We start from the raw sequence: 57,671 nt of genomic DNA, 5'->3' as shown, positions 1-57,671 counted from the left end.
GAGGTAGCAAAGAATGTAAAAAGCATCAATAAAAACCTGGTTTTCCCGACTGTTATCATTACTGACGGAAATCAGACTACAGGAAACGATTATGTCTATCGTTTTGATCCTGTCAATAAAGTGTATCCTTTGGTTGTGGGAGATACAACCACTTTTTTCGATTTAAAAATCAATCAGTTAAACGTTAATAAATACGCTTTTCATAAAAATAAATTCCCTGTTGAAGTCTTTTTACAATATGCAGGTACTAAGGCTGTCAATGCTGATTTTACAATTTCACAGGGAAATTCTGTTGTGGCCAGAGAGAAAGTTTCTTTTTCTCCTTCTAAAAAAACAGCTTCTTTAAATGTATTGTTACCTGCAGATAAGGTTGGACTACAGATTTTCAGGGCAAATATTTCTTCTGGCGTAAAAGAGAAAAACAGTTACAATAATGTCAAAAACTTTGCGGTAGAAGTAATCGACCAAAAATCGACAATTGCCATAGTTTCATCTATAAATCATCCGGATATTGGAGCATTAAAACGTTCGATTGAAACGAATGCACAACGCAAAGTGATATTGGCAAAACCTAATGAACTAAATTTACTGCAGGACTGTTCAGTTTTGGTTTTATACCAACCGAATAGTGCTTTTAAGCCAATTTTTGATAACAATAAATTAGCCGGAACAAATACTTTTATTATTACCGGAAACAGTACCGATTTTAATTTTCTGAACCAGAAACAGAATAGTTTGGTTTTTAAAATGAGCGGTCAAAGAGAAGATTATTTAAACGAATTTCAATCGCAATTTAATTTGTTTGCCATTGAAAATATTGGTTTTGAAAACTTTCCGCCATTGCAGAATTTATTCGGGACCATTACTGCAAACGGAAATGTATCGGTTTTGCTTTCGTCTAAAATCAGAAATGTTTCTACCAATGCGCCTTTATTGGCTTTCGCCGAAAATCAGGGCAAAAGAACTGCTTTTCTTTTAGGAGAAAACAGCTGGAAATGGCGTCTGCAAAGTCATATCGACAATCAGTCATTCGAGAAATATGATGTTTTTATTGATAAAATAATACAGTTTTTGGCAACATCAACTTCAAAAAAAGCATTGGCTGTAGAACACGAAAGCTTTTATAATTCGGGAGAAGCCATTGTAATTAATGCACAATATTTCAATAAAAACTATGAGTTTGACGAAAAAGCCAGATTAACAATCTCAGTTACAAATGCCAAAACCAAGCAAAGCAAAAATTACGATTTGCTTAAAGGAAATAACTCTTTCTCGGCAAACCTAGACGGTCTGGCTGCCGGAAAATATAATTTTACCGTAAAAGAATTAAATTCAAATACTTCGTATGCAAGTCATTTTGAGATTTTGGATTTTGATATTGAAAAACAATTTGTAAATCCTGATGTTCAAAAACTGAAACAACTGGCCTTACAGACCAATGGAAAAGCCTTTTTCGAAAATCAGGCAGATGATTTGATTCAGACGCTTTTAGAAAATAAGGAATACAAATCAATTGAAAAAAACATTTCGACCAAAACTCCTTTAATTGATTGGGTGTGGTTATTGGTTTTAATCGCTGCTTTATTGACTACGGAATGGTTTGTCAGGAAGTATAATGGGATGTTGTAGAGTTTCTTATAATTTTACAATGGATTTTAAATTATAATTAATCAAAGAATGGAAGAAAAGCCAAAGAGAAAAAGAATATCTACTAAACAATCTAACGAAGCTACTATAGTTAATGATGTTGAAGGTTATCAAGAAAATTGCTGTTCGCCAAATGCGAAAAAAATCGGAATCCATTCTGAGAATATTATAGTCAATTTTTGGATTGATAAACATTATTCTAATCGAGATCAGTATGGCGAAGATGATGGTGCAAAGAGAGAGGATATTGGTATAGAATATGTTGAGAAATTAGTCCAAAAAGCTTTACCTCATTTAATTTATTATTCATTAAAGCATAAGTCATTTCAATTTGTAAATCATCCACCTCCAAAATCTAGAGGATTAAGAGTTGTGTTAAAAGAAGAATTTGATACAGATATAACGTTAAACATTATTGCAGAGTATCATTTTTTTGATACAAATACCTATGAAGTTACAGTTATAACGGCGATGAGGAAAGAAGATTTCAAAATTTCGGTAGGTCAGTTTGAATTAATATTTAATTCAAGTTTTTCGACATTAAATCAAAAAAATGGTAACAATATTCAATATATTGATACATTTGAGATATAATTAAATCTTATTGTATTACAGTTTTGTATAGTTATTAGGTATTGAAATTATTTGTCATATTTGATAATTCATTATAGATTTGTTTCAAGAAATAACTGGAACAGAATACAAATTTGGGAAGCCTAAAGGCAGAATGCGTATTTGGGAAGTTCCAGCAATATAAGAGCCTCTATTTATTAGGGGCTTTTTATATTTTTTAATATTATTAAACTAAGGGTTTGGAAAGAATAAAACAATAAATAATGGATTTCCGACTAAAAGTTTTCTACACCGTTGCACTCCGCCTTAATTTTACTAAAGCGGCAACAGAATTGTATATTACCCAGCCAGCTGTTTCCAAGCATATTCAGGAACTCGAAGAAACCTATAAAACCAAGCTTTTTGAACGAAACGGTTCTAAAATTGCCTTGACTCCGGCAGGGAAAATCCTTTTACAACATACCAAAAACATCTTCGAAATCTATCGTGAAATCGACTTTGAGATGAGTTCGTTTCGTAACGAGCGTCAGGGGTTGCTGCGATTAGGTTCAAGTACCACCATTTCGCAATATATTATTTCACCGGTTTTGGCAAGATTTCACCAAAAACAGCAGGACATTAAAGTCAATCTACTGAACGGAAATACCGAACAGATTGAAAATGCCTTAATTAATAAAGAAATCGAAATCGGAATTGTAGAAGGACAGTCTAAAAACCAGTCCATTAAATATGTTCCGTTTATAAAAGACGAATTGGTTTTGGTCTGCAATACGCAAAATCCTTTGGTAAAACAAAACGAAATTTCACTGGAGGATCTAAAATCCATGAAATTTATTACACGAGAGCGTGGATCCGGAACACTTGAAGTTATAGAATATACTTTAAAACAAGTCGGCGTGAAATTAACAGACTTACAAATCGAAATGCAGTTAGGAAGTACAGAAAGCATCAAATCGTACTTGCTCAACTCAGACTGTTTTGCTTTCATGTCAATACACGCAGTAGGCAAAGAGCTTAAAAACAATGAATTGATTGTTCTGGATGTAGAAGGTTTATCCATCGAAAGATATTTTTACATCATTACATTATTGGGGAAATCAGATGCTTTATCTGAGTTATTTATTCAAAACTTAGCCTCCTGTTATAACCTCACGTTATAGCCGATTGTGTTTTACGATTGGTGTTTCCCATATAAACGGCAGAACTTTGCAGGGTAAATATCAAGTACCTTATTTTGAAAACGAAACAACACACCATAGCTCATTTATTAGAAGTCAGTATTTTTTTTCAGCAGCTTATTTTTGGAGCAGTACTTATTTTGTGTCTGTTTTCCATAATTTCTCCACCCATTGCTTTGTTATTAGGAGTGCTAATTGTAAACGTATTTGGAAACCCATTTGTAGCTTTCAATCATAAGGCTATTACCTTTTTATTGCAGTTTTCAGTTGTAGGTTTAGGTTTCGGAATGAATGCTTCATCTGCCATTTCTGTCGGGAAAGAAGGGTTTTTGTTAATGATATTCTCGATAATCAGTACTTTAGTTTTTGGAACACTTTTAGGAAAATGGCTTAAAACCGAGAAAAAAACATCACATTTAATTTCCTGCGGAACAGCAATCTGTGGCGGAAGTGCCATAGCTGCTATTTCGCCAACAATCAAATCAAATGAAAATCAGACTTCTATTGCATTGGGGGTGATTTTTATTCTGAATTCGGTTGCCCTGTTTGTGTTTCCGTTCATTGGGCATCAGCTTGATTTATCCCAAAAAGATTTTGGATTATGGTGTGCCATCGCCATTCATGATACCAGTTCTGTCGTAGGTGCAGCGAATAAATACGGCGCTGAAGCTTTGCAGATTGCTACAACCGTAAAACTGGCCAGAGCCTTATGGATCATTCCGATTTCGATTCTAACAGCGATTATTTTTAAAAATAAAAACTCAAAAATTAAGATTCCTTATTTTATCGGATTGTTTGTTGTTGCAATATTACTAAATTCATACTTGCCTCAAATAGCTTTTTTTGCTCCAAAAATCGTATTAATTGCCAAAATTGGTTTAACAATAACTTTGTTTCTAATCGGCACAACTTTAAATAGTAATGCTTTGAAATCAGTAGGGGCAAAGCCTTTGCTACAAGGTTTTTTTCTTTGGATATTTATTGCTGGCTTGGGATTGGTATCGATACGTTATCTGGGATAATTATTTAATGTTAGAAAACTTCACAACAGGTTTCCCTGTACTGGTGTACCATTTTCCATTAAAAGATAGGCGTTTTTCAATTGTAAAATTAAATTGTTTTTTAGTTTTAACCATTTCGCTTACCTCTTTTGGCATCTCTACTTCAAAGTCATCCTCAGTTCCTTTCGCTTTTTTATAGAATCCGGTTGTTGTTATTACAAAATCCCTAAAAAACTTTTTCTTGACATCATTAACAACTTTGTATGTACTTGACCATTCCGTACTTCCTTCAGCATTGTTTGAAAGTCTGTAATCTGCCAGTTTCATCAATGTTTGGTATTTTCCGTTAAAACCAACAATTAGATATAAGTATGCGTTGTAAGGTCCGCCAGCTCCTCCGTTGGCATGTATCAGCGAAAAGGCATATTGATCTTCACCAATTTCTACCAATTTCAAAGCCGGTATTCGTGAGAAAGCACCAAAAGCGGCAATAGCAGGCTGAAAAGATTTCATTTCCCAAAGATTCCCTGTTTTCGAAAATTTAGCCAATCCTAAAAGTCCTCCGTTAAAACGGCTCGTCTGTAATCCGTCGGCATCATAAAAAGAGTGATTAAAAACTAACATTTTGAACTGGTTACCCTTAGAATCCGAATAACTAATTGTAGTGTCAAGACGGGTTGCAACACCTTCTTTATAAGGAAATAAAGGATCTTCTTCAACCCCATTAACATCAGTATAGTGTTCCGGTTTACAGCTTTTGCATTTCCAGCTCATAAAAATATTATCATCTGGAAGCTTATAGAACTCACCCGGAAACAATTGCTGCATGGTTTTTATTTCATTTAACGGATCCGGTATTTTTAAAGTTCTTTTGGTATTTAAAATGGTATCACTAACGTTTTTTAATTGCACAACATCATCTTGTGCAGAACAAATCGAAATGAAAAGAAAAAGAATACTCGAATAAATCAGGCGCATATAGAATATTTTAAAGTAGAATCGGAAACGAATTTACGAAGAAAGTTTGAAATGAACTTATATTAGTGATATGATTCAAAAATTAAACAAAATTAAATTAACACAATATTAAATAGTATTCTTTTGAATTATTCTTAAATGAGGTAAATTTGCAGTCCAAATAAAACTTCAAATGAAAAATTTTAAAATGAATCCAAAACTAATTGCTTTCTTCGCAGTTATAATTGGCTTTTTAACCCTGTCATGGGGAATTGTAGGTCATGAACGCATCAATAAAGCCGCAGTAATGGCCCTACCGCAACAGCTACAGGTCTTTTTTTACAATCATATTGATTTTATTACACAAGAGGCTTCTGTTCCGGATATTCGTAAATACGCTTTAAAGTACAAAGATGAAAATCCAAGACATTATATCGATCTGGAAAATTTCGGATCAACGGACAGTCTGCCTAAAACATTAGAAGAAGCAACCAAAAAATACGATGCTAAATTCTTAAACGATAACGGAATCCTTCCATGGTACATCGAAGACATGATGGTTAAATTAACCAAAGCATTCAAAGAAAAAAACAGGGCAGAAATCTTATTTCTTGCCGCAGATTTAGGTCATTACATTGGTGATGCCCACATGCCTTTGCATACTTCAGCGAACCATGACGGACAATTGACAGATCAAAAAGGAATCCATTCACTTTGGGAAAGCAGGTTACCTGAGTTATTCGTTAAAAATTATAAATTAAATGTACCTGAAGCGCAGTATTACGAGGATGTTCATAAAGCAACCTGGGCTATGATCATGGATACACACAGCTTAGTTGATTCCTTATTGGCTGTAGACAAAAAGCTAAGAACTTCAACTCCAGAGAATCAGGTTTTTGTTGTGGATGCTGAAGGGAAAATTGTAAAAAGCAAATACAACTCGGCTAAATTCTCAGATGAATATGCTGCTAAACTGCATACCGAATTAAACGGAATGGTCGAAAGCCAAATGAGAAAATCCATTAGCGCGACAGCCAGTTTTTGGTACACTGCCTGGGTAAATGCCGGAAAACCGGATTTAAGCGATTTAGATTCTAAGGAATTGACTACGCGTAACAGTAAAGCTTTAAAGCAAGATTTGAAATTATTTCAGAAAGGAAATCTTTTCGGAATGCAAAATCAAAATGATTAAGTATTTAGCATAATGCAATAACACAAAAGCCTGTAAATAAAGTACTATGTTACAGGCTTTCGTATTTAATTAAGATTCGGTGTTCAGGGAATTTCAATATTTTTTATTGGGTTTTATCAGCAATAAATAAAAAGTGATTCTGCCCAAAATAATACCATTTATGTATTCTTTAGTTATGGAATGATTTATAAAAAAAGAACGAGTAGATCGGACTATTTTATATGTGTAAATGGTATAAACAACAAAGCAATCTCAAGCTGTCCGCTTTATCGTTTCCTGCTGTCAGCAGCAGGAAAAAGGATGAATCAGGGCCAGCAACTAGGTTTTATAAGGTAAGTTAGTTTTTATAATTTTTGATAGGCTTTTCGTTTCAATATATCAGAAGCAGTCTGATAAAACGAAATGGTTTCATTTACCAAATCAGTCCTTTCCTTTTTCAAAGCTTTTTCCTCATAATGGATTTGGTATTCCGGGGCAACTCCCTTTTCAGGAATAACATTTAGCTGATATTGTTTTACCTGCTGTTTTGGCGATAAAATGGTCAGGACATTATCCCGGATCATTCCTAAATCCTGATAAGTAGCGATAAAGGCCCTGGGCTTATAATCAGATTTAAAAACATCCTGACCGTAAAATTTACTTTCATAGTCAAAATGTAATAAACCAAAAAGCGTAGGCATCAAATCAATTTGAGACATCAGCTGATTGTATTTTTCAGCCTTAATTCCCGGACTGTAAATAAAAGCCGGAATTCGGTATTTGTCTAACGGAAGCTCTGTTTTTCCGGCACTCGAAGCACAATGATCTGCAACTATAACAAAAACGGTATTTTTAAACCACGGTTGTTTACTGGCCATTGCAAAGAATTTTCTTAAAGCATAATCGGTATATTTCACACCACCATCTCTCGATTTGCAATCTGCCGGAATATCAATTTTGTTCTCAGGATATGTAAATGGTCTGTGATTGCTGACTGTCATAATATGATTAAAGAAAGGTTTGTTTTCTTTCGCCTCAGTGTTCATAACCTTTATGGCTTTATTATACATATCCTCATCGCAAACTCCCCAAACATTCGAAAACGTAATTTCTTCTGAACTCAAGCTTGATTTGTCAACGATCGTATATCCATTTCCGGAATAAAAATCCTTCATATTATCAAAAAAAGCATCACCACCGTACATAAATTTTACGTTGTAGCCTTTATGTTTAAAAATATTTCCCGTTGAAAATTTATTTTTATTGTCTACCCGTTTTACAACGCTCTCACCGGCAGTTGGAGGCAGGCACAACGTCACAGCTTCGAGACCACGGACAGTTCGGTTTCCAGCGGCATACAAATTGGTAAACTGAAGACTTTTTTGAGCCAGGCTATCCAGAAAAGGCGTAATATTTTTATCGTTCCCATACATTTTCATAAACTCAGCACTATAACTTTCAATAGTAATCAGCACTACATTTTTATGGTTTTCCAGAGAATCACTTGTAATTTTACGATTAGTTTTTTGTCCTGAAATAGTCGTAAATTGCTTTTCTAAAATGGCAAAAGCTTCTTTGGTGGGTAGTGTTTTATAAAATTTAAAATAGTCTAAGTCACTATTCTTAAAAGCTAAATAAAATTTATATAAGCCGTTAGACTGAAGTTCATTGACAAAAATATTTTTAGAGTTTTCAGTTTTTGCCAATATTGGAATGGCTGTTAAAGAAATTATAGACAAAAAGATGTAAAGCACCGAAATTTTTATTTTCTGACTGAAGGTCGGAATCTTATCGATATAAATTCTTGACTTTTTCAGAATAAAATAAGTAACAATTCCCGTTATCAAAAATAAGCCTGAAAATATTGGAACAACAGGATAAGACTGCATAATGTTTCCTATAACTTCATTGGTATAGATTAAATAGTTTACAGCAATAAAATTGTACTTTACACCAAATTCATTCCAAAAGAAATATTCGCTTATCGCATTTTGAAGAATCAATAAAACATACAAAAAAATCACAAAGGCAAATAACCAAAACCTGATTTTACTCCTTTTTTTTGGAAGAAATAAAAAAAGTGCAAATAAAATTGTTTTTATCCCAATGAAAATCAGGACAATTTTTGGCAAAGCTCCACCATATTCATCAAAAATGCTTTTTCCGGACGCTACATACAAAAACAGGATGATAAAAACGCCAAGGATAATATAACCATAAGGTTTGCTGTATTTGGTATCTGAGATAAAAATTAAATAAAGCCATAAAAACAAACCGGCAATTGTAAATACAAAACAATCTGCAATTAAACCCAGACTAAAGATTTTAAGACTTTCGATAAAGTTGAATGAACTTTGTGTGATTGGATGAAAAAACAAAACAATCCGCAACAGGAAACTAATAATAAAATAGAATAAAGCAAGATTGTAAAAGGGCGAAAGTTTTTTGTAAAATGCCATAAAGTTTTTTTTTACAAAATTAATTCTGATTAATTAACCTTGAATTAATAATAACCATTACCTTACTTAATGTAGGCTTAAAATTTACTTAAGACGATAACAATTTTTCTATTTTGATGGTTTAAAGTATTTTAAAAATACAAAAAAACTATCTTTGCCGTACACAATTTGTAAGTAATTTTATAAATTTTATTTTAAATAAATAATCCCGAATGCATATTTTAATAGTAGAAGACGAGTTAGGCATCGTTCAGTTCCTTAAGCAGGGCTTACAAGAAGAAGGATACCAGATAACAACAGCAGATGATGGCTTAAAAGGATTTGAACTGACTCAGGAACAACAGTTTGATTTGATTTTGTTAGACTGGATGCTGCCTAAGATCAATGGTCTGGATCTATGCAAAGCAATCAGGATTAAAAACCGTACGACTCCAATTATTTTTCTCACAGCCAAAGATACCGTTCAGGAAACAATAGAAGGTTTAAAAGCGGGGGCAAATGATTATATCAAGAAACCTTTCAGTTTTGAAGAATTGGTAGAACGTATTAAAGTTCATTTCAGGTATCAAAAGGAATCTGAGATTCTAACATTAGGAACTATAAAAATTGATTTATCGAAATATATTGTATTAAAAAATGATGAACAAATTTCACTAACACAAAGAGAATTTGAATTGTTGCATTATTTAATCAGTAATAAAGGAAAAGTATGCACACGAAACCAGATTTTAAAAGATGTCTGGGAGATCAATTTTGAGTACGATTCAGGTGTTATTGATGTTTTCATAAATGCTATCAGAAAAAAACTTAATTTAAAAATCGAAGAAGACTACATAAAAACAATACGAGGCGTGGGTTACATTGCCAATGACTAAAAAATGAAACAGCTTTCCTTTAAAAACAGAATTGCCTTAAACTATATCATAACAACCGGTTTGTTGATTCTGGTAGTTTTTTTCACACTCTATTCCATAGTAAAGCATGCTGTTTATAGTCATATTGATAATGATATTAAAGTAGAAATTCAAAATCTTCGCAAGCAAATCAGGATTATAGACAATGTTATAATCCTGGTTAATGAAGAAGAATGGGAAGAGCGCGAACATAATACAGTAGATATTAATCCTGTATTTGTTGAGTTTTTGGATGTAAACAAAAAAATAGTTGAAAAATCACCCAATCTTAAAAATGAAGTCCTGATGTTTGATAAGACTGTGCCTAATTTTGAACTCTTTGACACCAAAATCAGACATAATACTATTAGACAGATTCAGGTTCCGCTTCAGGTAAAAGCAAAAAAGATAGGCTATTTGATAATAGCAATGCCATTAAAAGATTCCAGATTAGTACTCGACAGTTTATTTAATATTATGATGCTGTCTTTTCCGGTCATTCTGTTATTATTGTTTTTTATTGCCCGTTTTTTTGCAGGACGAAGCATAAAACCAATAAATGCCATTATAAACACTTCGAAGAGTATTACAAAAGATAATTTAAAAAACAGGATTCCGTTGCCCAGAACACATGATGAACTGTATACATTATCCGAAAATATAAACAATTTATTAAACCGTATTGAAGATGCCATTGAACGTGAAAAACAATTTACCTCTGATGCATCACATGAACTCAGAACACCTTTAACAGTCATTAAAGGCACTCTCGAAGTTTTGATTCGAAAACCCCGGGACAATAAGGAATATGAAGATAAAATAAATTACTGCATTAACGAAGTAGACCACTTAAATATATTGGTAGACGAGCTTCTGATGCTGGCACGCTTTGAGAATCAGAGACAAAATATTTTGCCGGAATCGGTTTATCTGAATGCAGTAATTTTGGATGTAATTACTTTGAAATCACAAAACATAAATAGTAAAAATATCAAAATAAAATTTGAAGCTGAAGAAGATTATTTTATCAAGTCTGATAATTATCTGGTCGTAACTATTTTTAGGAATATTATTTCGAATGCAGTTAAGTATACAAATAACAGAGGTGAGGTATCCGTTTTTCTTTCTAAACAAAACAATAAAATAATCTGTAAAATTACAGACAACGGAATCGGAATTAAAAAAAGTGATTTAGAAGCTATTTTTAATCCTTTTTTCAGGTCAAACTCTGCCGGACATCCTGAAATTAAAGGAACAGGATTAGGATTGTCTATCGTCAAACGTTTTACAGAATTGCTGGATATTCAATTTCACATAGAAAGCAAAATGAATGTAGGAACCACAGTAATTTTAGAATTTAACGAGGAAACAAACATATTAGAATTACCCGTTAGTTAGAATTATTCAAAAACATCAGTTCAGTGTTTTTTGCGCAGACAAAAGCAACAAAAAAAAGTATCGGGAATTATTTTCTATGAAATTTTTTCTGTTCCCAATACAATTGTCTATCGAAATTACTCCAACTGACGAAGTATTATCATTAAAAACTAATTTCCGTCAACGGGTTACAATTATAAAAAGGTATTGAAATAGATTCTGTATTTTTTTTAACAATAAACCACCGTTAAGTTAAATTAAAAATTGTTTTTTTATAAAATTAACCTGTATATTTGCAACCGAATCAAAGAATAAAAAAACAAACCAAAAATGTTTACAAATCAATTACATCATCATCATTTTCATAATTGCTCTCAGGCGATGTGTTAATGTATGGATGTAAATCATCATATTTTAAAACCCGTTTGAGTACATCAAACGGGTTTTTTATTACCTATTCTTTGTACTCAAACTATTAACTAAACAAAAAAAGAAAAAATGAGTACTTTAAAAATTGCAATTCAAAAATCAGGTCGTTTAAACGAAGACAGCATTCAGATCCTTAAAGACTGCGGTATTTCGATCAACAACGGAATCGATCAGTTAAAAGCCGAAGCGTCAAACTTTCCTCTTGAAGTTTTATATTTAAGAAATTCGGATATTCCTCAGTATTTAATTGACGGAGTGGTTGATTTAGCAATCGTTGGTGATAATCTTTTGGTAGAAAAAGGAAAAGATATTGAAGTGGTTCAAAAATTGGGATTCTCAAAATGTAAAGTTTCAGTAGCAGTTCCTAAAACTTTTGAATACAATTCGATTCAGGATTTGGCAGGTTTGCGTGTTGCGACTTCTTATCCCAATACGGTAAACGAATATTTTGGTTCATTTGGTTTAACGGTTGATATCCACCAGATTTCAGGATCTGTAGAAATTGCGCCTAATATTGGCCTTGCTGATGCAATTGTCGATATCGTTTCCAGCGGAAGCACTTTGTTCAAAAACAATTTGAAAGAAGTTGAGGTAATTTTAAAGAGCGAAGCAGTTTTAGCAGTTTCTCCAAAAGTTTCCCCGGAAATTCAAAAACACATCGATACCTTAAAATTTAGAATCCAGTCTGTTTTAAGAGCACGTAATTCAAAATATATACTGATGAATGTGCCAAACGAAAAAATTGAAGAAATTGGGAAAATTTTACCTGTTTTGCGAAGCCTTACCGTTTTGCCTTTGGCTCAGGAAGGATGGAGCAGCGTACATTCAGTTATTGATAAAGATACTTTTTGGGACGTAATCGATCAGTTGAAAGAAGCAGGAGCTGAAGGGATTTTAGTTTGCCCAATTGAAAAAATGGTTCTTTAAGGATTTGCCCCGCTTTAGGTTTTAGGCAATATGCTTTAAACCAAAAAAAACAAAGTTAATAAAGCTTATAGCCTAAAGCTTAAAGCTTAAAGCATAAAAAAAATGAATAAAATAAATAATCCAAAACCAGATACCTGGTCTCAAATATTAAAAAGACCAACAAAAACCATCGATGATATCGAAGTTACGGTTAAAGAAATTTTTAAGGAAGTACAGAAAAAAGGAGATGAAGCGGTTGCAAAATACACATCGATCTTTGACGGCATTGTTTTAGACAATTATGAAGTGACATCAGCAGAAATTGAAGAGGCAATCAATTCAATTTCAACTGAATTAAAAGAGGCAATTCAGTTGGCTAAAAGCAATATTTACAACTTTCATTCGGCACAAAAAACAGAACGGATTTCTGTTGAAACCATTGAAGGTGTAAACTGCTGGCAGGAAAAAAGACCCATTCAAAAAATAGGTTTGTATATTCCGGGCGGTACTGCTCCTTTATTTTCTACTGTTTTGATGCTGGCTGTTCCCGCTGAAATAGCCGGATCAAAAGAAATTGTTTTATGCTCGCCTCCTGACAAAACCGGAAAAATAAATCCGGCGATATTATATGCTGCCAATTTATGCGGTGTAACCAAAATATTAAAAGTAGGCGGAATCCAGGCGATTGCGGGAATGACCTTTGGAACGCAATCTATTCCTAAGGTATATAAAATTTTCGGACCAGGAAACCAGTTTGTAACCGTAGCAAAACAGTTGGCAACACAATTTGGTGTGGCAATAGATATGCCTGCGGGACCTTCAGAGTTGCTTGTTGTGGCAGATGATACAGCTGTCCCTGCCTTTGTAGCTTCAGATTTATTATCCCAGGCAGAGCACGGAACCGACAGTCAGGTAATTTTGGTTTCGACTTCAAAAAAACTGATTGATGCTGTTGAAAGAGAAATACAAATTCAGATGGAAGAGCTTCCAAGAAAAGAAATTGTAAAAAAAGCAATTGAAAACTCTAAATTGATTTTGGTAGAAAATGACAAAATTGCTTTGGAACTTATCAATGAATACGGTCCGGAACACTTTATTATCTGCTCAGAATATGATGATTTTTATTGTAACGGAATTGTAAATGCAGGTTCTGTTTTTATTGGAAATTATACTCCCGAAAGTGCCGGTGACTACGCTTCAGGAACGAATCATACGCTGCCTACAAATGGTTACGCCAAAAATTATAGTGGTGTAAATCTGGATAGTTTTATGAAATCAATGACTTTTCAAAAAATATCAGAAAAAGGGATACAAAATATTGGACGCGCCATTGAAGTTATGGCAGAGGCAGAAGGTTTGCAGGCACATAAAAATGCAGTAACACTGAGATTGAAGAGTTTAGAGTAAAGAATAAAGAAGATAGAACAAAGTGGCAAGAAGTAAGATAAATGAATTTAAGGATTAGATTTAGTCTATATTCTTTTTTCTTGATTCTTTCTTCTACTTAAAAAATAAAAGAATGGAATTCGATATAAACACCATAACACGTGAAAACGTAAAAACATTAAAACCCTATTCATCAGCGCGTGATGAGTTTGAAGATTTTGATACTGCCGAAATGATTTTTCTGGATGCCAATGAAAATCCTTTTCAGAATGGGGTAAACCGCTATCCGGACCCACAGCAGAATTCGGTTAAAGCAATTTTAGCTAAAAATAATAACGTAAAACAAAGCCAGATTTTATTAGGAAACGGAAGCGATGAGGTTTTAGATTTACTTTTCAGGGCTTTCTGCGAACCGAAAACGGATAATATTATTTCCTTACCGCCAACGTACGGAATGTATGGTGTTTTGGCAAATATCAACGCTGTTGAAAACAGAGAAGTTTTACTTTCAACCGATTTTCAGCCACAGGTTGAGAAAATTTTAGATACTGTTGATGAGAATACAAAGATTATCTTTTTATGTTCACCAAACAATCCAACAGGAAATTCTTTTTCGGATGAAAGTGTGGTGAAATTACTTCAAAACTTTAAGGGTTTGGTGGTAATTGATGAAGCCTATATTGATTTTTCAGACAAAGAAAGCTGGCTGGGAAAAATGGAGCAATATCCGAATCTGGTGATTACACAAACGCTTTCAAAAGCGTATGGTCTGGCCGGAATTCGTTTGGGAATTTGTTATGCCTCTGAAGCCGTGATTTCAGTTTTAAACAAAATCAAGCCGCCTTATAACGTAAACGAACTAACGCAGCAAAGAGCGATTGAGCGATTGAAGGACGGTGAAAAAATAAAACAGGAAATTGCTGCTATCATTGAACAGAGAGAAGAATTGCTTAAAGTTTTAAACGATATTAGTTTTGTTCAAAACGTATACCCTACTGAGGCTAATTTTGTGCTGGTAAAAGTAGATAATGCCAATAAAAGATACGACGAATTAATTGAAAAAGGAATCGTGATCAGAAACAGAACTACGCAGCCGTTATGTGAAAATTGTCTGCGTTTTACGATTGGAATTCCAGACGAAAATGCAGTTTTGATTAAAGAATTGAAGTTGTTAAAATAGAAGAAAGAATATAGAGCAAAAAAGAAAGAAAAAATTGAAATAACTTTTTGGATAGAATAAAAAGGCTATTTTCTTTACTCTTTTTTCTTTATTCTCAAAAAATAAAAATATGAAAAAAGTACTTTTTATCGATCGTGACGGAACGATTGTTTTAGAACCTGAAGGATATCAATTAGACAGCTTAGATAAATTAGAGTTTTATCCGAAAGCGTTTCAGTATCTGGCTAAAATTGCCAATGAACTGGATTATGAACTGGCAATGGTTACCAATCAGGATGGTTTAGGAACAGATAGCTTTCCGGAAGATACATTTTGGCCAACACAGAATTTTATTCTGAGAGCTTTTGAGAACGAAGGCGTTTTGTTTGATGATATTTTTGTAGACAGATCGTTTCCGGAAGATAATGCACCAACACGCAAGCCTAGAACCGGAATGCTGACAAAATACATTGACAATCCGAACTATGATCTGGCAAATTCATTTGTATTGGGAGACCGTCTTACCGATGTTGAACTGGCTAAAAACTTAGGAGCAAAAGCCATTTTTATGAATCTGACCGATGGTGCCGGAAGCACTGAAATTTCTTCCAAACGTGAAGAGTTAGATGAAACGATTATTTTACAGACCACCGACTGGAAAACGATTTATGAGTTTTTAAAATTAGAGGCACGTTCAGCTTCGATTACACGTAAGACACATGAAACGGATATTTTTATCAACCTGAATCTTGACGGAACAGGGAAAAGTAAAATCGATACAGGAATCGCTTTCTTTGACCACATGTTAGATCAGATTTCACGTCACGGTCAAATGGATTTGGAAGTTCTTGTAAAAGGTGACTTAGAAGTTGATGAACATCATACCATTGAAGATACAGCAATTGCTTTAGGGGAAGTTTTTGCAAAAGCACTCGGAAATAAATTAGGTATCGAACGTTATGGTTTCTGTTTGCCAATGGACGATTGTCTGGCGCAGGTTGCCATCGATTTTGGAGGAAGAAACTGGCTGATTTGGGAAACCGAATTTAAACGTGAAATGGTGGGTAAAATGCCAACCGAGATGTTTTTTCACTTCTTTAAATCCTTCTCAGACGGAGCAAAAGCCAATATAAATATCAAAGCCGAGGGCGATAACGAGCACCATAAAATTGAAGCGATTTTTAAAGCTTTCGCAAAAGCCATAAAAGTGGCTGTAAAAAGAGATACCGAGAAAATGATTTTGCCTTCGACCAAAGGAATGCTTTAATTAAGTCGAAAGACAAAAGTCATAAAGTCGAAAGTTTTCCCAAATTAAGGACAAGCAAAATTGACTTTTAGACATTTGACTTTACAACTTTTAGACTAATATAAATGAAAATAGTAATAATAAACTACGGAGCAGGAAATATTCAGAGCATAATGTTTGCTATTGAAAGACTTGGTTTTAAAGCGGTTCTAAGCAATAATCCTGAAGAAATTCTCGCAGCAGATAAAGTGATTTTTCCGGGTGTCGGTGAAGCAAGCTATGCCATGAGAAAACTGGAGGAAAGCGGTTTGGAGAATTTAATTCCGAATTTAAAACAACCCGTTTTTGGAATCTGTCTTGGAATGCAATTAATGTGCAATTCAACAGAAGAAGGAAATACAAAAGGTCTGGGAATTTTTGATGTGGATGTAATTAAATTTACTTCAAATGTAAAAGTACCACAAATGGGATGGAACCAAATCTATAATTTAAAATCGGACTTGTTTAAAGATATTCCCGAAAATGAATTCATGTATCTGGTACACAGTTTTTATGCTCCAAACTGCGCTGAAGCGATTGCTACAACAAATTATGATGTTGAATACGCATCGGCATTGCATAAAAATAATTTTTACGGAACACAATTTCATCCTGAAAAAAGCGGAGATGTCGGGGAGAAAATATTAGAAAACTTTTTGAAATTATAATTCAATATAAATATCAAAAATCAATTACAATATCAATTTTAAAATATCTGAAATCAAAAATCGTTAATCGAGAATCAAAAATCAAGCCTTTACGACTTTAGCCTTTCAAACTTTAAGACTTAAATAAATGAGAATAATACCAGCCATAGATATCATTGAAGGAAAATGTGTTCGCTTGTCAAAAGGCGATTACGATACCAAAATAATTTATAACGAAAACCCGCTTGAAGTTGCGAAATCATTTGAAGCTCACGGAATCGAATATCTGCATTTGGTAGATCTTGACGGAGCAAAATCGAGTAAAATTGTGAATTATAAAATTTTGGAGCAAATTGCTACGCAAACTAGTTTAAAAATTGATTTTGGAGGCGGGTTAAAAGCCGATTCTGATCTGAAAATTGCCTTTGAAAGCGGCGCAAACCAAATTACAGGCGGAAGTATTGCAGTGAAAAACAGAACAATTTTCGAAAAATGGATCTCAGAATACGGTTCGGATAAAATCATTTTAGGTGCTGATGCCAAAGATGAAAAAATCGCGGTTTCAGGCTGGCTGGAAGATTCAGAAGAAGAATTGATTCCGTTTATTCAGGATTATCAAGCCAAAGGAATTCAATACGTTATTTGTACTGATATTGCAAAAGACGGTATGCTTGAAGGGCCTAGTTTTGATTTGTATAAAAAAATAATCAATGAATGTTCTGTCACTTCGAGCGGAGTCGAGAAGTTAGCAGAAGGAATAAAATTAATTGCTTCTGGTGGAATTTCAACATTTGATGAACTCCCAAAATTAGCCGAATTAGGTTGTGAGGGAACAATAATAGGAAAAGCGATTTACGAAGGAAGAATTACGCTGAAACAACTGGAGAACTACATAATTAGAAAATGAGATAATGAGATAATTAGATAATTTATACACAATGCAAAAATTATCTAATTGACTAATTATCTAATTAACACATTAGATAAATGTTAGCAAAAAGAATCATCCCTTGTTTGGATATAAAAAACGGAAGAACCGTAAAAGGTGTTAATTTTGTAGATTTACGTGATGCCGGAGATCCGGTAGAACTGGCCGAAATTTACTCGGCAGAAGGTGCGGATGAGTTGGTTTTTCTGGATATTTCGGCAACGGAAGAGCGAAGAAAAACGTTAGTGAATATGGTGCGAAGTGTGGCGGAGAAAATCAATATTCCGTTTACGGTTGGTGGTGGAATTTCGTCTGTCGAAGACGTTGAAATTTTATTGAATAATGGTGCTGATAAGGTTTCTATTAATTCATCGGCTGTAAAAAATCCGCAATTGATTAACGATTTGGCTCAAAAATTTGGAAGTCAGTGTGTTGTGGTTGCTATCGATGCCAAACAAATCGACGGACAATGGATCGTGCATTTGGTGGGTGGAAAAGTGCCAACAGAATTAAATTTATTCGATTGGGCAGTTGAAGTAGCAGAACGCGGAGCAGGCGAAATTTTATTTACCTCAATGGACAATGACGGAACTAAAAATGGTTTTGCAAACGAGGCTTTGGCAAAATTATCAGAGTTGATTAATATTCCGATTATTGCTTCAGGAGGTGCGGGAAATATTCAGCATTTTGTGGATTCTTTTAAACTAGGAAAGGCAGATGCAGCTTTGGCAGCGAGTGTTTTTCATTTTAAAGAAATCGAAATAAAAGCCTTAAAACAAGAACTTAAAAATAATAATATTGAAGTTAGACTTTAGAATAGAGTCAAGAAGAAAGATTTAAACAATAAAAATAACAATATAGAAGTCCGAATGTAGTTTTAACTTTAAGACTTTGGGCTTTACAACTTTAGACTAATATGGAAATAGATATCAAAAGTTCCCACGGATTTATTCCGGCGATTATTCAGGATTCAGAAACGAAAAATGTCCTAATGATGGGATATATGAATGAAGAATCACTTCAAAAAACAATCGAAACCCAGAAAGTAACTTTTTTCAGCCGTTCCAAACAAAGACTTTGGACAAAAGGAGAGGAAAGTGGTAACTTTTTGAATCTGGTCAGTATCAAAAACGACTGTGATGGCGATACGCTTTTAATCCAGGCGAAACCTGTTGGGCCAACTTGTCATACTGGAGCTGATACCTGTTGGCAGGAAGAGAATAAGGAAAATTATGGTTTTATTTATCAGTTAGAAAATACAATCAAAACCCGCAGGGAAAATGCTGATTCGGAGAAAAGTTATGTAGCTTCACTATTCGAAAAAGGAATTAATAAAATCGCCCAAAAAGTTGGAGAGGAAGCAGTAGAAGTGGTTATTGAAGCCAAAGACGATAACGATGATTTATTCCTTAGTGAAAGTGCTGATTTGCTTTTTCATTACCTTATTCTGTTGCAGGCTAAAGGTTTTCAACTGAATGATGTGGTTGATGTTTTAAAGAAACGTCAGAAGTAGATTTGAAATTCAATAAAAATAAGCCTTTCAGTGGTTCAAAACCCTGAAAGGCTTATATTAAATGAATCCTAATTAAGCGTTAAAGCCCCTAAAATTTCTTCAAATAAAAAGGGACCGCCCGGATATTTTGCCGTATAATCAAGGTTCATCCAGACCTGACCTCGTTCATCGATGTGATAGTGTATTTTTTTTCCTTTACTTTCTTTTACAAACAGTACATTTTTAATTAGGTAATTGACTTTTTCAAGGTCAATTAACGATCCAATCAATATTTCAGGATAAATATGTCCTTTGGTATGAATTAACCTTGGCGTTCCACCAATGGCCCGGATCGCAGCAGCCATCAAAATTGAATGATCGTCACAGTCTCCTGAAAAATATTCTAATGATTCACTTGCTGTAGCAATATAATCGCCTTCTTTTGGGTCGTTAACGTAATTCCATCGATTATTGATTTCTTTAAAAACGGCAAAACACTGAATGATGGTTCTGTAATCTGAATATCCTTTTATGCCCCTGAAATGCTTTGTAGTAGCCATAATAGCAAAATTACGAACCTTTGGGTTCTGATATTCTATGGCATTTATAATTTTTGATTTATTAGGAAACGGAAGTAGTTTTGCTACAATAATATCCTGAGGAAAAGGATTGTCTGACATGGTGTAAATCATGGAATTATAGTCTTCTGATATTTCGGAAAAACCATAATTTCCAATGACACTTCCATAAAATAATACAAGCAGATAGAGAACAATACAAATGATAATGATGGTGCGTAACAACATCAGCAGAAAGAAAAGGACGGTAAAAACGATTATAAAAATAAATACCCTGTCTAAATTAAAAGGCCATTTTAAGTCGATCAGGTTTTGATGCAGTATGATAAAAACCGGAATCGTAATCAAAAGACTGAGTATCATAATGATAATCCTGTCCCAGGGCGATTTTACCTGTAACCTGGATTTTAATTGCGGAAAGTCAATTTTTGGAAATTTTATCATAGCATTAAAAAGCAGTGTTTTCTACATCGCTTTTACGGTTTCAGCAAAAGTACTTTTTTTATCAATAATACCCAGATCAAATAACTGATTTTGAATCTTAATAAATGTTTTTTCGGTTAGATTTTTTTGTGACCATTGTGTTAGTTTTAACCATTCCTGAATATCTTCCAGTTTTTGACTGAAAATATCGGCTAATGTCTGATCAATGTCAGGAATTTGTGTGAAATCGTGTGTGGTACTGTTAATGATTTTAAGGATTTTCTCCACGATTTTTAGATTTTTTTTCAAAAACTCGTCCCGAACCGTAATCACAAACGAAGGCCATGGAGTTGGACAATCGCCTACACGTCTGAAAATTCCCTGATCGACAAGAGGTTTGGTCATAAAACGTTCCCACATAAAGTAATCAGCGGTACCATTTGTTAAAGCTTCAACAGCACCATCTATGGTATTAATAATTTCAAAATCTAAATTATCTGTTTCCCAGCCTTGCTCGTCCGCATTTACGTAAGCCATTAATTGCGATCCGGATCCGGGTCTTGAAATCGCAACTTTTTTATTTTTAAGATCTTTTATGGTTTTAAAATCTGATTTTGCCGCTACGTGTATTCCCCAGATTAAAGGCGATTGCACGTAAATCTGCACAATTTTACTTGGATTTCCGGCAACAATATCTTTTATAATGCCTTCGGTTAAAATTACAGCAATGTCAGCTTCACCATCACGCAGCATTTGGCACATTTTACCAGTACCTTCTGGAATATTTTTCCATTGCAAATCAATATTTTCAGCTTCAAATTCGCCATTTTCAATGCAGAGTTGCCATGGTAAATTGAAGTGCTCGGGAACACCTACAATTTTTACAGTTTTCATTTGGGTTTAAGTTTAAGTTAAGTTGGTTGTCGTATTTGATGTTTGTTTAGTTTTTTAATAAATCGGTTCTGTGTTTTTCTGAAAGACACGGTTCTGCAAATTCTATAATTTCCTGTAACTCGTATTGGCTTAAAAGATCTTTTACAATCGAATAATCTATATCCTTCTGAACTTCTACAGCAAATAAAGTTTCATTTAGCCCTTCTGAGGCACAATTAATTGATTTTAGTTCTTCTCGTATTATTTCCTTATCAAATCCTTTTTCTAAAATTACAACCTGAAGAATGGAGTTTCCAAAGCTTTCTATCGTTTTTCTGTAAACCAGTTTTTCTTCATCTTTGTCATATTCAGCGTAGAAAATATCGTCTGTGGCAATTAAAGGTCCGAAAAACGGAATATTATCCAGTTTAAAATATCCTTTTTCTAAATCGATAATTTCTGCCCACATAGTTTCTACAACCGTATCTTCTAATAAATCACTATAATATCTAAATAGGACTTTTGTGTGTGTTTCTGCCATTCTCTAATTTAATTTTGTAGCTTTTAAAGATGAAATCACAATACGATAACCATCTGGATCCAGGAACATTTGTCCATTTTCATTCCAATATGGATTTATTGCAGTTATCTTCGTAATACCATTCCCTAATAGGCTTTCAAGTAACATATTATATTTTCTAATTGTATCCGGATAAAGTACAATTATATCATCTTTATCAAATTTATGATCAGCTTTTGTTTCTGATTGTGTAAATTCAAAATGCCAGTCTAAACCAGGTTTCCCAATAAAAATACCATCATAATTATTGTGATTTTCAAATCCACCCAAACGCTCAAAACCCAATATATTGATGTAGAAGTTTGCAATTGCTTCCATATCATTCGTGTGTCGTGCGACTCTTAACGTCATCCTTCTGTTTTTTCAATTAAAATTATAAAACAAATAAAAAGCATAAATCCGGCAAATAAATTTTTCTGAGCTGTTGTGAATCCATTTTTGTCAATTTTTTCACTATCATTATCCCAATAGTACTCTAAACTTGTAGGATATCTTTTTTCGATAGAAACATTTAAAACTTGAAAAAAGCACCATCTAAATAAACCACCCATGCCTAATGTAAATTTTCTTACAGGCTGAAAAATGATATGATCAATTATAAAACCAAACATTATTTATCAGCCAATTTATTCAACGTATATGCTATCAACTCATCAACGGCTTTGTATGGATCTTCGCTGAAAGTTCCCGAGGCACGATTGGCAATAATCGCATTCAACGACAAAGCATTATGACCTAATAATGCCGAAAGTCCGTAAATTGCGGCTGTTTCCATTTCTAAATTGGTAATTCGGTTGTCATTGAAATTGAAATTATCCATTTTGCTGTTTAAATCTTCATCCTGAATCTTTAAACGCAATACCCTTCCCTGAGGGCCATAAAAACCTCCGGCTGTAGCGGTAATCCCTTTAAAAATCTGATCCGATTCGATACTTTTTTCTAATGTTTCTGAACACGGTATTACATATGGTCTTCCTTTTCGGATATCCCAATTGGTATGCATGATAAAAGCGTCTTCAATAGCATTCTGTGAAACTTCATCAATCAGATAAGAGCGAAGCATATTATCTAATCCTAATCCGAATTTCGACATAACAAAACTATCTATTGGAATATCAGGCTGCAAAGAACCCGAAGTTCCGATTCTGATAATATTTAATGAAGTCAGTTCTTTTTTCGGTAAACGGGTTTGCAGGTCAATATTGACCAAAGCGTCCAATTCGTTTAAAACAATATCAATATTATCGGGACCAATTCCGGTTGACATTACCGTAATTCTTTTGCCTTTGTAAATTCCGGTTTGGGTTTTAAATTCCCTTTTTTGTGTTGTAAATTCAATAGAATCAAAAAACTGAGTGATTTTCTCCACCCTGTTTTGATCTCCCACGAAAATTATGTCTTGAGCTATATGTTCGGGACGAAGGTTTAAGTGATAAACACTTCCGTCTGGATTGAGTATTAATTCTGACGCCTGGATCATTTTTTTAGTTGCTAAGTTAAGAAGAGAGACTAAGTTTCCGGTTTTACGTTTCAAGTTGTAAAACCGGAAATTTTAAACTTTTTTTTAAAATTATTTATCCACCTACACGTTTTGTTTTAAAGCCTTTTTCTTTTAAAATTGCCATAATTTTGTCACGGTAATCGCCCTGAATAATGATGGAATCATCTTTGAAAGTACCACCTACGCTCAGTTTGGTTTTGATTTCTTTTGCCAATATTTTAAAATCTTCATCACTTCCTTGATAACCTTCGATAATTGTTGTTGCTTTTCCTTTTCGTTTTTCGAATTTGCAAATCATAGGCTCTTTCTGAATGTAAAGCACATGATCTTCCTGTTGAACGTCTTCTGGTTCATTTGATTCAATATGATCAGGAAATAAATTTTTAAGTTGGTCTTTAAAGTCCATTTTATCAAAATAATTTATAGTTTCTAAAAATTAAATTCCAAATTCCAAAACTATTAAATTGGAATTTGGAATTTAAAAAATTGAGATTTAAGAGTTTATTTTTTTATTAAACCTAAATCTACTAAACGTTCGTATAGATAATCTCCGGCCGTAATATCCTCAAATTTTTTAGGGTTTTCGGCATCAATACAGTTTTCTAAACAATCAAGGCGCATATCGCTTACCGGATGCATAAAAAACGGAATCGAATATCTCGAAGTTCCCCATAATTCTCTTGGCGGATTTACAACCTGATGAATGGTAGATTTTAATTTGTTGTTGGTATGTCTTGAAAGCATGTCTCCAACATTAATTACTAATTCATCATCCTGAGCAATGGCATCAATCCATTCTCCACCATGATTTTGAACCTGTAAACCTTTGCCCTGAGCCCCCATCAATAATGTGATTAAGTTGATGTCTCCGTGAGCCGCTGCACGAATAGCATTTTCTGGTTCAGAAGTAATTGGCGGATAATGAATTGGTCTTAAAATGGAATTTCCTTCTTTCGCATATTCATCAAAATAAAACTCATCCAGACCAAGATGCAAAGCTAATGCTCTCAATACATAAATACCGGTTTTTTCCAGCATTTGGTAGGCTTCTTTACCGACTTCATTAAAACGAGGTAATTCTTTTACTTCAACATTGTCCGGGTATTCTGATGCCCATTTCGAGTTTTTGTCAACATACTGGCCAAAATGCCAGAATTCTTTCAGATCTCCCTCTTTGCGCCCTTTGGCATGTTCTTTCCCAAAAGATACATAACCTCTTTGTCCGCCAATTCCGGGAATTTCATAATTGTGTTTGGTTTCTAATGGCAAGGCGAAAAATTTTCGTATTTCGCCATAAAGTTCGCCTACCAGCTGATCATCCAAAAAATGACCTTTTAGGGCTACGAAGCCAATGTTTTCAAATGCACTGCCGATTTCATTTACAAATTTTTGTTTACGTTTCGGGTCGTCCGAAAGGAAATCACGTAAGTCTACACTAGGAATGTTTTGCATACTTTACATTTATATTTAAGAAAAAGGTTTAAAACCTTGTATAACAAAGGTAGATAATATTTTAGTTTTGAATTTTAAAAGTTATTATAAAATTGAGCTTTTTATGCGATAATTTAATATTGAAACGAAAAATTAAAAATTGATTAAACTATAATTTCAGGATCATTTTGCTTTAAAAACATGTTAATAATTCTGAAAACACCTGTTTTTCAATAAAAAAATCTATTTTTTTAAAGAGCATTCTAAAATGCGACTAATCGGATTTGGGAAAACAGGAAATGGAGTGGCTTCGGTTTTATTGCAAAACAAAAATGCCATTCTTAGCAGTGAGGAATCAAAAGAAACTCTATCTTAGACAATCGTCGTACTGCTGGATATCAGGGGATTAATTCTTGTGATTCTTGAAAAATCTATACCAGTAGCAGTATTTTTTAGCTTAAATTTAAATGATTAAAAAAAAATCATGCTAGAAACCACTTAGTCATAGTTTACATTTCTATTTTAATTACTGTTTTTGAGTTGGTTTAAAATCTATTTTATTTAACTTTTGGTTTTGGATTGTTATATTTTAATATATTTGGAATACTAAAAATAAAACCAAATGATCTTCTACAGACAAGACCTTAGTGATACTCAATTATTAGATTTGTATAAAAAAATACTGAAACCCCGTTTGATCGAAGAAAAGATGCTTATCCTGATTCGGCAGGGAAAAGTGTCTAAATGGTTCTCCGGAATAGGGCAGGAAGCAATTGCAGTTGGTGTTACTGCTGTTTTGGATGAATCAGAATATGTCTTGCCAATGCATAGAAATCTGGGTGTTTTTACTTCCAGAAACATTCCGTTGCATCGTCTGTTTTCGCAATGGCAGGGAAAAGCAAATGGTTTTACAAAGGGAAGGGATCGTAGTTTTCATTTTGGAACCCAGGAATATAAAATTATAGGAATGATTTCGCATTTGGGACCTCAGTTAGGTATTGCAGACGGGATAGCCTTAGCCGATAAACTTCAAAATAATAAAAAAATTACCGCTGTTTTTACCGGAGAAGGAGCAACAAGTGAGGGGGATTTTCATGAAGCCCTCAATATAGCCGCAGTATGGAAATTACCTGTAATGTTTATCATTGAAAATAATGGTTACGGACTTTCGACACCAACAAATGAACAATATAGCTGTGAAAATCTAGCAGATAAAGGTATAGGTTATGGTATGGAAAGTCATATCATTGACGGAAATAATATTCTCGAAGTTTATAACAAGCTCTCGAAGCTGAAAGAACAGATGCAGGAAAATCCGCATCCTGTTTTGTTGGAATTTAAAACCTTTAGAATGCGCGGACATGAAGAGGCAAGTGGTACAAAATATGTTCCGCAGGAATTAAGAGATGAGTGGGCCGAGAAAGATCCGGTTGCCAACTATCGAAAATTCCTGAAAGAAACAGGAGTTTTAACAGAAGAATTTGACGAACAGCTTCATAACGAAATCAAGCAGGAGATTGATGAAAATTTAGCCATAGCCAATGCAGAGCCTGAAATTATTCCAACATACGAGGGAGAATTAGAGGATGTTTATAAGCCTTATAAGCATGAAGAAATTAATCATTCATCAGAATCTAAAAATATTCGTTTTATAGACGCTATTAGAAAAAGTTTAGAGCAATCAATGAAGCAGCATGATAATCTTATTATTATGGGGCAGGATATAGCAGAATATGGTGGAGCGTTTAAGATAACAGATGGTTTTGTTGAGTTTTTCGGAAAATCCAGAGTTCGGAACACTCCAATTTGTGAAAGTGCTGTTGTTTCAACCGGAATGGGATTATCGATTAACGGTTATAAGGCGATTGTAGAAATGCAATTTGCCGATTTTGTTTCAACGGGCTTTAATCCTATTGTAAATTTATTGGCAAAATCACATTATCGCTGGGGTGAAAAAGCTGATGTTGTAGTGCGTATGCCTTGCGGGGGAGGAACACAGGCGGGACCTTTTCATTCACAGACAAATGAAGCCTGGTTTACCAAAACTCCGGGTTTGAAGGTAGTTTACCCTGCTTTTCCGTATGATGCCAAAGGTTTATTAAACACTTCAATAAACGACCCGAATCCTGTTTTGTTTTTTGAACATAAGCAGTTATACAGAAGCGTTTATCAGGATGTTCCAAATGATTATTATACAATTCCCTTAGGAAAAGCAACCTTAATAAAAGAAGGAAAAAAAATAACCATTATTGCTTTTGGAGCATCGGTGCATTGGGCATTGGAAACTTTAGAGAAAAATCCGGATATCGAGGCTGACTTAATTGATTTAAGAACTTTACAGCCTTTGGATACTGAAACTATTTTTGCATCGGTTAAAAAGACTGGAAAAGTGATTGTTTATCAGGAGGACACTTTGTTCGGCGGAATTGCCAGTGATATTTCGGCTTTAATTATGGAACAATGTTTTGAATACCTTGATGGGCCGGTAAAAAGAGTGGCCAGTTTAGATTCTCCAATTCCGTTTACAAAAGCATTGGAAGACCAGTTTTTGCCTAAAAATCGCTTTGAAGAAGCTTTGAAGGAGTTATTAGCGTATTAAAATTGTTTATAAATCATAAAGGATTGACAAAATGGAGATGCAAAATCCCGATTTTGTCAATCCTTTTTTTATCCTTTTAGATATTTACTACTAATCGCTTACCATCTGAAACTTCTTTGTTCCACATTTTTTCAATATCGATTAAACTGATTTCTTCAATATTTACTGTCAATTTTTTTTGTGCTGCTAAGAGAAACATTTCCGGAAGTATTTCTGAAAGCAATAATTTTACCTCTTCTTTTGTCCAGCTTCCTAAACCAGAACCGGATAACTGAAGATCAACGCTTCTTAAGATTCCTGATGACAATTGAATATTTTCACCAGATATGGAACCAATTGAAACAAATCTAACTTTATTTGTAAATGAGCCATTTCCTTTTAAAGCTGTAAAAATCAATTCAGCAGAATGTCCCCATAAATAATCAAGAATAATAGCTATTGGTGTATTTTGATGAATTTCTTTAAGTTGTTTGACTATAGATTCATCATCTTGTTGGAGCGAAATGATTTCGTTAGCACCCAATTCTAAAAGGCTTTGAAGAGTCTTTTCGTTTCTTCCTGTAACAATTATATTTTTGGCACCGTAATATTGTGCAATCTGGATAGCCATTTGTCCTGTAAAACCGGTAGCTCCGTTTATTAAAACTGTTTCTCCGGGTTGTATTCCCGCTCTAAATCGTAATGCCATTGCAGAGCCAGCAATTGCATTTGGCATTGCAGCTGCAACTGCATTACTAATTCCTTCAGGTAGTTTTACCATTCTGTTTTTTTCTACTACTGCTTTTTCGGCAATTGTTCCCGTGATTCCTCTCGCATAAACCCTTGTACCATCTTCTAATAAACCAATACCGTCGCTTCCGATTAAAGTTCCGCTTTGATGATTTTTATTTTCAGAAGAATAATGTTTACCGCTGGCTTTTGCTTTATCCAGATTGGTAATGGCAACCGCTTTGACAGAAAGTAAAATTTCGTTTTCATTTTGAGGAATTGGGGTCGCAAATTCTGCATATTTTGGCATTTCGCCTTTTTTATAAATAACTGCTGCTTTCATATGTTCATATTTATTGATTTTTATCGGTCATAAGTAATTCGCATATTTTCATTGGTGCTTACGACCAATTTAGGGTTATGCTCATTTCATAATGATTATTTTATGATGCAAAGCTAAACAGCAGTTGATAGGCAGACGATAACATTTGTTATTAAATGAAATAGTATTATTTTCTCTGAAGTAATTTGCTTTTTATTCGGCTTAAATGAACTGTACTTATGCCAAGATAAGAAGCAATATAATGCTGAGGGACACGCTGGACAATTTGAGGATTTTCTTCAATCAAATTGAGATATCGCTGAACAGGAGAATCTTTTATAAAAGAAACAAAATGTCTTATATAATCAAATGTGCGCTGAAAAATCTTGTCTATAAACTGATCTCTTAATTCCGGAATTTCCTTAATTTCTTCCAGAATTATATCGATATCACTTTTATGAATCCACCATAAAACAGCAGGCTCAATGGTTTCAATAAATACGGGACTTGGGAGCTTTTTGACAAAACTTTCGATAGAAGCAACATTTTGATTTTCGAAAAAGAACTGAGTTGTTAAATCTTTTCCGTTATTATTAAACCAAACCCGAATGCAGCCTTTCTCGATTATAAAAAGCCTTTTTGAAATTTCTCCTTCTTCCAGAAGAATCGTTTTTGCAGGAACTTCAAGACGTTTAAAATAGCTTGTATATTCGTTCCATTTTGAATCGTCTAGGGGGAATTTATTTCGGAATTGCTCAAACATTGGTTTTGTATTGTTTTACTTAAATGCTTAATCAACTGAAACTCCAGTTTCAATTGATAATACATGAATAATTATTTGATCTAGAAATTCTGTTTTATCATCTTTTACATCAAGTATCATTTTAGATGTAAAACTCCAAATTTTCTTTTTTAGTTCAGCTATTTTAGTTTTTCTAAAATAATAATTATAATTGATAGAAATGTAATGTTTTGTCCTCAGCGTTAAATACTTATCATAATCAAAAATTACAGACCTACCTATTTTTCTGTAGTATTTCTATTTCCATTTAAAAAATCTACTTTGAATTCGATTCCAATTCAAACAACTGCACCTGACTTTTTAATCGGTCAATCAATAAATTCATCATTCTTTTGTTTAAGCTTGAAGAATTTTGAATGTAAGTATTGTATTCTTCGATTGTAAAAAGTGCTATTACGATTCCTTTTAAAGAATTTCGGAACTTAATATCTTTTTGAATGGAGTTTTCAATGACCTGAAGTTTCTTTTCGACGGTGTAAGAATAAAAATCAGCTTTGTTTTTATTTACATAATTACTAAAAACTGCAACAAACAAATCATTCTGAAGTTTTAAAATGGGTCTAATGGTTTGATTTTGAAATAACTCATCAGCCGATGACTGAGCGCTGATAGTTCCTAAAGTTTCGCCTCTGAATTCTTTTAAAAAAGTGTTTCTGTCGCTCATGTTTTTTCTTTTAAATTTAAGGAAAAAATCCAATAGTAAAATGCTATTTTTGTTTTTATAAAATAAAAATATGAGATTCCATACCAGAAAATGGGTTAAACCCGAAGATTTAAATCCGAACGGAACTTTATTTGGCGGACAGCTGTTGGCCTGGATTGACGAAGAGCTTGCTTTATATTCGATTGTACAATTAGAAAATTCGAGAGTTGTAACGAAACACATGTCCGAAATCAATTTTAAAAGTTCTGCCAGACAAGGTGATATTGTAGAAATTGGAATTGATGTGGTGAAATTTGGTACAACTTCTTTAGTTCTTAAATGTGCTGTAAGAAATATGATGACCCGCGAAATCATCATCACAATTGACCATACAACAATGGTTAATTTGGGAGAAGACGGAAAACCAAAACCTCACGGAAAAACCCAGATTGAATTTGTAAAAGACCGTTTGTAAAATAAATTTCCACCATATAAGTTATATAAGTAGATATAAGCTCTATGAAAAATCACATGAACTTATATGGTAAAAAAACGATTAGAAAATGCTGAAAAATTTTATAACGGTCTCTGTATTACTTACTTTTTTAATATCCTGCAATTCTAAGGAAGAAAAGAAGGCCTACAATCATATTGTTTATCAGGCTGTAAGTAATAAAGATACAGCAATTATAGCAATCAATATGAGTGACAAACGTTTTTACGGTCGTTACGAAATATCGTATTATCGGGTAGGGAAAGACTCCGGAGATGTTAGGGGAGATATAAAAGGGGACACTTTGCGTGGAGATTTTCATTACATCTCTAATGGAGGAAGCTGGAAACGAATACCAATTGCTTTGTTAAAAAAAGAAAATAAACTGTTTTTAGGAAGCGGTGTAATGAGTACCTATATGAATCTTCCGTGTTTTATGCCCGGAATACCTATAGAGTACAATAATTCCAAGTTTGTTTTTGAACAGGTGAAAGAATAGTTTCAGGTTTCAGGTTTTTTGTGATGATGTCTATCGCCCAGTTAAAAACGTGAAACCTGAAACTTTTTAAACAAAGAGTTATTCCAAACGACCAATTTTAGAAGGCAATTCGAATATTTCCAAGTCAAAATAAATTACTGAGGCCATAACGTGGTCAAAAATATCGGCCATTATATATTCGTAATTAGCCCATCGTTTATCGCTCGAAAAGGCATAAATTTCCAAAGGAACCCCATGTTCTGTTGACTGCAGCTGACGGCAAACCATATGCATGTCTTTATTTAATCCCGGGTAGTTGATTAAATATTGAATAATATATTTTCTAAACAGCCCTAAATTAGTCATGTTTCGTCCATTAAGAGCCAGCGTTTTATCAACACCGTGCAAGTCATTATATTTTTCGATTTCAGCTTGTCTGGTTTCAATGTAAGAGCGAATCAATTGTACTTTTTTCATCTGATTCAACTCTTCATTATTCAAAAAGCGAATAGTGCTGCTTTTAATCAAAACGTGCCTTTTAATTCGTCTTCCAGTAGATTTTTGCATGCCTCGCCAGTTCTGAAAAGAGTCTGAACTCAAAGCATAAGTTGGAATGGTAGTAATGGTATTGTCAAAATTTCGGACTTTTACGGTTGTCAGGTTAATTTCGATAACATCTCCATCGGCACCAAATCTATCCATCGTAATCCAGTCACCAATACGAACCATATCATTGATCGCAACTTGGACACTAGAAACAAAACCTAAAATAGTATCTCTGAAAATCAGGATAATAATAGCCGAAAGTGTTCCTAAAATAGTTAAAAGTTCACCTTTTTTGATTCCGAATAAGGTCGAAACAATCAGGGCAATTCCAAAAATCCAAAGCACAATCATTATGACCTGAACAAAACTATCGATTGGTTTGTCGCTGTATTCCGGTTTTTGTTTTAAATAATCCCGTAGCGAATTAAAAATAGTTCTGATGATCCATAAAGTGATCAAAACAATATAAACGCCTACAATTTTTCCAAAAACAGATTCCCAATACTCATATTTATCCAAAATGATAGGAACTGCTTTGTAAATAAAGAAAAACGGAATTAAATAGGCAGTGTATTTGGTTGTTTTATTGTGAATTAAATAATCATCAAACTTGGTTTTGGTACGCTGTGCAAAGACGGCGGTCAAAGTGACCAAAACAAACTTAGCGACATAATAAATAGCATAAGCCAGAGCCAGCATAATGGCAATATTAAAGATCAGGCTGATGTAAGACGCAAAGTTTCGGCTCATTCCCCAATCCCTAAAAACAGGATATAAAAAATTGAATATTTTATCCAAAAGCTTATGCATTATTTTCTAAATATTTTTTCTCAACATAAAAAGTTCCAAAAGGAATAAAAGATCCAATTAGGATGATCCCGAAAGTTTTTAGATCCCAATTTTGAGATTTTCTTAATAAAATTGCCAGTATAGTATAAACAATAAACAAAGCGGCGTGAGCTAACCCGAAAGGACGTACAATTGTGTGGTAAAGTTCCGGATTGTTTGTTTTAATGATGAACATATTAGCGAGTAATACTAAAAATGTAATTCCTTCTAAAATTGCTGTAAGTTTAAAAATCTTGAGCATGTATTTGTTTTTTGAATTTATACTTACAAAATTAAGTATTATACCCGATTATTAAAGTATGTGTGATAAAAGTAATTTACTTTTGTATCTTAAACTTTGAGTATGAGCAAACGTGACTTAAAAAAATATGTATCCGAACTAAATAAACAACAGCTCGAAGAGCAAATTATAGAGTTGTATGAAAAATTTAGTCCCGTAAAAGTGTTTTATGATTTTGTTTTTAATCCCAAAGAAGATAAACTGTTGCAGGAAAGTAAAACGAAAATCTCACACGAATATTTTCCAATAAAAAAGCCTGGTGCGAAATGGCGTCCAAAAGCAAAGATGCGTCGTTCTGTAGCTCAGAAAATCATAAAACATTTTATTTTATTGGGTGTTGACCCGTTTGTAATTGCGGATATTATGTTTTACAATATTGAAATTGCGCAAACATATTCGTCGGGTAACTTCATAAAACAGGAGTTGTTCTATAAAAGCATGCTTAATTCTTTTGAGCAGTCGGTAAATTATGTTATGGTTAACGGAATATTAAATGAATTTAAAGCAAGAATTGTTGCAATTCAACAAGAGACTATTCAACAAAAATGGAAAATACGGTATGAATTTGAGACAATTTTAGATAAAATCGACTTATAAAAACACTTCCCTTAAAAAATCTTATTAAAAAGCGTAATTTATTTTACGTTAAAATACAATGAATAACTGTTTTTTAGGTGTACTTTTGCAAAAATCCAAAAATTACAATGCTGCAAAACACTTTAGAAATAGAAAGAGAAGACAAAAAAGAACTTTATGCTTACCAAAAAGGTGATATTGATGCCATTTTTGAACGTTTAGATAATGCTCCGGCTCAACATCATTTATTGTATCAGCTGCCTACAGGTGGCGGAAAAACGGTGATTTTTTCCGAAATAGTTCGTCGTTATTTAGCTAATAATAATAAAAAAGTAGTTGTTCTGACGCACCGTATTGAACTTTGCAAACAGACTTCAAAAATGCTGAAAGGTTTTGGTGTCTCAAATAAAATCATCAACAGTAAAGTAAAAGAACTTCCTGATCAAAATGATTATTCATGCTTTGTTGCAATGGTTGAGACTTTGAAAAACCGTATCAATGATGAGAAACTTCATTTGGATAACATTGGTTTGGTCATTATTGATGAGGCACATTACAATTCATTCAGAAAATTATTAAACTCATTCAAAAATGCTTTTATTCTTGGAGTAACCGCAACACCTTTGAGTTCAAATATAAAATTGCCCATGCACCAGAGTTATGATGAACTTATTGTGGGGGATACCATTAGTTCATTAATTGACAAAGGATTTCTGGCGCGTGCTACAACTTACAGCTATGATGTAGGTTTAACATCTTTAAAAGTGGGTATCAATGGAGATTATACCGTAAAATCTTCTGATGATTTGTATACTAATACGCTTATGCAGGAAAAATTGCTTCATGCATACACCGAGCGTTCATTAGGCAAAAAAACACTAATTTTCAATAACGGTATTCATACTTCTTTATACGTTTATGAAACCTTTAGAGAGGCGGGCTATGATGTTAGGCACCTGGATAATACCAGCAGCACTGAAGAACGTAAAGATATTTTGGCATGGTTCAAAAAGACTCCTGATGCTATTTTAACTTCTGTCGGAATCTTAACTACAGGTTTTGATGAGCCAACTGTTGAAACGATTATCCTGAACAGGGCAACAAAATCCCTTACTTTGTATTACCAGATGATTGGACGCGGATCCCGCAAGTTACCTGGTAAAGATGAGTTTACTGTTATTGATTTAGGTAACAATGCAGCTCGTTTTGGTTTATGGAGTGAGCCCGTTAACTGGCAGCATATTTTTAAATCACCAGAATTTTACTTAGAAAATCTGCGTGATGATACTGAAATCGAAATGTTTTTCAAATACAGTATGCCTCCTGAATTGCGTGCAAAATTCAGTAAAACAGCAGATGTTACGTTTGATGTTGATGAAGAACATAAATTGGCAATCAAGCAAAATTTACGTTCAAAAATTGTGTTAGATAAATCTTTAGACCAGCATGCAGCAATGTGTGTCGATAATACAGAAACACTACAGGAAGCAAAATCATTAGCCAAAGAACTGGATGATGATATCGAATGCCGTATCAAACGTTATGCAAAATGTCTGAGCCAGTGCAGTAAAAACTACCGCGAATGGCTGGTAGATGATTACAAGAAAAACATGACCCTCCTGATTGGTAAAAAATACCGTGAAAAAATCATGAACGAACCGGATTGATAATTTTTTGGTTTCAGGTTTAATGGTTTCATTTGAAAAATTATCAGACTGAGAAGCCGAAACTCATTACAATTAGTTATTAAATTCTGATATTGAATTAATTTTTAGAAGCAATTCCTGCTGTCCACTGTATCTTTTGTGATCCCGTAAAAAAACGTGACCACAAAAGGATGCCGTTCCTATCAGGGCTAAAAATCCCGTTTTCAAAATGACTCTTAATTTAAGTAAGATAAATTGGTTTTAACGAAATTATTTTGATCTTTGGTAAAAGAAAATTAGGACTGAATTTTGTATACAATGTTTATAATTATTTTAAAACAGGTTTCATAAATGAATTTCAAAAAAATATTTTTATTCCTTTTATTAAATTGTTCGTATAGTTCTTTTGCCCAAAAAGACGGGTATTGGGACAAGGAACGCGCAACGACTAAAGAAATTATCGTTTCTGCCGGTGACAGGATAACAGTTAGAACTGAAGATCTGCCTGTTGGAACCACAGAAATCGTTTACAGAATAACACTTTTAGACGAAAACCAGCAAATGACAAACAGTTTGGTTTCGTTATTAAAAGCGATTCCGGATCCTTATGGTATAGGGCAGGGATCAGCAGGAGCAGTGTTCCTGATGTCAAAGATTTCTGGCGACGATAAATGCACGTATGCTATTTTTACTTCGGATACAAATGCTAAAAAATACATCGACAATGGCAAAGTCAATGATGCCTGTTTTTCTCAGAATGAGCCTTTAAGCAAGGACGCAAAGCGTTTGTCAATCGATAAGTCTTCCTGTCTTCAAGGAAATACCAGTACTGTCTGGTTTGGTTTCGAAAGTAAAAACTGGTTGTTGAAACAAAAAATAGTTCTGGAAGTGGTGCCATGGGTTGATACTAAGTTAAATCGTGGTTGGAACCAGGATAATAAAAATGAAATCGTCAGCCTTTGTAAAACCTCTGCAATGGCTCAAAAAATGGCAAATTCAGACGATTTTTGTGTTTGTATTTTAGATAAAATAATGAAACAGTATCGTTATACCGAATACCAAAAACTGCTCGTTATAGAAAAAACGAAAGTGTACAAAGATTTTGGAAATGCCTGTTACAATGACGCTTCTATCTCTAAAAATGTTTATAATGATTTGCGCACTCAGGCAAATTCCTTAATAAAACTGCAGAAATATAACGAAGCAATCCCTAAATTAAATGCCATAATTACTGCCGGAAAGGCAACCGCTCTTGATTATAGCTCAATTGGTTACAGTTATATTCTAACCAAACAATACGCTAAAGCAATCAAATTTTTAAAAGAAGGCGAAAAACTCGACGATACCGAATTGCTGGTAAAATTAAATTTAGCCCATGCTTATCTGGTTAGTGATGATTATAGTCAGGCAAAGGCAATTTATAAAAAATACCAGTCTCAAAACGTAACAGATAGTTTAAGCTGGGTAGACAAAACAAAACAGGATTTTGCACTTTTTCAAAAAAAGGGGTTGCCTTCATCAGACTTTGATAGGGTTTTAAGATTATACAATTAAAAAACATTTTACCATAACAGTAATGTAAGTTTATTTAATTTTAAGTTGAAAAAACTATTATTGTCTTATTTCCAGAGTGCAGGCTGAGTAAAGTCGGTTTCGCTCAGGATAGATTTCATTGAAGCCTTTTCATCGTTATATTTGCGCAAAGTCAACCTTATATTACTTACATAACTTATATGGTTTAAGAAAAACACATCTATAATGAAAGCAACTTACCACAAATACATGCTCGAATTTAAACGCCCTTCAGGAACGTCAAGGGGTGTTATGACCGAAAAAGAAACCTGGTTTATTGTACTCGAAGAAAACGGTAAAAAAGGAATAGGAGAGTGTGGGATTTTAAGAGGGCTAAGCGCAGATGACAGAGAGGATTATGAAGGAAAATTAAACTGGGTTTGTCAAAATATTCATTTAGGTGAAGATGTTCTTTGGAGAGAATTACTTGAATTTCCTTCGATTCAATTCGGAATTGAGATGGCCTTTTTGTCTCTGAAAAGTGAAAATCCATACTTGTTATTTCCTTCAGATTTTACTAATAATTCCAAATCAATTGTTATAAATGGTTTAGTCTGGATGGGGGAAGAAGCGTTCATGAAAGAACAGATTGAAGAAAAACTCAAGCAGGGATTTACCTGTATAAAACTTAAGATTGGTGCGATAGATTTTCAGAAAGAACTCGATTTATTACGCTTTATCCGCTCTCATTTTACAGCGGAACAAATAGAGATCAGGGTAGATGCAAACGGTGCTTTTTCTTTAAATGAAGCTTTATATAGATTAAATCAACTTACTGGTTTTGAACTTCATAGTATAGAGCAGCCTGTTCAGAAAAACAATACTGACAAGATGGCAGAGTTGTGTAGCTTGACTCCTTTTCCTATTGCTTTGGATGAAGAGCTGATAGGTGTATTTTCTGTGGGTGAAAAAGAAGCTCTTTTGCAAAAAATCAATCCTCAGTACATCATTTTAAAGCCCAGTTTTGTGGGAGGTTTCAGGGGGACTCAGGAATGGATTGACCTCGCTGAAAAATATAATATTGGCTGGTGGATCACTTCGGCACTGGAAAGTAATATCGGTTTAAATGCAATTGCACAATGGACATTTTTACTAAACTCGGTAATGCCTCAGGGGCTGGGAACCGGAGCTCTTTACACCAATAATATTGATTGTCCTTTGGAAGTTTCGAACGGGCAGTTGTGGTACAACAATTCGGTACAATGGGATGCTGATTTTTTTTTAAAAATTAGGATAAATAGATCTTCAAAATCCAAACAATAGCCAGTCAAACCTTAGAACTTTAGGTGAATTTATTTGTAACTTGCATAGAAATATAACTTCAGAAAAATGATTGAGATCGAAAGAAAGTTTCTGGTAAAATCAGATGAATTCAAAGCTCAGGCTTTTCGGCAAAATAAAATTGCACAAGGTTACTTAAGCTCGGTTCCTGAACGAACAGTCCGTATCCGGATCAAAGGTGAAAAAGGCTTTATTACGATCAAAGGAATTGGTCATCATAGCGGCATGACACGTTTTGAATGGGAAAATGAAATTCCGCTTGACGAAGCTCAGGAGTTATTGAAATTATGTGAAAAGGGAAAGATTGAAAAAACACGTTTTGAAATAAAATCTGGAAAACACATTTTTGAAGTAGATGAGTTTTACGGAGAAAACCAAGGCCTGATTATGGCTGAAATCGAACTGGATTCTGAAACAGAAGCTTTTGTAAAACCAGACTGGCTTGGTGATGAGGTTACAAACGATAAGCGATATTACAATGCTTATTTAAGTAAAAATCCTTTTAAAGACTGGGAAAAATAACAACTTTATGACACATCCATACGATCTGATTATTGTAGGCGGAGGTCCAATTGGTCTTGCCTGCGCAATCGAAGCGAAAAAGAAAAAACTGAATTATCTGATTATAGAAAAAGGGGCAATTGTCAACAGTATTTTTAATTACCCGTTGTACATGACCTTTTTTTCTACGGCAGAAAGACTTGAAATCGGTGATATTCCGTTCAATTGTCTGGCTCCAAAACCGGGTCGTCAGGAAGCATTAGAATATTATCGAAACATTCATCGTTATTTTAATTTTAATATCCATCTGTTCGAAAAAGTTACCGAGGTTCAGAAAACAGAAAGCAAAATTTTCAGGATCACAACTGATAAAAACTTTTACGATGCCAGAAATGTAGTTATAGCAACCGGATTTTACGATATTCCGATCGAAATGAATGTAAAAGGTGAAGAGCTGCCTAAAGTTCGACACTATTACAAAGAAGCACATGAATATGCTTTTAGGGATGTTTTAGTTGTTGGAGCAAATAATTCTTCTGTGGATGCTGCTTTGGAATGCTGGAGAAAAGGAGCAAATGTAACGATGGTAATTCGCAAAAACGAGATTAACAACCGGGTTAAATATTGGGTAAAACCGGATATTGAAAACAGAATAGCAGAAGGAAGTATTAATGTTTATTTTGAATCAAATATTACTGAAATCAGGGAGAATGAAGCAGAAATTGAAACTCCTGACGGTAAGGTGACTGTTAAAAATGATTTTGTTCTGGCGTTGACGGGTTATCGACCTGACTTGACTTTCCTTGAAAAAATGGGTATTCAGTTATCTGATGACGAATTAAAAATTCCGCAATACAATGCCGGGACGATGGAAACAAATGTCGAAGGATTGTTTTTGGCAGGAGTAGTTTGCGGCGGAATGGAAACACACAAATGGTTTATTGAAAATTCGCGCATTCATGCCAATAGGATTGTGGATTATATTACTTCGAAATAAAAAATAGTAATTACGATTGTGATATCGAGCGAAGTCGGGATATTTTTGAGATAAAACGTTCTCGACTCTGCTCGAATACACAAAAAGTTGATTTGTATAAGACGTTAAGAACTGCACGAAAGCATAGAACATCCTACTTTTGAACGTGCCCAATCTGGTCTTTTGGTAAACCATTTTTCATATTCAGGTTGTTCATCATATGGATTTTTTAACAATTCATACAGTTCAGAAATTAATGAATAATCCTCCTTATCAGCTGCGTCAATTGCTAATTGCGCCATGTAATTTCGCAATACATATTTTGGATTAACGGAGTTTTGAAGACGAATCCTTTCTCCATCTGAAGTATTTTCCTGATTTAAGCGGTCCAGATAATCTGTAAACCATAATAGCCAGTTGTCTTTAACCGTATCTTTGATTTCTTCCGGTTTGTAAAAAGCATCTTCAATAGCTTGTAACGCTTTTTTTGCCGAATCTGTTTTTTTAATTTTATTCAGGTTACGGTAAAAAATTGTCATATCGGTTTCTGATAATTGCAGGTTTGATTCTAAATAAGCAATGAATTCTTCATCATTTTCTGCTAAAGTAGACAGTCCCAGTTTGGCTAAAATCATTTTTGTATAATCAGAATTGAAATCAGTCATAAATGATTCCAGAATTTTTTCCAAAGGTTCGGCTTCATTGATTAACGGATAAAGCGAATTTGCGAGCTGAAACAAGTTCCATTGCGCCACCTGAGGCTGGTTTCCAAATCGGTATCTTCTGTTCTGGCTGTCTGTTGTATTTGGAGTCCAGTTCGGATCATAATTTTCCAGCCAGCCATAAGGCCCATAATCAATCGTGATTCCGTGAATCGACATATTATCTGTATTCATAACGCCATGAACAAAACCGACACGCTGCCAATGCAGGATCATTTCTCTTGTCTTATCGGCTACGGTTTTAAAAAACTTTAAATATTGTTCTTTTGCCTCTCCTGTAATTTCAGGAAAATAATATTTGATGTTATATTCTACGAACTGTTTCAGGTTTTTAAGCTCATTTCGTGCTGCAAGCATTTCAAAACTTCCAAAACGAATGAAGGAGGGCGCAACACGGCAAACAACAGCACCCTTTTCGTAAGCCGGATTTCCATTGTACAAAATATCACGCAGCACCGGGTCTCCTGATAGTATTAATGATAGCGAACGAGTTGTTGGCACACCCAAATGATGCATGGCTTCAGCACACAGGTATTCCCGGATAGAAGACCGTAAAACCGCCAGTCCGTCTGCAGTTCTGGAGTAAGGTGTTTTTCCGGCACCTTTTAATTGTAAAGTAAAAAACTGATCATTATGCTGAACTTCTGTCAAATTGATGGCGCGGCCATCTCCTAATTGTCCCGCCCAGTTGCCAAATTGATGCCCTGCATAACACATCGCAAAGGGACGGGTTTCCTCTAAAATTTCTTTTCCGGAAAAAACATTTAAAAAGGCTTCAGACTGAATTTCATCTGCATGTATACCAACCATTTCTGCCACTTCTTTTGAAGCATGGAGTAGCTTTGGTGCGGATGGTTTTACCGGATTTACGTACGAGAAAAGAGCATTCGAAACCTGACGAATTTCGTTGGTTTGACTAGAATCAGCAGGTAATTCAGATGTAAATCGGTTATGTAGTTGTAAGTGTTTCATTTTAAATCAGTCAATCAGGTTTTCATCTTTTAATTTATCGGCATACATTTTTTTTAATTTATATATTTTAGGGTCAATGACCATTCGGCAATAACCGGCTTCTGAATTGTTATTATAATAGTTTTGATGCTCTTCTTCAGCCTCATAGAATGCCTGAAAAGGTTTAAGCTGTGTTACGATTGGACTTGCATAAACGGGTTTTAGTTCGTTAAAAACCTGTTCGGCTATTGTTTTTTGCGTTTCGTCATGGTATAAGATTATCGAGCGATATTGTGTTCCGGCATCTGCACCCTGTCTGTTTAAGGTTGTTGGGTCGTGGCTTGTCATGAAAATAGTGATTAAGTTATGATAAGAAATAATATCAGGATTAAAGACAACCTGTATAACTTCTGCATGACCAGTCCGGCCTGTACATACTTCTCTGTATGGTGGATTTTTTATCTGACCATCAGAATATCCTGATTTTATGGTTTCGATACCTTTTAAGCGTTGAATCACTGCTTCAATGCACCAGAAACATCCACCTCCAAAAGTTGCGATTGCTTTATTTTTCATATATATGTTTTGATTTTTAAAGTGAGTAGAATAAGGTTTATCAAATTTAAAACTATTTATACAGATTCTAATCTGTACAAACGTTAATTGAATTATAAATAAAAATGTATTGTAACGAATGCATGATAATAGTTCATTGGGCGAAATTAGGTAAAAACGCCAGGAATAATTATTAGTTTACTTAAACACTTTTCTCTTTATATAAAAGTAATCGTTTTCTTATTACAAATTTAAAAGAGTGTTTTTTGTATAGTGAAACGGAACAAAAAAAGTATCGAGAACCGTTTTAATGATGTTTTCAGTTTCCGATATAATTTCCAATTGCACAATAAGTAACGAAGATGACAGCGTGGGTCTTTTTAACTGGATTCTGATATTGCAAGGCTTAACATTACGAATTGGGTTGTGGATTATACCCTTGGGGTAGAAATTGAAATGGTTTTTGTCTCAACGCAGGTGAAATTTTTAAGGATTATTTGTTGTTTTCAATCTCCAGTTACTCTACTTGTTATATAGGAAATATTATTAATTTGTTTAAAAAACTTTATTTTTTATAATTATACTATTGTAATGTTTCGAATTTTGAGTTTATTATTAGAATATTGTTAGTTTTTGTAAAAAAGAAATATATTTGCGTACATCTAAAAAAGCATAAATGAACACTACACTTAGCGATACTTCACTAGAAACGTATTTTCAGCGTTTTCGGGAAAATATAATTGGAATTGATCAGAAGTTTGATTCGCCTTACGGAAAAAAGCAAATCATTTATACAGACTGGACCGCAAGCGGAAGATTATATCGCCCTATTGAAGAAAAACTTTTAAATCATTTTGGTCCTTTTGTAGCCAACACACATACTGAGACAACTGTTTCCGGAACTGCTATGACTAAAGCATACCATCATGCACGTCATATTATCAAACGCCATACTAATGCCAGTCACGATGATGTTTTAATTACCGATGGAACTGGAATGACGGGAGTTATCAATAAGTTTCAGCGAATTTTAGGTTTGAAAGTCCCTGAAAACCTGAAAGCTTTTACTACTATTCCGGATGAAAAAAGACCTATTGTGTTTATCTCGCACATGGAACATCATTCGAATCAGACCTCCTGGCTGGAAACCATTGCTGATGTTGAAATTATTCCGTGTTCTGAGACTGAAAAAGGGCTTTTTAGTCTGGATAATTTAGAGGAGTTGTTAGAAAAATATAAGGACAGAACAATCAAAATTGCTTCGATTACCGCATGTTCAAATGTCACCGGATTAAAAACGCCTTTTCATGAAGTCGCGAAATTAATGCATCAGCATAATGGTGTTTGTTTTGTAGATTTTGCCTGTTCAGGTCCTTATGTGCAAATTGACATGCATCCTCTAGATCCGGAAGCGTATCTGGATGCGATTTTCTTTTCTCCACATAAATTTTTGGGTGGTCCCGGAACTTCGGGAGTATTGATTTTTAATAAAAAATTGTACAACAACATGATTCCCGATTGTCCTGGCGGAGGAACGGTGAGCTGGACCAATCCGTGGGGAGAACATAAATATATTGACAATATTGAAGACCGTGAAGATGGCGGAACTCCTGGCTTTTTGCAGGTGATAAAAACCGCTCTTGCCATTGAATTGAAAGAAGAAATGGGAATTGAAAACATCCTGCAACGCGAGCATGAAATTGTGGATTTTGTTTTTAATGAGCTGAATTCGATTCCGAATATTAAAATTCTGGCAGGTAACCATCAGGAAAGGTTAGGGGTGATTTCGTTTTTTATCGACGATTTGCATTTTAACTTGGGCGTAAAACTGCTGAATGACAGATTCGGAATCCAGACAAGGGGAGGCTGCAGTTGTGCCGGAACGTATGGACATTTTTTGCTGCATGTAGATCAGGAAACCTCGAATAAACTGGTTGATGAAATTACAATAGGCGATTTAATAAAAAAACCGGGCTGGATCAGAATGTCGATTCATCCTACGACCACAAAAGAAGAAATCGCTTTTGTTTGTGAAAGCATTAAAGATCTGGCTGAAAACCATGAAAGCTGGAAATTGGATTATGAGTATAATAAAGATACTAATGAGTTTATTCATAAAAATGCTAATTCGTTTGAAGATGAATTGGTGGCGGGGTGGTTTGTTTCTTAAATTATTTGTAATTCAGATGAAAACCTAACCAATACAAAATAAGATTCTGCACTTTGGATTTCCCCTTATTATAAACATAAATTAAAATAATGGTAAAGGAGGAACGGTCATAAAGTAAGAAAAATACAGATTAGTCGTTTGGTGAGATTTGGGTTTTATTAGAATTCTATAATCAAGAATCTTTACACAAACCAGAAAATACGCTGTTCTTATTTTCTCAGACAGATGCCAGAACGTTGAATCTGTTATAGAATTTTAGACCCTATAAGTTTTTAAAACTTACCTTTTATCCGATGTGTTCTCATAAAAAAAATGCGCAAATTTCTCTTTGCACATTTTTTTATGTCTTAATAAATCCTTAAAGTTCTTAAAGCAATGCTATGTATTAGGATTTTAATAGCGAATTAAAAATATTTTTCGATTACGTAATTTGGTTTAAACATAGTATCTGTTGTTTCGCCTTTTTTTCAGGTAGCGTCTGGTTGTATTCTTATTTGTTGGTCCATACACTTGAATTATCTTTGGTAAAACATCATTGGAATCCACATTAGTTATTGTTTTTAATGCCTTGTAATGTTGAAAAACTAGTTGTTATACCACTGTGAGTTGTATTGTGGTTCCTATTTGTGTGTAGGTTCCTGAATCTGGTGTTTGTGTTTTTATGATATTAGTACTTGTTTCTGATACTCCATCCGGGAGCTGATAGCTTAGCCCTATTGTATTGAGTACCAGAACTGCTTGCGCTATGGTTTTGTCAATTAATGATGGTATTATACGCAGTCCTGAAACACCGTCTGGTGGAGGTACTGGGACTATCTTGAATTTTAGTTTTGCCATGGCATTGATGTCTAGGTTAAATCGATTGCTGTTGCCTGCATTGATGGGAGTGGCGTATATTTTGCTTCTGGATATATCATTGCTCAGGGAAGGCGTACTGGTGCTGGTGCTTGATATAGCAAATGAAACTTGAGCTTCGACTTCGGTTTCTGGTAAGACATAAAAGGTAGGCTGGTAACCTATCGATTTTAGCATGTTTAAGACTTCGTCTTTATTTTCTGAGTTATATATTTCTAGGGTTTGCGCTAGTGATCCGGCGTCTAGTGCTGCTTGGGCTTCGCCTACGCCTTTACCTATGGAGGAGATGAGTTCGCCTAGGGGTGCTGCCATGATTTCTTTCATGAAATCTAAAGAGTTGTTTGACATTTTTTTAGTTTTTAGTTTTGTTTTGCAAATACTACGGTTATTGTTTGATTGTAATTTACTGGACTGCCTTGTGGTATAGATTGCTTGAAGGCTTGTCCTGTAGGTATATTTCTAACATCAAATTGGTATATGGTGTCGAGTTGTAGCCCTATGGAATGGAGCACTTGTCTACAAGCGGTCTCGGTTAATCCTAATACATTAGGCATTTTGAGTGTGTTACCTGTAACTGTGGCTTGTTCAGCGATATCAATTTTTATGTCGGATATGGTGGCTCCGTTTACATTGTTTATTTTCTCACCATCAACAAATTTTATTTTTACACCTCCGGTTACGTCTTGTTCTACAAATGTTTTGAGGGTTAGGGACAGGTTGCTTAGTTTGTATTTACTGTCTCTGGTTTGGTCACTGGCTATTTGTACTTGATCTATAATGTTGTTATAGACTTTATTAATGGGCTGGAAGCCTGGATTGCCAGCTTCTAGTTTTTGTTTAATCTCTTCTATTTCTTGGGTAAGTTTTATTTTTTCTTGTGTGAGTTGTTGTATTGTCTCTACTCCTTTGGTATTGGCTTGTTGTAGTTCTGTGTTTTTTTTATTGAGTTCGTTTATTTGTGCGGTGTTTATACCTATTGTTCGTTGCAAACTGGCATTTTCTAGCTGTGTTTTTTGAACTAGAAGCGATAAACTTGTATTTTCTGTAGCTATTTTGTTTAGGCTTGCTTCATTTTTTTCGTTGGTTTGGTTTAGATTTAGCATTGTAGCCTTTAGAGACTCTATTTGGGAGGTGTAATTTTCTATTATTTTTTTATTTTCATCATTTTTTTGTAGGGCTGTTTCTAACTGATTTTCTACGTTGGTAGCTATTTGTGATAATACCGCAGGATCTATGGCTAGAGTTGCCATTATGGAATTGTCTAACTTGTTGTTTGGTAGTTGTTTGGTAATTTCTGGATCCGCTATCCATATGGTGTTGAAATCGTAATTTATTGTTTTGGTTTTATCATTTATTGTGGTACTGCCACCTAATGAATATACTTGGGTTTCTTTGGTTTTTAAACTTGCGGTGCTTACTAGTCGTAGTTGTGGGAGTGCTGGTGTATCACTAGTGGCTGACAATAACTTGGTTGCTGTGGTTTCTAGTTTGAAAACACCATTGGTTATTGTTTTGCTTGCTAGTGTTGCCCATCCTTTTTGCTTAAGATCGTAATATTGTACTGTGAGTGATAATCTATTGATAGTTTGATCGTTAAATTTTTTTACTATTGCGTTTATGATTATATTATATTCATTCATCTCTAAGACTTTTTATGTTTTGCTTATTGCGATTGATTTTGACACTGATCCTGAGTTTACTCTTATTAAAAATGTTCTGCCGTTGTTGTAATCATTTATATTCAAATTGATGGTGGTTGTTAGTTCTCCATTGAGGTTTGTTTTTCCCTCCATACTACTAAAAACGGGTGGAGTTACTATTACTCCATTTATATTTTGCGAGGTTTCGACATCAAAATTGAATTCAACGGTGGTGTTTGGAAATTTTTCATTGAGGGTATTGGCTATGCTTACTGTAATTGTAAAGCTGGCTATTCCTCCTTTTATCTCTGGTCCTTGGGTTGCTACAGTTAAGTTTACTTGTGGCAATCCCTCGTTAGGAAGCACAGCTACAAACCGGCCTGATATGGTGCTGGCTATATGTGATTTTTGATTGGTCGATGTTGGAATTGTTGCTTGGGGATTAAATCGTATAAGTCCACTTTGTACTTTTCCTATATTCCCTATAGCCGGCATTACTGGAAGACTTGGATTTGCTTTTGTATTAGTGGTTTGTGTGGTGGACTCAAAATCAGAGGTTACTTGTAAACTAAAGTCTAGGTAAGGCAACTGGTACATAGTATTGGGTCTGCCATACTCGTCATAAGGAGGCATGTTACGCAATTGTTGTTGTGCTTGGTTTAAACTATCGGCTATTCCTAGCAGTATCTCGTGTAAGGCTAATGATGTGTTGGAGGACTGACTCATTTTTTTCTTTTAATCATTAAATTTATCTTTTTTGCGCTCTTTGCGTTCTTCTTTTTTACGTTCTTCTTGTTCTTCTCTCCTACGTTCTTCTTTACGTTGTAATAGTCGTTCTTCTTTTTGTTCTTCTTTTTGTTTTTCTTTCTTTTCTTCTGCTATTTTTTCCTCATTTTTTGGATTTTCTTTCTCTTTCATAGCGTCTGGATCGAAGGGTTTATCGAACGAATTTGTAAACTTGTCCATAGGGAGTAGTTTCTCTACTTCAAATCCTTTGTCAAATTTATCTTTTATACTTTCTTTTATACTTTCTTTTATTCTTAGTATCTCTTTTTTCTTTTCTTTGATTTTTTCCCAGTCGTCTTTTATTTTTATGGCTTTGTCTTTTACTTTTTCTATTGATTTAGTTTTTTCTTTTATCGTTTCGAGTGCTTTTTTTGCTTTTAATTGGTCTCTTATTTGATCTGGATTGGGACTTTTTTTTATCGAAAAGTCTTTAATCACTTCGATTACTGGTTTTTTCTTAAGCTCTTCTCTAACTTCAAAAGTATCTTTTTCAACTTTTTTCTTTACCTGCCTTCCTGTTTCAAATAGATCTCTTGCTTTTTTTACAGGAGCTTTAAGTCTTTCAGTTTCTTTTTTTATGTTTCCTTTTTTCCCAAAAGTGTCTATTGATTTTTTGACTTTTTCTACTGTTGTTTTTATCGAATTTCTTTTTGCAAAAGTGTCTATTGTTTTTTTTACTTTTTCTACTCCTTTTTTGGGTGAGATTTTATTTTTTTCAATTTCTTTTTTGACTACTGTTTTGGGCTTCTCATCTATTTGTTTGGGTTGGTCAGTTTTGTTTGGTTTTTTTACTGATTTTCTTGTATCAAAATCGTCTTTTAGTTTTCTACTGATACCAAACTTTGATGCTTCCTTCTTTTTTTGCTTGAGTTCAAAAATACTTTTTTGTTTTGCTTGTTGTTTTTTTGTAAGCCATTGCTGGTCTATCTTTTTCTTTTCTGCAAAAGTAGGTATGTGGTTAAAATACCTTTGTTCTTCAGGTGGTGTTTGAGTGTTACTTACTTCGTTTTTTAATTTTTTTTCTAATTCTTCTCTTTCTTTAACCAGTTTAGATAATGCTTCATCTTGTGCTATTATTTTTTGAAAATCCAAAGGTTCTGGGCTTGTATTATTGTTAACAAGCCCTGTTCCTTTGGTTTCTTCTGGTTTTGGTATAAATTTTTTCCAGCTTTTTGCCATTGTTATCTACCTTATACTTTTTTATACCACTGGCTGTGTTGGTGCGGCTATGAGTTCCTTAATTCTTTGTTCAAATATTACGGGAGCAGGTACTGTAACAAGTTTAGTTCGCATAAGCGAGCTGCCCTCAGCACTATATTGGTATTTTTGAGAGTAGCTTGCATTGACCGATGCTGAGAATATTCCAAATGGTGCTTTTGCCTTAGCTTCTAACGATGCTTTGAATTCATTTTCCTGTTTCATAGTTATAGCCATTTTAAGCTCGATATAGGTATCAACAAACTGGTAAAAGGTAGGGGTAAAGCCCAGTGCAAGCAAGCTGTAGCTTTGCCCACCTTCTTGTAGTTTTATGAGTGCAGTATCGTCTTTTACCATTTCGCCATTAGTTCCTTCTTTAAAACCAGCCATGAGTTGGGTTATTCGTATAGAAACTTTGTCCAAAGCATATTGCGCTTCGGCTATTCCTAAACCCAAATTCTTGACCATTTCTGGAAAAGGGGCGTTTAAAAGTTCTTGTCCTATACTCATGGGGTATACTTATGTTGTTTTATTTTGCTCTTTGGCTAATTCCATTTGTGCACGAATACGCTCTTCAAGTATAGCTGGTGGTGGAATAGGTACTAACTTGGTACGTAAAAAACTGGATCCCTCGGCTGAATAGCTATATTTTTGTGAGTAAGTAGCATTCACCTGCGTAGTAGTTACTGAGCGGCCTGCAGCTATACCGCCTCCAAGACCTGGAATAAACATGGCACCTGCCTTAAAACTAGAACTTCTTCTGTTGGTATTAGTTGTTCTGGTATAACTACCTTCCTGAGTATATTTGATACTTATTTTCACCTCAATCATAGTGTCTACAAACTGGTAGAACGTAGGTGAAAAACCCAACTCTAGCATAGAAACACGTGCTGGGATGAAGAAGGTTTTTTCTACTGCACCACTTTTTTTCTTAATTAGAATATCAGATTCAGAGACTTTTTCATAAAGTTTAGTTGTTCCATCTCCTTTATAAGCATAATATTCTGTGACATTAGGAGAAACAACAACTTTATATATTTGATTAGAAATTCTAAAACTTGAATCTGTTTTAGCCTCTAAAATTGCATAAGTTGTTAAAGAATTATCCGTTGTTAAATTAGCATAATCCCAATTACCATCTAATTTGTTCTTTATAGTTGCTTTTAACTCTTTGTCATTTGTTGAATTGTACAACTCTACAGCTCCTGTTAAAGTAACTTTTTCTTGACCAAAAAACACCCTACTGTCTTCAAAAGTTACTACCTCTTCGCCGTTGATTTCTTCGGTTATTGTTTGTAAGCCCCCCATCATTTGGGCTACTTCCATAGAGTTGGAATCAAGTTTTATTTGTGCTTCGGCTATAGCAAATGCCATTTGTCTTATCATGTCCCCCATAGGAACATCAAGTAATTCTTGTCCTATTTTAGGTTGTTCGTTAAATAAACTCATTGTTATTTTGTTTTAATTGTTATTATTCTTCTTTTTTCTTGATACTTTCTTTTAGTATAGTCAATAAATTATCGGGTGGCGGTAAGGAGACCATTCTGGCCGATATAGATGATGACCCTTCGGCTGATTGTTCAAACTTACGCGCATACGATGCATTTACTGTTGCCGTTACGACCCCTATAGTGGCACCAACTTCTGCTCCTATAGAGAAAGCGGTAGATTCTGCCATTGAAAATTCTAACTTGGCTTCAAAAGTAGCTTCGGTAAAGGCATAGAATGTTGGCGTAAATCCAAGTGTGATCAGATTGTATTTGGTACCTCCTATTTCTATTTCTTTATCGCTTAGCTCTTTGAGTAGTGCGATTGAATTGGTGTCTAATTCTTTTTGGGCATTAGCCACTGCCATTCCTAACTTTTCCACCATAGTATATAGTGGAGTGTTAGTGAGTGTGTTGGTTATATTTTGTATTGCGCCCATACTAAATTATTCTTCGAGACTTTTTAGTATAAATTGCGTGAACCCTTCTGGTGGTGGCAGGGCTACCATCTTAGCACTCATAGAGGCGTTGCCTTCCATACTCATTTCAAACTGACGAGCATAACGAACGTCAACGCTACCGCCTATAGCTACAGTACTTCCTGTATCACTATTTGACACATCTCGTTTTGAGGCAGACTCTTGATTAAATACTTCATTAATCAAAATACTATCTTCTTTTATGTCATGATTTTCGTCTCTTTGCTCTTCTTTTTCGATTTTGATCTGGGAAGCATCTTTAGTAAATACCGAAAATTTCAATAATGATTCTTTATGAAGCAAGTGTAACACTTCATGACGATTTTCAAATAAATAGGTATTTGATTTTGATTTTAAATCCGTTTCGACATTAGTCAAAGAATCTTCGGTTGTAAAATTAATAGCAGTTTGCCCATAGCGGATAGTTTTATCTCCTGATACAAAAAATGCTGTTTCTTTTAACACAATAAATTTATTCTTTTTAATTGCGTTGATTTCTGGCGTAGCTGTTGTTTTAATTTTTCCTCCTTCAAATACAATATAGTCAGCAGGCAACGTAATACTTGCTCTTCTATTTGTAGCATTTTTAACGTCATCACCTCCGGCTTTTGCCTTAGTCTCACCTATTGAAGTAGGATTACAACCTAACTTGGTTAATAGTGTTTTGAAAGCCATAGCGCGTCGCATGCCTAGTTTTTCATTGTAAGCATCTTTACCGCTACTATCAGTCTCTCCTACAATGGTAACCGTTTCTGATGTAAGTCCTAATACGGTGTTTAATTTTTTCAAAATAGCTAAAAGTGAACTATTATTTTTTACTACACTTGTATTTACATCACCTGCTGTTCTTACATCTTCGTCAAAATAAAGTCTGTCTCCAAGTCTTATCGCTTTGTTTGTAACATCTCGTTCATCATCATGTTTGAAGAAAATTTCCAATTTGGTTTGTTTCCATACAGCTCCATCAAGCTCCCAATACGTACCATCTTTAGAGAAACCATAAACAATACCTGTATTAGCAGTGTTAGCAACAGGAAGCGTCGTTGAGAGATCAGTTATAACATTAAATTTATTAGTATTCCCACCATCAAGTTTTATTTCTAAATCAGTAGCATAATCTGTTATTTTTAAAACACCATAATCTGTACTAACAATATGAGGTTGAGAAATACACACATAACCATTTACAACACTAACATTTAATTTTTTGGACTTGTTTTCGATTGTTTGTTCGCTATGAATTTCGTGTAATACCTCACTTATTTTCTCATTTTCTAAGACTTTATCTTCAAATTTTTCGATCATTTTTACACAACCTTCCTCTTGCTTGATTGCGATAGATTCATTTTCTATTTTAACCTTATTGGTTTCAGAGGCTTTTAGGGTAATACTTTTGCTGCTTTTGTTTTCGTTATACCCTTTAGAAAATTTGTTTGAATTAATAAACTCTGCCTGATCCTTGGTAAGCGAGTTGTCATTAGTGTAGCTTGCATTAAGTTTTACATTTACATCCAAGCTCTCTTTCATTGCCATTTTTAGGCTTATAGAGGCATTAATGTTAGCCTCGGTAAAGGCATAAAAAGCAGGTACAAATCCTAGTTCGAGCAATGACTTGTCGCCTATTTTTTGTTCTGATAATTTGATAATTTGAGCTACTGAGTTGTTGTCCAGTTTCTCTTGTGCCTCTGCTATTCCTAAGGCTAGCGAGGTAAAAATGTTGCCTACATCTACATTTTGTAGAATATTGGCACCTTCCTTAAAGTCTTTAATGTCTGCCATTTAGTTAATATTTAGTTTATAGTTAATAATGATTTATTATTTCTGGGAGTTCTATTGCTATTTCAGGTTTCAAGTTGTCTTTGTGTACTATAAAGTATTGGTGCTTTTTTTGTAAGTCTACTATTTGTTTGGTGCTTATATTGTAGCCTCTAAGTATCCAGTTAAGCAAATCGTCAGTCAATTTTTGTTTGCCTGTCTCTATTGTTTTTTGAACAGTTTGGAGTAAGGCTTTTGCTTCATCTTTGTCTTCCTTATATAGATATTGTACAGCCATACGCTGTAATACATCGGCTTTATACTTAATGATAATTTCGGTTTGTTCTTTAGCGTTTAATAAGTCTAAAAATTTCTCGCAATAGTTAATCACCTCATCATAAGCTCCCATCAACTCCATAGACTCCATAGCACATTGTATGTAATGCTGAAAAAACATCTCACCATTTACTTGATTTTGGGTCATTCTGATGGCCTCTTTGTAATGGCGTAAAGCTTCCTTATGATTGCCTGCTACGGCATAAATTTTTCCTTTTTCGGCTATGCCTAGGTGAAAGCTGTATTTAGTATCGGTATTTTCCATATGCTATGCAGGCAGTTTTTCAACTACACAACCTATTTCTTCAAGTTGTTCCGTCATGTAGCGTGTTAATATATGTTGTAAAGGTTTTGGGCTCGTCCACTTGGTATTTTGTTTGATATTGATTCTCTCACTAAAAAATTGTTTTACAATAGCCTTAGTCTTATCTAGATCAGGTATTTGATCTATAGTTATATTGTATTTGCCAAGAGGAACATTATTATAACTACATGTTAATCCGGCGGTGGTATAAAGACCTAGTTTTTCTGAAAGGTCTTTTCTATTTACCGATTCGTCTAATACGACAGGCAAGTTGCTTGCTATTTCTGATAGTATTTCTTCAGGCATACCTACAATTTGCGTAAGTATATTGGTGTGGTTACTGTTATTGAGGTCAAAAGCATCCAATACAATTTCAAATCGTTGAAAACTTTGATTTATAATTTGTACCGCTCCTGTTTGTTGGAAACGCTTCCATATTTCCTGACTATTAGCATAGGTTAGTCCTTCTACTTCTGTAGGGTGGGGCGATAATCGCAAACCCAGCGTGTGCAACAGTTGGTCAATCTGATTCTTTATTTTGACATCAGCAGTATTTATTCTAAGGGTATAAAGATCGGTTTTAGGATTGCTGGCTATTACCTCGGCATCAATTCTTTTAGATAAGGCTAGGGCAGTAGCTATTGATACCCCACCTAAAACAATACTGGGTTCGTTCAGCAATAGGTTGAGCGATTCCTTCTCGTCGCAACCTAAAAATTCACTTAATTGCTTATTAATTATAGGTAAGTTTCTGGGATTTTGAATATATAGTGCTAATTCCAGCAACTCAGGTGCGGCAGGCAAGGGTTCATCTTCACTTGTAATCAGTACTTCAAGTCCTAATTTTGTGAGTAATGCTTCGGTTTTTAAAGCCAGTTCTTCTTCTACATTCTGGAATAATACTGCGGGTGTGCAATATAATAATTTAACTACATATTCTTGTTGAATTCCTAATACTTCTGATAGTATTTTGCCTACAGATGGATTTGCCGTCCCTATACTGGCAATGATTACGTTTTTAGTTGACATTATTTACGTTTCTTTTTATTTTTTATAAAATTAAGAAAAATAATATTACAAAAATAAAGAAGAATCACTGTTTTTTTTTTAAAATCAACTTTTTACAAAAAAAAAATAAAAAACCACCAAACATTAAAAAATCAACAAAATAGTTAAGTTATCAATAGGCAAACAAATAAAATCATTACCTAAATATATTAACTATCTATTCTTGTTTGCCGGTAAAAAGTGATACAAAAAAGCTGTTTCAAAGGTGTACTTTGTCAGTTTGCTTGTTAGTTTAAAGTCATAAAAACCTATTTTTTGAATCTAAAGGATTGAGCGTAAATCCTTATTGTGACGGGGTTGGGCATAAAAGATTACTTCGCTTGATTTTTTATTTAACCATAGTTTGGTGAACTTCGTTTGCAAGTAAATATGGGGACTTCTAGGTCTTAAAAAAGCAAAAAAGTGCTGCTTTTGAGTAATTAACAGATAATCATCTTGGTTTTAGTTTGTTGTTACAAATAAATATATTAATTTTGCAAACCTTTTGGCAAAGAAGAGTTTCCATTAGGTATCAACTATTTATGTAAAACAACTTCTGTTTTTCTACTGCTTTATGAAACTCGAGGGAAACAGAATACAAATTTTTTATCAGCATGTCTGAACAATTAAAATCACAAGAAGAGTTTTTAGCAAATTTTAACTGGCATAACTTCCAAGAAGGAATCGATGCAGTAGATGAGAAAAACTTACAAGAGTTTGAAGAACTAGTATCAAAAACTTTCATCGCTACTGACCAGGAAGAAGTAGTTGAAGGTGTTGTTGTTAGAATTACAGATAGAGACGTTATCGTTGATATCAATGCTAAATCTGAAGGTGTTATTTCTTTAAACGAATTCCGTTACAACCCAAACTTAAAAGTAGGTGACAAAGTAGAAGTATTAATCGATATCCGTGAGGACAAAACAGGTCAGTTAGTATTATCTCACAGAAAAGCACGTACTATCAAATCTTGGGATAGAGTTATTGCAGCTAATGAAACTGGAGAAATCGTTAACGGTTTTGTTAAATGCAGAACTAAAGGAGGTATGATCGTTGACGTATTCGGTATCGAGGCGTTCTTACCAGGATCTCAAATTGACGTTAAGCCAATTAGAGACTACGATGTATATGTAAACAAAATGATGGAATTCAAAGTGGTAAAAATCAACCACGAATTCAAAAACGTTGTTGTATCTCATAAAGCGCTTATCGAAGCTGATATCGAAGTACAGAAAAAAGAAATCATCGGTCAATTACAAAAAGGACAAGTATTAGAAGGTGTTGTTAAAAACATTACTTCTTATGGTGTGTTTATTGACTTAGGTGGTGTTGACGGATTAATTCACATTACTGACCTTTCTTGGAGCAGAATCAACCACCCAAGTGAAGTTCTTGAATTAGACCAAAAATTAAACGTTGTAATCCTTGATTTCGATGATGAGAAAACAAGAATTCAATTAGGATTGAAACAATTAAACGCTCACCCATGGGATGCTTTAGATGCTAATTTAACTATTGGTGATAAAGTAAAAGGTAAAGTAGTTGTAATCGCTGATTACGGTGCATTTATTGAAGTTGCTGAAGGTGTTGAAGGATTAATCCACGTTTCTGAAATGTCATGGTCAACTCATTTACGTTCTGCTCAGGATTTCGTAAAAGTTGGAGATGTTGTTGAAGCAGTTATTTTAACTCTTGACAGAGATGACCGTAAAATGTCATTAGGTATCAAACAATTGACTCAGGATCCATGGACTGATATTACTTCTAAATATCCGGTAGGTTCTAAACATACAGGTATCGTTAGAAACTTTACAAACTTTGGTATTTTCGTAGAATTAGAAGAAGGAATTGATGGATTAATTTACATCTCTGACTTATCTTGGACTAAGAAAATCAAACATCCATCTGAATTTGTTAACGTTGGTGAGAAATTGGATGTAGTGGTATTAGAATTAGATGTTGACGGACGTAAATTATCTTTAGGTCACAAACAAACTACTGCTAATCCTTGGGATCAATACGAAGATTCTTTCGCTGTAGGAACTATCCACAATGGTGAAATTTCTGAAATCGTTGACAAAGGAGCTACTGTAGAATTTGGAGATGACATCGTTGCTTTCATTCCTACTCGTCACCTTGAAAAAGAAGACGGAAAGAAATTGAAAAAAGGTGATTCTGCTGATTTCAAAGTAATTGAATTCAACAAAGAATTCAAAAGAGTAGTTGCTTCTCACACTGCTATCTTCCGTGAAGAGGAAGAGAAAAACGTGAAAGCTGCAACTGAAAATACTTCATCTAACTCAACTACTAATGCACCAGCTGCGACTTTAGGAGATAACAATGATGTATTAGCTGCATTAAAAGCTAAAATGGAAAAAACTGAGAAAAAATAATTCTTAGCTTTCTTGAAAATAGAGAGAGGCTGTCCGAAAAGTAAGGACAGCCTTTTTTTTATTGTTTTAATTTTGAGATAATTATTTTTAATTAGAAGCAAGTAATTTTGTTTCTTCCGGAGTGTAATCATTTACAATTGCATAAGAATTAATTCCTGTAATATTCATTTCATCAAGAATATCCACCAGATTACCGTAATTGGATTTCTTGCTTGGTTTTATGATTACTGTAACACCAATTTCTGGTCTGCCCATTCCTGCGGAATATTCATGAACTTTTTTATTTATAACTATTAATTCTTTACGTATTCCGTTTTTTCCATAATGTATTTCCTTCGGATTTTGAATAGGAGCGTATAATAATCCCATGTAAGTAATCATTTTATCGTTGTCATCTAGTAATACGGTTAGAATACGATTTTCATCTGGTTTGTTACAGTCAGGTTCTGGACCGCAGCCTCGATCACCTCGACCGAAATCCATCATTTTGGGTTTAGCTAATTCAATCGTTACCATAAAAAATATTATCAGTAAAAAAGAAATGCTAACCATAGCGGTTAGATCAACTCTTGTGTTTTGTTTTCTGCTTCTGACTTTTCTGGGAAGGTTTTGCATAAGATGTATTTATTAATTATAAGCTAATAATTTATATTCTTCTGGAGTGAATTCGTTTACAATGGCGTAAGTGTCAATTTTTGAAATTGCCATTTCATCCAGAATATCAACTAAATTTTTAAAGTTGCATTTTTTGCTTGGTTTTATGATTACAATTGGACCTCTATTTGAATCTCCAGTATATTCTTGAATTTTGTTTTTCTTATTTAATAGTTCTTTATGAATGCCATCGACTCCATATTTAAATTCTTTAGGTAATTTATCTGAATATCCAAGTAATCCTGAATAGGTAATAATTTTATCTTTGTCATCAAGTAAAACTGTTATAACACGATAATCTATACCAGCCCCACAACGAATAACTCCATCCCAAGCTGGATCTTTTTCTGGTAAACTTAAAGCCATAATTTTCGGTTTGGTCAATTCAGTTGTAACCATAAAGAACACAATCAGTAAAAATGAAACGCTGACCATTGCTGTTAAATCAACTCTTGTATTTAGTTTTTTGCTTCTGACTTTTCGATTAATTTCCATAGTTTTGTGATTTAGTTGGCTGCTAATAATTTTGTTTCTTCAGGAGTGTCATTGACAATTGCATAAGTATCAATGTTGGCTATTGCCATTTCATCTAAAATATCAACCAAATTTTTATAGGTTGATTTTGAACTGGGTTTTATAATTGCAATTAGTTTTTTAGATTTAGGATTTTTGGATGAATTTTCAAGGATACTTTTATTTTGCAGAATTAACTCTTTACGGATCCCGTTTTCTCCATAGTTTGTTTTTTTTGGGGAAATTATTGGAGATCCTAAAGCTCCCACATAATAGATTATTTTATTGTTTTCACCCAGTAAAATTGTAATTGATTCAGTATTGGTTTTATCAAGTGGCTCATTATTTAGTTTTTTACTAGTTTCAGGCAAATTTATCGTCATTACTTTCGGTGTAGTCAATTTAATCACAGCCATAAAAAATAATACAAACAAAAGAGAAATGCTGACAATAATAATTAGAATAATCCTTATTGTTCTTTTTTGACTTTTTGTTTTCTCCGGTAAATTTTCCATAAATGAATGTATTTTGATTTTAAAGTTAATAATAAAAGTAATCATTGTTGTCCGATAAAAAAGAAGCCAAATTAATGGCTTCTTAAAAAACATCGTAATTTAGAGTTGCAAAATTCAAATAACGATGGGTAAAAATAAGTATTTTTCGACTAAATCTGTTTTCGGA

56 protein-coding genes (1 of these 56 running past the window's edge) are annotated in these 57,671 nt (G+C 34.1%); 26 read left to right on the top strand and 30 right to left on the bottom strand.

All coding sequences use genetic code 11. The annotated features are described in order from the left end of the window. From DMB65_RS18100 to DMB65_RS18085, 4 genes are all read left to right on the top strand, one after another. Window positions 1-1,629, top strand: the 3' portion of a protein-coding gene (locus DMB65_RS18100; protein WP_110308032.1) for a hypothetical protein. It extends 399 nt beyond the left edge of the window; only the last 1,629 of its 2,028 coding nucleotides appear in the window; the start codon falls outside the window, past its left edge; the stop codon is at window positions 1,627-1,629. 48 nt (window positions 1,630-1,677) lie between these two features. Further along, window positions 1,678-2,241: a hypothetical protein gene (locus tag DMB65_RS18095; protein WP_110308030.1), complete on the top strand. Its 564-nt coding sequence runs from the start codon at window positions 1,678-1,680 to the stop codon at window positions 2,239-2,241. A gap of 242 nt (window positions 2,242-2,483) precedes the next feature. Beyond that, window positions 2,484-3,380, top strand: a complete 897-nt coding sequence (locus tag DMB65_RS18090) for a LysR family transcriptional regulator (protein WP_110308029.1) — start codon at window positions 2,484-2,486, stop codon at window positions 3,378-3,380. 74 nt (window positions 3,381-3,454) lie between these two features. Next, entirely contained in the window at window positions 3,455-4,420 is a 966-nt protein-coding gene (locus tag DMB65_RS18085) for a YeiH family protein (RefSeq protein WP_110308028.1), read from the top strand. On the opposite strand, the gene DMB65_RS18080 is transcribed toward DMB65_RS18085, so the two are convergent. After that, the gene (locus tag DMB65_RS18080) at window positions 4,421-5,377 is read right to left on the bottom strand and encodes a hypothetical protein (protein WP_110308027.1); all 957 of its coding nucleotides are present in this window, start codon (window positions 5,375-5,377) and stop codon (window positions 4,421-4,423) included. Window positions 5,378-5,549: 172 nt separating this feature from the next. Between DMB65_RS18080 and DMB65_RS18075 the strand changes: the two genes are divergently transcribed. Next, entirely contained in the window at window positions 5,550-6,548 is a 999-nt protein-coding gene (locus tag DMB65_RS18075; RefSeq protein WP_110308026.1) for a zinc dependent phospholipase C family protein, read from the top strand. A 344-nt stretch (window positions 6,549-6,892) separates the two neighbouring features. Here DMB65_RS18075 and DMB65_RS18070 read toward each other — a convergent pair whose 3' ends face one another. Further along, the gene (locus DMB65_RS18070) at window positions 6,893-8,986 is read right to left on the bottom strand and encodes an LTA synthase family protein (RefSeq protein WP_110308025.1); all 2,094 of its coding nucleotides are present in this window, start codon (window positions 8,984-8,986) and stop codon (window positions 6,893-6,895) included. A gap of 212 nt (window positions 8,987-9,198) precedes the next feature. On the opposite strand from DMB65_RS18070, the gene DMB65_RS18065 reads away from it, so the two are divergent. The 10 genes from DMB65_RS18065 (at window position 9,199) to hisIE (ending at window position 19,509) form a co-directional block, all read left to right on the top strand. After that, window positions 9,199-9,861 carry a response regulator transcription factor gene (locus tag DMB65_RS18065; RefSeq protein WP_110308024.1) on the top strand — a complete coding sequence of 221 codons (663 nt, stop codon included), beginning with the start codon at window positions 9,199-9,201 and terminating at the stop codon, window positions 9,859-9,861. Between the two features lie 3 nt (window positions 9,862-9,864). Further along, window positions 9,865-11,277: a sensor histidine kinase gene (locus tag DMB65_RS18060; RefSeq protein WP_110308023.1), complete on the top strand. Its 1,413-nt coding sequence runs from the start codon at window positions 9,865-9,867 to the stop codon at window positions 11,275-11,277. A 477-nt stretch (window positions 11,278-11,754) separates the two neighbouring features. Then, the gene (hisG, locus tag DMB65_RS18055; RefSeq protein ID WP_110308021.1) at window positions 11,755-12,612 is read left to right on the top strand and encodes an ATP phosphoribosyltransferase; all 858 of its coding nucleotides are present in this window, start codon (window positions 11,755-11,757) and stop codon (window positions 12,610-12,612) included. A gap of 102 nt (window positions 12,613-12,714) precedes the next feature. Next, a complete protein-coding gene (gene hisD / locus DMB65_RS18050; protein WP_110308020.1) occupies window positions 12,715-13,998 on the top strand; it encodes a histidinol dehydrogenase in 1,284 nt (427 codons plus the stop codon). A gap of 112 nt (window positions 13,999-14,110) precedes the next feature. Further along, complete coding sequence (gene hisC / locus DMB65_RS18045; RefSeq protein WP_110308019.1) at window positions 14,111-15,157, top strand: histidinol-phosphate transaminase; 1,047 nt, start codon at window positions 14,111-14,113, stop codon at window positions 15,155-15,157. A 109-nt stretch (window positions 15,158-15,266) separates the two neighbouring features. Next, on the top strand, window positions 15,267-16,403 hold the full coding sequence (hisB, locus tag DMB65_RS18040) for a bifunctional histidinol-phosphatase/imidazoleglycerol-phosphate dehydratase HisB (RefSeq protein WP_110308018.1): 1,137 nt from the start codon (window positions 15,267-15,269) through the stop codon (window positions 16,401-16,403). Between the two features lie 104 nt (window positions 16,404-16,507). Continuing rightward, entirely contained in the window at window positions 16,508-17,089 is a 582-nt protein-coding gene (gene hisH / locus DMB65_RS18035; RefSeq protein ID WP_110308017.1) for an imidazole glycerol phosphate synthase subunit HisH, read from the top strand. Between the two features lie 127 nt (window positions 17,090-17,216). Continuing rightward, a complete protein-coding gene (gene hisA, locus DMB65_RS18030; RefSeq protein ID WP_110308015.1) occupies window positions 17,217-17,975 on the top strand; it encodes a 1-(5-phosphoribosyl)-5-[(5-phosphoribosylamino)methylideneamino]imidazole-4-carboxamide isomerase in 759 nt (252 codons plus the stop codon). A gap of 80 nt (window positions 17,976-18,055) precedes the next feature. Next, entirely contained in the window at window positions 18,056-18,811 is a 756-nt protein-coding gene (hisF, locus tag DMB65_RS18025) for an imidazole glycerol phosphate synthase subunit HisF (protein ID WP_110308014.1), read from the top strand. Between the two features lie 101 nt (window positions 18,812-18,912). Continuing rightward, window positions 18,913-19,509, top strand: coding sequence for a bifunctional phosphoribosyl-AMP cyclohydrolase/phosphoribosyl-ATP diphosphatase HisIE (gene hisIE, locus DMB65_RS18020; protein ID WP_110308013.1), 597 nt, complete (start codon window positions 18,913-18,915; stop codon window positions 19,507-19,509). Between the two features lie 68 nt (window positions 19,510-19,577). On the opposite strand, the gene DMB65_RS18015 is transcribed toward hisIE, so the two are convergent. From DMB65_RS18015 to DMB65_RS17980, 8 genes are all read right to left on the bottom strand, one after another. Then, window positions 19,578-20,510 carry a transglutaminase-like domain-containing protein gene (locus DMB65_RS18015; RefSeq protein WP_110308011.1) on the bottom strand — a complete coding sequence of 311 codons (933 nt, stop codon included), beginning with the start codon at window positions 20,508-20,510 and terminating at the stop codon, window positions 19,578-19,580. 21 nt (window positions 20,511-20,531) lie between these two features. Continuing rightward, window positions 20,532-21,383 (bottom strand): substrate-binding domain-containing protein, encoded by an 852-nt coding sequence (locus DMB65_RS18010; RefSeq protein ID WP_110308010.1) that lies wholly within the window; start codon window positions 21,381-21,383, stop codon window positions 20,532-20,534. 46 nt (window positions 21,384-21,429) lie between these two features. Then, on the bottom strand, window positions 21,430-21,903 hold the full coding sequence (locus tag DMB65_RS18005) for a DUF4265 domain-containing protein (RefSeq protein ID WP_110308009.1): 474 nt from the start codon (window positions 21,901-21,903) through the stop codon (window positions 21,430-21,432). Between the two features lie 3 nt (window positions 21,904-21,906). Continuing rightward, window positions 21,907-22,293: a VOC family protein gene (locus tag DMB65_RS18000; protein WP_110308008.1), complete on the bottom strand. Its 387-nt coding sequence runs from the start codon at window positions 22,291-22,293 to the stop codon at window positions 21,907-21,909. Beyond that, the gene (locus DMB65_RS17995) at window positions 22,290-22,553 is read right to left on the bottom strand and encodes a hypothetical protein (RefSeq protein ID WP_110308007.1); all 264 of its coding nucleotides are present in this window, start codon (window positions 22,551-22,553) and stop codon (window positions 22,290-22,292) included. The genes DMB65_RS18000 and DMB65_RS17995 overlap by 4 nt, the downstream gene beginning before the upstream one ends. Next, window positions 22,553-23,422: a nucleoside phosphorylase gene (locus DMB65_RS17990; protein ID WP_110308066.1), complete on the bottom strand. Its 870-nt coding sequence runs from the start codon at window positions 23,420-23,422 to the stop codon at window positions 22,553-22,555. Before DMB65_RS17990 ends, DMB65_RS17995 begins: the two co-directional genes overlap by 1 nt. 94 nt (window positions 23,423-23,516) lie before the next feature. Next, window positions 23,517-23,849, bottom strand: a complete 333-nt coding sequence (locus DMB65_RS17985) for a translation initiation factor (RefSeq protein ID WP_110308006.1) — start codon at window positions 23,847-23,849, stop codon at window positions 23,517-23,519. A gap of 95 nt (window positions 23,850-23,944) precedes the next feature. Then, window positions 23,945-24,895, bottom strand: coding sequence for an isopenicillin N synthase family dioxygenase (locus DMB65_RS17980; RefSeq protein WP_110308005.1), 951 nt, complete (start codon window positions 24,893-24,895; stop codon window positions 23,945-23,947). Window positions 24,896-25,496: 601 nt separating this feature from the next. Between DMB65_RS17980 and DMB65_RS17975 the strand changes: the two genes are divergently transcribed. Beyond that, complete coding sequence (locus tag DMB65_RS17975; protein ID WP_110308004.1) at window positions 25,497-27,473, top strand: alpha-ketoacid dehydrogenase subunit alpha/beta; 1,977 nt, start codon at window positions 25,497-25,499, stop codon at window positions 27,471-27,473. Between the two features lie 76 nt (window positions 27,474-27,549). On the opposite strand, the gene DMB65_RS17970 is transcribed toward DMB65_RS17975, so the two are convergent. The 3 genes from DMB65_RS17970 to DMB65_RS17960 form a co-directional block, all read right to left on the bottom strand. Next, window positions 27,550-28,524: a quinone oxidoreductase family protein gene (locus DMB65_RS17970; protein ID WP_110308003.1), complete on the bottom strand. Its 975-nt coding sequence runs from the start codon at window positions 28,522-28,524 to the stop codon at window positions 27,550-27,552. Between the two features lie 166 nt (window positions 28,525-28,690). Further along, entirely contained in the window at window positions 28,691-29,266 is a 576-nt protein-coding gene (locus tag DMB65_RS17965) for a Crp/Fnr family transcriptional regulator (RefSeq protein WP_110308002.1), read from the bottom strand. A 295-nt stretch (window positions 29,267-29,561) separates the two neighbouring features. After that, window positions 29,562-29,969 carry a glyoxalase gene (locus DMB65_RS17960; RefSeq protein ID WP_110308001.1) on the bottom strand — a complete coding sequence of 136 codons (408 nt, stop codon included), beginning with the start codon at window positions 29,967-29,969 and terminating at the stop codon, window positions 29,562-29,564. A 70-nt stretch (window positions 29,970-30,039) separates the two neighbouring features. On the opposite strand from DMB65_RS17960, the gene DMB65_RS17955 reads away from it, so the two are divergent. Continuing rightward, the gene (locus tag DMB65_RS17955; RefSeq protein WP_110308000.1) at window positions 30,040-30,423 is read left to right on the top strand and encodes an acyl-CoA thioesterase; all 384 of its coding nucleotides are present in this window, start codon (window positions 30,040-30,042) and stop codon (window positions 30,421-30,423) included. Window positions 30,424-30,511: 88 nt separating this feature from the next. Continuing rightward, window positions 30,512-30,940: a hypothetical protein gene (locus DMB65_RS17950; RefSeq protein WP_110307999.1), complete on the top strand. Its 429-nt coding sequence runs from the start codon at window positions 30,512-30,514 to the stop codon at window positions 30,938-30,940. 78 nt (window positions 30,941-31,018) lie between these two features. Here DMB65_RS17950 and DMB65_RS17945 read toward each other — a convergent pair whose 3' ends face one another. Together DMB65_RS17945 and DMB65_RS17940 are read right to left on the bottom strand one after the other, a co-directional pair. After that, window positions 31,019-32,275, bottom strand: a complete 1,257-nt coding sequence (locus DMB65_RS17945) for a mechanosensitive ion channel family protein (protein ID WP_110307998.1) — start codon at window positions 32,273-32,275, stop codon at window positions 31,019-31,021. After that, window positions 32,268-32,555, bottom strand: a complete 288-nt coding sequence (locus DMB65_RS17940) for a DUF3817 domain-containing protein (RefSeq protein WP_110307997.1) — start codon at window positions 32,553-32,555, stop codon at window positions 32,268-32,270. The genes DMB65_RS17945 and DMB65_RS17940 overlap by 8 nt, the downstream gene beginning before the upstream one ends. A gap of 102 nt (window positions 32,556-32,657) precedes the next feature. On the opposite strand from DMB65_RS17940, the gene DMB65_RS17935 reads away from it, so the two are divergent. The 6 genes from DMB65_RS17935 to DMB65_RS17910 all read left to right on the top strand — a co-directional run bounded on the left by DMB65_RS17935 (window position 32,658) and on the right by DMB65_RS17910 (window position 39,167). Next, window positions 32,658-33,191, top strand: a complete 534-nt coding sequence (locus DMB65_RS17935; RefSeq protein ID WP_110307996.1) for a DUF6155 family protein — start codon at window positions 32,658-32,660, stop codon at window positions 33,189-33,191. A gap of 107 nt (window positions 33,192-33,298) precedes the next feature. Then, window positions 33,299-34,837 carry a DEAD/DEAH box helicase gene (locus DMB65_RS17930; protein ID WP_110307994.1) on the top strand — a complete coding sequence of 513 codons (1,539 nt, stop codon included), beginning with the start codon at window positions 33,299-33,301 and terminating at the stop codon, window positions 34,835-34,837. 330 nt (window positions 34,838-35,167) lie between these two features. Next, a complete protein-coding gene (locus tag DMB65_RS17925) occupies window positions 35,168-36,370 on the top strand; it encodes a tetratricopeptide repeat protein (RefSeq protein WP_110307993.1) in 1,203 nt (400 codons plus the stop codon). A 204-nt stretch (window positions 36,371-36,574) separates the two neighbouring features. Further along, on the top strand, window positions 36,575-37,651 hold the full coding sequence (locus DMB65_RS17920; protein ID WP_110307992.1) for an o-succinylbenzoate synthase: 1,077 nt from the start codon (window positions 36,575-36,577) through the stop codon (window positions 37,649-37,651). A gap of 66 nt (window positions 37,652-37,717) precedes the next feature. Beyond that, window positions 37,718-38,191 (top strand): CYTH domain-containing protein, encoded by a 474-nt coding sequence (locus DMB65_RS17915; protein ID WP_110307991.1) that lies wholly within the window; start codon window positions 37,718-37,720, stop codon window positions 38,189-38,191. 7 nt (window positions 38,192-38,198) lie between these two features. After that, the gene (locus DMB65_RS17910; RefSeq protein ID WP_110307990.1) at window positions 38,199-39,167 is read left to right on the top strand and encodes a YpdA family putative bacillithiol disulfide reductase; all 969 of its coding nucleotides are present in this window, start codon (window positions 38,199-38,201) and stop codon (window positions 39,165-39,167) included. 104 nt (window positions 39,168-39,271) lie between these two features. On the opposite strand, the gene DMB65_RS17905 is transcribed toward DMB65_RS17910, so the two are convergent. Both DMB65_RS17905 and msrA read right to left on the bottom strand, forming a co-directional pair. Further along, window positions 39,272-40,840 carry a protein adenylyltransferase SelO gene (locus tag DMB65_RS17905; protein ID WP_110307989.1) on the bottom strand — a complete coding sequence of 523 codons (1,569 nt, stop codon included), beginning with the start codon at window positions 40,838-40,840 and terminating at the stop codon, window positions 39,272-39,274. Window positions 40,841-40,846: 6 nt separating this feature from the next. Further along, on the bottom strand, window positions 40,847-41,395 hold the full coding sequence (gene msrA / locus DMB65_RS17900; protein ID WP_110307988.1) for a peptide-methionine (S)-S-oxide reductase MsrA: 549 nt from the start codon (window positions 41,393-41,395) through the stop codon (window positions 40,847-40,849). Between the two features lie 655 nt (window positions 41,396-42,050). Between msrA and DMB65_RS17895 the strand changes: the two genes are divergently transcribed. Beyond that, the gene (locus DMB65_RS17895; RefSeq protein WP_110307987.1) at window positions 42,051-43,544 is read left to right on the top strand and encodes an aminotransferase class V-fold PLP-dependent enzyme; all 1,494 of its coding nucleotides are present in this window, start codon (window positions 42,051-42,053) and stop codon (window positions 43,542-43,544) included. 591 nt (window positions 43,545-44,135) lie between these two features. On the opposite strand, the gene DMB65_RS17890 is transcribed toward DMB65_RS17895, so the two are convergent. The 10 genes from DMB65_RS17890 to DMB65_RS17840 form a co-directional block, all read right to left on the bottom strand. Beyond that, on the bottom strand, window positions 44,136-44,576 hold the full coding sequence (locus DMB65_RS17890) for a PASTA domain-containing protein (protein ID WP_165834996.1): 441 nt from the start codon (window positions 44,574-44,576) through the stop codon (window positions 44,136-44,138). A 182-nt stretch (window positions 44,577-44,758) separates the two neighbouring features. Continuing rightward, window positions 44,759-46,039 (bottom strand): PASTA domain-containing protein, encoded by a 1,281-nt coding sequence (locus DMB65_RS17885; RefSeq protein WP_110307985.1) that lies wholly within the window; start codon window positions 46,037-46,039, stop codon window positions 44,759-44,761. A gap of 12 nt (window positions 46,040-46,051) precedes the next feature. Next, a complete protein-coding gene (locus tag DMB65_RS17880; protein ID WP_123955360.1) occupies window positions 46,052-46,765 on the bottom strand; it encodes a hypothetical protein in 714 nt (237 codons plus the stop codon). Between the two features lie 9 nt (window positions 46,766-46,774). Further along, window positions 46,775-47,917, bottom strand: a complete 1,143-nt coding sequence (locus DMB65_RS22210) for a hypothetical protein (RefSeq protein ID WP_165834995.1) — start codon at window positions 47,915-47,917, stop codon at window positions 46,775-46,777. A 108-nt stretch (window positions 47,918-48,025) separates the two neighbouring features. Next, complete coding sequence (locus DMB65_RS17865; RefSeq protein ID WP_230470713.1) at window positions 48,026-48,490, bottom strand: hypothetical protein; 465 nt, start codon at window positions 48,488-48,490, stop codon at window positions 48,026-48,028. A 51-nt stretch (window positions 48,491-48,541) separates the two neighbouring features. Beyond that, entirely contained in the window at window positions 48,542-49,471 is a 930-nt protein-coding gene (locus tag DMB65_RS22325; RefSeq protein WP_196239579.1) for a hypothetical protein, read from the bottom strand. A gap of 22 nt (window positions 49,472-49,493) precedes the next feature. Continuing rightward, window positions 49,494-49,949 (bottom strand): hypothetical protein, encoded by a 456-nt coding sequence (locus DMB65_RS17855; protein ID WP_110307981.1) that lies wholly within the window; start codon window positions 49,947-49,949, stop codon window positions 49,494-49,496. 6 nt (window positions 49,950-49,955) lie between these two features. Beyond that, window positions 49,956-51,767: an OmpA family protein gene (locus DMB65_RS17850; protein WP_110307980.1), complete on the bottom strand. Its 1,812-nt coding sequence runs from the start codon at window positions 51,765-51,767 to the stop codon at window positions 49,956-49,958. 22 nt (window positions 51,768-51,789) lie between these two features. Next, window positions 51,790-52,344, bottom strand: coding sequence for a hypothetical protein (locus DMB65_RS17845; RefSeq protein ID WP_110307979.1), 555 nt, complete (start codon window positions 52,342-52,344; stop codon window positions 51,790-51,792). A 3-nt stretch (window positions 52,345-52,347) separates the two neighbouring features. Next, window positions 52,348-53,412 (bottom strand): hypothetical protein, encoded by a 1,065-nt coding sequence (locus DMB65_RS17840; protein WP_110307978.1) that lies wholly within the window; start codon window positions 53,410-53,412, stop codon window positions 52,348-52,350. 632 nt (window positions 53,413-54,044) lie between these two features. On the opposite strand from DMB65_RS17840, the gene rpsA reads away from it, so the two are divergent. Next, window positions 54,045-55,823 (top strand): 30S ribosomal protein S1, encoded by a 1,779-nt coding sequence (gene rpsA, locus DMB65_RS17835; RefSeq protein WP_110307977.1) that lies wholly within the window; start codon window positions 54,045-54,047, stop codon window positions 55,821-55,823. 87 nt (window positions 55,824-55,910) lie between these two features. Here the strand turns inward: rpsA and DMB65_RS17830 are convergent, their stop codons facing one another. From DMB65_RS17830 to DMB65_RS17820, 3 genes are read right to left on the bottom strand one after another with little or no spacing between them, the layout of a single operon-like run. After that, window positions 55,911-56,438, bottom strand: coding sequence for an ExbD/TolR family protein (locus DMB65_RS17830; protein WP_110307976.1), 528 nt, complete (start codon window positions 56,436-56,438; stop codon window positions 55,911-55,913). Window positions 56,439-56,450: 12 nt separating this feature from the next. Continuing rightward, window positions 56,451-56,972, bottom strand: coding sequence for an ExbD/TolR family protein (locus tag DMB65_RS17825; RefSeq protein WP_110307975.1), 522 nt, complete (start codon window positions 56,970-56,972; stop codon window positions 56,451-56,453). An 11-nt stretch (window positions 56,973-56,983) separates the two neighbouring features. Beyond that, on the bottom strand, window positions 56,984-57,505 hold the full coding sequence (locus DMB65_RS17820) for an ExbD/TolR family protein (protein ID WP_110308065.1): 522 nt from the start codon (window positions 57,503-57,505) through the stop codon (window positions 56,984-56,986). Between the last annotated feature and the right edge of the window lie 166 nt (window positions 57,506-57,671).

It is taken from the genome of Flavobacterium cheongpyeongense (genome assembly GCF_003202435.1).
Classification (GTDB): Bacteria; Bacteroidota; Bacteroidia; order Flavobacteriales; family Flavobacteriaceae; genus Flavobacterium; species Flavobacterium cheongpyeongense.
This window is presented reverse-complemented; position numbering and strand designations above follow the sequence as displayed.

Excerpts from the sequence above, each read along its gene's own strand:
- hisA (WP_110308015.1), top strand. The coding sequence starts at position 17,217 with ATGAGAATAATACCAGCCATAGATATCATTGAAGGAAAATGTGTTCGC.
- DMB65_RS17820 (WP_110308065.1), bottom strand. The coding sequence starts at position 57,505 with ATGGAAAATTTACCGGAGAAAACAAAAAGTCAAAAAAGAACAATAAGG.
- DMB65_RS17940 (WP_110307997.1), bottom strand. The coding sequence starts at position 32,555 with ATGCTCAAGATTTTTAAACTTACAGCAATTTTAGAAGGAATTACATTT.
- DMB65_RS17930 (WP_110307994.1), top strand. The coding sequence starts at position 33,299 with ATGCTGCAAAACACTTTAGAAATAGAAAGAGAAGACAAAAAAGAACTT.
- hisH (WP_110308017.1), top strand. The coding sequence starts at position 16,508 with ATGAAAATAGTAATAATAAACTACGGAGCAGGAAATATTCAGAGCATA.
- DMB65_RS17935 (WP_110307996.1), top strand. The coding sequence starts at position 32,658 with ATGAGCAAACGTGACTTAAAAAAATATGTATCCGAACTAAATAAACAA.
- DMB65_RS17980 (WP_110308005.1), bottom strand. The coding sequence starts at position 24,895 with ATGCAAAACATTCCTAGTGTAGACTTACGTGATTTCCTTTCGGACGAC.
- DMB65_RS17995 (WP_110308007.1), bottom strand. The coding sequence starts at position 22,553 with ATGTTTGGTTTTATAATTGATCATATCATTTTTCAGCCTGTAAGAAAA.
- DMB65_RS18010 (WP_110308010.1), bottom strand. The coding sequence starts at position 21,383 with ATGAAAACTGTAAAAATTGTAGGTGTTCCCGAGCACTTCAATTTACCA.
- DMB65_RS17950 (WP_110307999.1), top strand. The coding sequence starts at position 30,512 with ATGCTGAAAAATTTTATAACGGTCTCTGTATTACTTACTTTTTTAATA.
- DMB65_RS18070 (WP_110308025.1), bottom strand. The coding sequence starts at position 8,986 with ATGGCATTTTACAAAAAACTTTCGCCCTTTTACAATCTTGCTTTATTC.
- DMB65_RS17910 (WP_110307990.1), top strand. The coding sequence starts at position 38,199 with ATGACACATCCATACGATCTGATTATTGTAGGCGGAGGTCCAATTGGT.
- DMB65_RS17960 (WP_110308001.1), bottom strand. The coding sequence starts at position 29,969 with ATGAGCGACAGAAACACTTTTTTAAAAGAATTCAGAGGCGAAACTTTA.
- DMB65_RS18075 (WP_110308026.1), top strand. The coding sequence starts at position 5,550 with ATGAAAAATTTTAAAATGAATCCAAAACTAATTGCTTTCTTCGCAGTT.
- DMB65_RS17850 (WP_110307980.1), bottom strand. The coding sequence starts at position 51,767 with ATGGCAGACATTAAAGACTTTAAGGAAGGTGCCAATATTCTACAAAAT.
- DMB65_RS17925 (WP_110307993.1), top strand. The coding sequence starts at position 35,168 with ATGAATTTCAAAAAAATATTTTTATTCCTTTTATTAAATTGTTCGTAT.
- hisB (WP_110308018.1), top strand. The coding sequence starts at position 15,267 with ATGAAAAAAGTACTTTTTATCGATCGTGACGGAACGATTGTTTTAGAA.
- DMB65_RS17830 (WP_110307976.1), bottom strand. The coding sequence starts at position 56,438 with ATGCAAAACCTTCCCAGAAAAGTCAGAAGCAGAAAACAAAACACAAGA.
- hisD (WP_110308020.1), top strand. The coding sequence starts at position 12,715 with ATGAATAAAATAAATAATCCAAAACCAGATACCTGGTCTCAAATATTA.
- DMB65_RS17845 (WP_110307979.1), bottom strand. The coding sequence starts at position 52,344 with ATGGAAAATACCGATACTAAATACAGCTTTCACCTAGGCATAGCCGAA.
- DMB65_RS18005 (WP_110308009.1), bottom strand. The coding sequence starts at position 21,903 with ATGGCAGAAACACACACAAAAGTCCTATTTAGATATTATAGTGATTTA.
- DMB65_RS17955 (WP_110308000.1), top strand. The coding sequence starts at position 30,040 with ATGAGATTCCATACCAGAAAATGGGTTAAACCCGAAGATTTAAATCCG.
- rpsA (WP_110307977.1), top strand. The coding sequence starts at position 54,045 with ATGTCTGAACAATTAAAATCACAAGAAGAGTTTTTAGCAAATTTTAAC.
- DMB65_RS18095 (WP_110308030.1), top strand. The coding sequence starts at position 1,678 with ATGGAAGAAAAGCCAAAGAGAAAAAGAATATCTACTAAACAATCTAAC.
- hisC (WP_110308019.1), top strand. The coding sequence starts at position 14,111 with ATGGAATTCGATATAAACACCATAACACGTGAAAACGTAAAAACATTA.
- DMB65_RS17865 (WP_230470713.1), bottom strand. The coding sequence starts at position 48,490 with ATGGTCAAGAATTTGGGTTTAGGAATAGCCGAAGCGCAATATGCTTTG.
- DMB65_RS17890 (WP_165834996.1), bottom strand. The coding sequence starts at position 44,576 with ATGCTAAAATCGATAGGTTACCAGCCTACCTTTTATGTCTTACCAGAA.
- DMB65_RS18065 (WP_110308024.1), top strand. The coding sequence starts at position 9,199 with ATGCATATTTTAATAGTAGAAGACGAGTTAGGCATCGTTCAGTTCCTT.
- DMB65_RS18000 (WP_110308008.1), bottom strand. The coding sequence starts at position 22,293 with ATGACGTTAAGAGTCGCACGACACACGAATGATATGGAAGCAATTGCA.
- DMB65_RS17905 (WP_110307989.1), bottom strand. The coding sequence starts at position 40,840 with ATGAAACACTTACAACTACATAACCGATTTACATCTGAATTACCTGCT.
- DMB65_RS17965 (WP_110308002.1), bottom strand. The coding sequence starts at position 29,266 with ATGTTTGAGCAATTCCGAAATAAATTCCCCCTAGACGATTCAAAATGG.
- DMB65_RS17990 (WP_110308066.1), bottom strand. The coding sequence starts at position 23,422 with ATGATCCAGGCGTCAGAATTAATACTCAATCCAGACGGAAGTGTTTAT.
- DMB65_RS17880 (WP_123955360.1), bottom strand. The coding sequence starts at position 46,765 with ATGAGTCAGTCCTCCAACACATCATTAGCCTTACACGAGATACTGCTA.
- DMB65_RS17840 (WP_110307978.1), bottom strand. The coding sequence starts at position 53,412 with ATGTCAACTAAAAACGTAATCATTGCCAGTATAGGGACGGCAAATCCA.
- hisF (WP_110308014.1), top strand. The coding sequence starts at position 18,056 with ATGTTAGCAAAAAGAATCATCCCTTGTTTGGATATAAAAAACGGAAGA.
- DMB65_RS17895 (WP_110307987.1), top strand. The coding sequence starts at position 42,051 with ATGAACACTACACTTAGCGATACTTCACTAGAAACGTATTTTCAGCGT.
- hisIE (WP_110308013.1), top strand. The coding sequence starts at position 18,913 with ATGGAAATAGATATCAAAAGTTCCCACGGATTTATTCCGGCGATTATT.
- DMB65_RS22325 (WP_196239579.1), bottom strand. The coding sequence starts at position 49,471 with ATGAGTTTATTTAACGAACAACCTAAAATAGGACAAGAATTACTTGAT.
- DMB65_RS18015 (WP_110308011.1), bottom strand. The coding sequence starts at position 20,510 with ATGATAAAATTTCCAAAAATTGACTTTCCGCAATTAAAATCCAGGTTA.
- msrA (WP_110307988.1), bottom strand. The coding sequence starts at position 41,395 with ATGAAAAATAAAGCAATCGCAACTTTTGGAGGTGGATGTTTCTGGTGC.
- DMB65_RS17885 (WP_110307985.1), bottom strand. The coding sequence starts at position 46,039 with ATGAATGAATATAATATAATCATAAACGCAATAGTAAAAAAATTTAAC.
- DMB65_RS17975 (WP_110308004.1), top strand. The coding sequence starts at position 25,497 with ATGATCTTCTACAGACAAGACCTTAGTGATACTCAATTATTAGATTTG.
- hisG (WP_110308021.1), top strand. The coding sequence starts at position 11,755 with ATGAGTACTTTAAAAATTGCAATTCAAAAATCAGGTCGTTTAAACGAA.
- DMB65_RS18080 (WP_110308027.1), bottom strand. The coding sequence starts at position 5,377 with ATGCGCCTGATTTATTCGAGTATTCTTTTTCTTTTCATTTCGATTTGT.
- DMB65_RS17825 (WP_110307975.1), bottom strand. The coding sequence starts at position 56,972 with ATGGAAATTAATCGAAAAGTCAGAAGCAAAAAACTAAATACAAGAGTT.
- DMB65_RS17855 (WP_110307981.1), bottom strand. The coding sequence starts at position 49,949 with ATGGGCGCAATACAAAATATAACCAACACACTCACTAACACTCCACTA.
- DMB65_RS17985 (WP_110308006.1), bottom strand. The coding sequence starts at position 23,849 with ATGGACTTTAAAGACCAACTTAAAAATTTATTTCCTGATCATATTGAA.
- DMB65_RS17915 (WP_110307991.1), top strand. The coding sequence starts at position 37,718 with ATGATTGAGATCGAAAGAAAGTTTCTGGTAAAATCAGATGAATTCAAA.
- DMB65_RS17970 (WP_110308003.1), bottom strand. The coding sequence starts at position 28,524 with ATGAAAGCAGCAGTTATTTATAAAAAAGGCGAAATGCCAAAATATGCA.
- DMB65_RS17920 (WP_110307992.1), top strand. The coding sequence starts at position 36,575 with ATGAAAGCAACTTACCACAAATACATGCTCGAATTTAAACGCCCTTCA.
- DMB65_RS17945 (WP_110307998.1), bottom strand. The coding sequence starts at position 32,275 with ATGCATAAGCTTTTGGATAAAATATTCAATTTTTTATATCCTGTTTTT.
- DMB65_RS18060 (WP_110308023.1), top strand. The coding sequence starts at position 9,865 with ATGAAACAGCTTTCCTTTAAAAACAGAATTGCCTTAAACTATATCATA.
- DMB65_RS18090 (WP_110308029.1), top strand. The coding sequence starts at position 2,484 with ATGGATTTCCGACTAAAAGTTTTCTACACCGTTGCACTCCGCCTTAAT.